Origin of the sequence: Streptomyces sp. NPDC006332, from assembly GCF_040612855.1 — a bacterium.
GTDB lineage: Bacteria > Actinomycetota > Actinomycetes > Streptomycetales > Streptomycetaceae > Streptomyces.
Genome location: NZ_JBEXRA010000034.1, coordinates 1 through 55273, shown reverse-complemented (window position 1 = coordinate 55273; position 55273 = coordinate 1). Strand labels below are relative to the sequence as shown.

The 55273-nt window shown below is 71.4% G+C and carries 54 protein-coding genes and 1 pseudogene (1 of these 55 cut by a window edge); 26 read left to right on the top strand and 29 right to left on the bottom strand.

Going from position 1 to position 55273, the window contains the following annotated elements:
• Positions 1 to 257, bottom strand: the start of a protein-coding gene (gene soxR / locus ABZ027_RS27460; RefSeq protein WP_356772897.1) for a redox-sensitive transcriptional activator SoxR. 262 nt of this gene lie to the left of the window's left edge; only the first 257 of its 519 coding nucleotides appear in the window; its start codon is at positions 255 to 257; its stop codon lies off the left edge, out of view.
• A 102-nt stretch (positions 258 to 359) separates the two neighbouring features.
• Between soxR and ABZ027_RS27455 the strand changes: the two genes are divergently transcribed.
• Positions 360 to 821, top strand: a complete 462-nt coding sequence (locus tag ABZ027_RS27455; protein ID WP_356772895.1) for a MaoC family dehydratase — start codon at positions 360 to 362, stop codon at positions 819 to 821.
• Positions 822 to 862: 41 nt separating this feature from the next.
• Here ABZ027_RS27455 and ABZ027_RS27450 read toward each other — a convergent pair whose 3' ends face one another.
• Positions 863 to 1549: a TetR family transcriptional regulator C-terminal domain-containing protein gene (locus ABZ027_RS27450; protein ID WP_356772893.1), complete on the bottom strand. Its 687-nt coding sequence runs from the start codon at positions 1547 to 1549 to the stop codon at positions 863 to 865.
• A gap of 90 nt (positions 1550 to 1639) precedes the next feature.
• On the opposite strand from ABZ027_RS27450, the gene ABZ027_RS27445 reads away from it, so the two are divergent.
• Positions 1640 to 3055, top strand: coding sequence for an amidase (locus tag ABZ027_RS27445; protein WP_356772891.1), 1416 nt, complete (start codon positions 1640 to 1642; stop codon positions 3053 to 3055).
• Positions 3056 to 3077: 22 nt separating this feature from the next.
• Here ABZ027_RS27445 and ABZ027_RS27440 read toward each other — a convergent pair whose 3' ends face one another.
• The 3 genes from ABZ027_RS27440 to ABZ027_RS27430 all read right to left on the bottom strand — a co-directional run bounded on the left by ABZ027_RS27440 (position 3078) and on the right by ABZ027_RS27430 (position 5286).
• Complete coding sequence (locus ABZ027_RS27440; RefSeq protein ID WP_356772889.1) at positions 3078 to 3701, bottom strand: TetR/AcrR family transcriptional regulator; 624 nt, start codon at positions 3699 to 3701, stop codon at positions 3078 to 3080.
• A gap of 90 nt (positions 3702 to 3791) precedes the next feature.
• Positions 3792 to 4037 (bottom strand): YiaA/YiaB family inner membrane protein, encoded by a 246-nt coding sequence (locus tag ABZ027_RS27435; RefSeq protein ID WP_356772887.1) that lies wholly within the window; start codon positions 4035 to 4037, stop codon positions 3792 to 3794.
• 97 nt (positions 4038 to 4134) lie between these two features.
• Positions 4135 to 5286: an acyl-CoA dehydrogenase family protein gene (locus ABZ027_RS27430; RefSeq protein WP_356772967.1), complete on the bottom strand. Its 1152-nt coding sequence runs from the start codon at positions 5284 to 5286 to the stop codon at positions 4135 to 4137.
• A gap of 77 nt (positions 5287 to 5363) precedes the next feature.
• Here ABZ027_RS27430 and ABZ027_RS27425 point away from each other — a divergent pair, with 77 nt between their 5' ends.
• Positions 5364 to 6005 (top strand): TetR/AcrR family transcriptional regulator, encoded by a 642-nt coding sequence (locus tag ABZ027_RS27425; protein ID WP_356772885.1) that lies wholly within the window; start codon positions 5364 to 5366, stop codon positions 6003 to 6005.
• A gap of 66 nt (positions 6006 to 6071) precedes the next feature.
• Here ABZ027_RS27425 and ABZ027_RS27420 read toward each other — a convergent pair whose 3' ends face one another.
• From ABZ027_RS27420 to ABZ027_RS27375, 10 genes are all read right to left on the bottom strand, one after another.
• Positions 6072 to 7154 carry a Zn-dependent alcohol dehydrogenase gene (locus tag ABZ027_RS27420; RefSeq protein WP_356772883.1) on the bottom strand — a complete coding sequence of 361 codons (1083 nt, stop codon included), beginning with the start codon at positions 7152 to 7154 and terminating at the stop codon, positions 6072 to 6074.
• Between the two features lie 11 nt (positions 7155 to 7165).
• A complete protein-coding gene (locus ABZ027_RS27415) occupies positions 7166 to 8554 on the bottom strand; it encodes an aldehyde dehydrogenase family protein (protein WP_356772881.1) in 1389 nt (462 codons plus the stop codon).
• 164 nt (positions 8555 to 8718) lie between these two features.
• On the bottom strand, positions 8719 to 10059 hold the full coding sequence (locus ABZ027_RS27410; protein ID WP_356772879.1) for an ABC transporter ATP-binding protein: 1341 nt from the start codon (positions 10057 to 10059) through the stop codon (positions 8719 to 8721).
• 224 nt (positions 10060 to 10283) lie between these two features.
• Positions 10284 to 10907 carry a class F sortase gene (locus ABZ027_RS27405; RefSeq protein WP_356772877.1) on the bottom strand — a complete coding sequence of 208 codons (624 nt, stop codon included), beginning with the start codon at positions 10905 to 10907 and terminating at the stop codon, positions 10284 to 10286.
• Complete coding sequence (locus ABZ027_RS27400) at positions 10894 to 11631, bottom strand: hypothetical protein (RefSeq protein ID WP_356772875.1); 738 nt, start codon at positions 11629 to 11631, stop codon at positions 10894 to 10896. The genes ABZ027_RS27405 and ABZ027_RS27400 overlap by 14 nt, the downstream gene beginning before the upstream one ends.
• 102 nt (positions 11632 to 11733) lie before the next feature.
• On the bottom strand, positions 11734 to 12978 hold the full coding sequence (locus ABZ027_RS27395; RefSeq protein ID WP_356772873.1) for an MFS transporter: 1245 nt from the start codon (positions 12976 to 12978) through the stop codon (positions 11734 to 11736).
• Between the two features lie 32 nt (positions 12979 to 13010).
• Positions 13011 to 14438 (bottom strand): citrate:proton symporter, encoded by a 1428-nt coding sequence (locus ABZ027_RS27390; protein WP_356772871.1) that lies wholly within the window; start codon positions 14436 to 14438, stop codon positions 13011 to 13013.
• A 156-nt stretch (positions 14439 to 14594) separates the two neighbouring features.
• Entirely contained in the window at positions 14595 to 16826 is a 2232-nt protein-coding gene (locus ABZ027_RS27385; protein WP_356772869.1) for a molybdopterin oxidoreductase family protein, read from the bottom strand.
• Between the two features lie 180 nt (positions 16827 to 17006).
• Positions 17007 to 17627 carry a TetR/AcrR family transcriptional regulator gene (locus tag ABZ027_RS27380; RefSeq protein WP_356772867.1) on the bottom strand — a complete coding sequence of 207 codons (621 nt, stop codon included), beginning with the start codon at positions 17625 to 17627 and terminating at the stop codon, positions 17007 to 17009.
• The gene (locus ABZ027_RS27375; RefSeq protein ID WP_356772865.1) at positions 17624 to 18226 is read right to left on the bottom strand and encodes a hypothetical protein; all 603 of its coding nucleotides are present in this window, start codon (positions 18224 to 18226) and stop codon (positions 17624 to 17626) included. The genes ABZ027_RS27380 and ABZ027_RS27375 overlap by 4 nt, the downstream gene beginning before the upstream one ends.
• 160 nt (positions 18227 to 18386) lie before the next feature.
• On the opposite strand from ABZ027_RS27375, the gene hmgA reads away from it, so the two are divergent.
• From hmgA to ABZ027_RS27360, 3 genes are all read left to right on the top strand, one after another.
• Positions 18387 to 19712 carry a homogentisate 1,2-dioxygenase gene (gene hmgA, locus ABZ027_RS27370; protein WP_356772863.1) on the top strand — a complete coding sequence of 442 codons (1326 nt, stop codon included), beginning with the start codon at positions 18387 to 18389 and terminating at the stop codon, positions 19710 to 19712.
• A gap of 27 nt (positions 19713 to 19739) precedes the next feature.
• A complete protein-coding gene (locus tag ABZ027_RS27365; RefSeq protein WP_356772861.1) occupies positions 19740 to 20489 on the top strand; it encodes a GntR family transcriptional regulator in 750 nt (249 codons plus the stop codon).
• A gap of 168 nt (positions 20490 to 20657) precedes the next feature.
• Positions 20658 to 21815: a type ISP restriction/modification enzyme gene (locus ABZ027_RS27360; RefSeq protein ID WP_356772859.1), complete on the top strand. Its 1158-nt coding sequence runs from the start codon at positions 20658 to 20660 to the stop codon at positions 21813 to 21815.
• Between the two features lie 13 nt (positions 21816 to 21828).
• Here the strand turns inward: ABZ027_RS27360 and ABZ027_RS27355 are convergent, their stop codons facing one another.
• Entirely contained in the window at positions 21829 to 22563 is a 735-nt protein-coding gene (locus ABZ027_RS27355; RefSeq protein ID WP_356772857.1) for a TetR/AcrR family transcriptional regulator, read from the bottom strand.
• A gap of 63 nt (positions 22564 to 22626) precedes the next feature.
• On the opposite strand from ABZ027_RS27355, the gene ABZ027_RS27350 reads away from it, so the two are divergent.
• Entirely contained in the window at positions 22627 to 23586 is a 960-nt protein-coding gene (locus ABZ027_RS27350) for an ATP-binding cassette domain-containing protein (RefSeq protein WP_356772855.1), read from the top strand.
• Positions 23583 to 24365: an ABC transporter permease gene (locus ABZ027_RS27345; protein ID WP_356772853.1), complete on the top strand. Its 783-nt coding sequence runs from the start codon at positions 23583 to 23585 to the stop codon at positions 24363 to 24365. Before ABZ027_RS27350 ends, ABZ027_RS27345 begins: the two co-directional genes overlap by 4 nt.
• 243 nt (positions 24366 to 24608) lie before the next feature.
• On the opposite strand, the gene ABZ027_RS27340 is transcribed toward ABZ027_RS27345, so the two are convergent.
• The 3 genes from ABZ027_RS27340 to ABZ027_RS27330 all read right to left on the bottom strand — a co-directional run bounded on the left by ABZ027_RS27340 (position 24609) and on the right by ABZ027_RS27330 (position 26383).
• Positions 24609 to 24878 (bottom strand): hypothetical protein, encoded by a 270-nt coding sequence (locus ABZ027_RS27340; protein ID WP_356772851.1) that lies wholly within the window; start codon positions 24876 to 24878, stop codon positions 24609 to 24611.
• Between the two features lie 126 nt (positions 24879 to 25004).
• Positions 25005 to 25844 carry an anti-sigma factor gene (locus ABZ027_RS27335; protein ID WP_356772849.1) on the bottom strand — a complete coding sequence of 280 codons (840 nt, stop codon included), beginning with the start codon at positions 25842 to 25844 and terminating at the stop codon, positions 25005 to 25007.
• Positions 25841 to 26383 carry a sigma-70 family RNA polymerase sigma factor gene (locus tag ABZ027_RS27330; protein ID WP_356772847.1) on the bottom strand — a complete coding sequence of 181 codons (543 nt, stop codon included), beginning with the start codon at positions 26381 to 26383 and terminating at the stop codon, positions 25841 to 25843. Before ABZ027_RS27330 ends, ABZ027_RS27335 begins: the two co-directional genes overlap by 4 nt.
• Positions 26384 to 26615: 232 nt before the next feature.
• On the opposite strand from ABZ027_RS27330, the gene ABZ027_RS27325 reads away from it, so the two are divergent.
• The 4 genes from ABZ027_RS27325 to ABZ027_RS27310 all read left to right on the top strand — a co-directional run bounded on the left by ABZ027_RS27325 (position 26616) and on the right by ABZ027_RS27310 (position 33533).
• On the top strand, positions 26616 to 28151 hold the full coding sequence (locus ABZ027_RS27325) for a DUF4331 domain-containing protein (RefSeq protein ID WP_356772845.1): 1536 nt from the start codon (positions 26616 to 26618) through the stop codon (positions 28149 to 28151).
• 151 nt (positions 28152 to 28302) lie between these two features.
• Positions 28303 to 30036: a tetratricopeptide repeat protein gene (locus ABZ027_RS27320; protein ID WP_356772843.1), complete on the top strand. Its 1734-nt coding sequence runs from the start codon at positions 28303 to 28305 to the stop codon at positions 30034 to 30036.
• Positions 30033 to 31862, top strand: a complete 1830-nt coding sequence (locus ABZ027_RS27315; RefSeq protein ID WP_356772841.1) for a nickel transporter — start codon at positions 30033 to 30035, stop codon at positions 31860 to 31862. The genes ABZ027_RS27320 and ABZ027_RS27315 overlap by 4 nt, the downstream gene beginning before the upstream one ends.
• 45 nt (positions 31863 to 31907) lie before the next feature.
• A complete protein-coding gene (locus ABZ027_RS27310; protein WP_356772839.1) occupies positions 31908 to 33533 on the top strand; it encodes a serine/threonine-protein kinase in 1626 nt (541 codons plus the stop codon).
• Between the two features lie 23 nt (positions 33534 to 33556).
• Here ABZ027_RS27310 and ABZ027_RS27305 read toward each other — a convergent pair whose 3' ends face one another.
• Positions 33557 to 34363 carry an SGNH/GDSL hydrolase family protein gene (locus tag ABZ027_RS27305; protein ID WP_356772837.1) on the bottom strand — a complete coding sequence of 269 codons (807 nt, stop codon included), beginning with the start codon at positions 34361 to 34363 and terminating at the stop codon, positions 33557 to 33559.
• A 242-nt stretch (positions 34364 to 34605) separates the two neighbouring features.
• Here ABZ027_RS27305 and ABZ027_RS27300 point away from each other — a divergent pair, with 242 nt between their 5' ends.
• The 5 genes from ABZ027_RS27300 to ABZ027_RS27280 all read left to right on the top strand — a co-directional run bounded on the left by ABZ027_RS27300 (position 34606) and on the right by ABZ027_RS27280 (position 41802).
• Positions 34606 to 35040, top strand: a complete 435-nt coding sequence (locus tag ABZ027_RS27300) for a hypothetical protein (RefSeq protein WP_356772835.1) — start codon at positions 34606 to 34608, stop codon at positions 35038 to 35040.
• Positions 35041 to 35381: 341 nt separating this feature from the next.
• Complete coding sequence (locus ABZ027_RS27295) at positions 35382 to 36203, top strand: glycosyltransferase family 2 protein (RefSeq protein ID WP_356772833.1); 822 nt, start codon at positions 35382 to 35384, stop codon at positions 36201 to 36203.
• A complete protein-coding gene (locus ABZ027_RS27290; RefSeq protein ID WP_356772831.1) occupies positions 36200 to 37210 on the top strand; it encodes a glycosyltransferase family 2 protein in 1011 nt (336 codons plus the stop codon). The genes ABZ027_RS27295 and ABZ027_RS27290 overlap by 4 nt, the downstream gene beginning before the upstream one ends.
• Entirely contained in the window at positions 37203 to 38003 is an 801-nt protein-coding gene (locus tag ABZ027_RS27285; RefSeq protein WP_356772829.1) for a polysaccharide deacetylase family protein, read from the top strand. The genes ABZ027_RS27290 and ABZ027_RS27285 overlap by 8 nt, the downstream gene beginning before the upstream one ends.
• Positions 37996 to 41802: a lipopolysaccharide biosynthesis protein gene (locus ABZ027_RS27280; protein WP_356772827.1), complete on the top strand. Its 3807-nt coding sequence runs from the start codon at positions 37996 to 37998 to the stop codon at positions 41800 to 41802. Before ABZ027_RS27285 ends, ABZ027_RS27280 begins: the two co-directional genes overlap by 8 nt.
• Before the next feature lie 35 nt (positions 41803 to 41837).
• Here ABZ027_RS27280 and ABZ027_RS27275 read toward each other — a convergent pair whose 3' ends face one another.
• Positions 41838 to 43268 carry a xylan 1,4-beta-xylosidase gene (locus ABZ027_RS27275; protein ID WP_356772825.1) on the bottom strand — a complete coding sequence of 477 codons (1431 nt, stop codon included), beginning with the start codon at positions 43266 to 43268 and terminating at the stop codon, positions 41838 to 41840.
• 228 nt (positions 43269 to 43496) lie between these two features.
• Between ABZ027_RS27275 and ABZ027_RS27270 the strand changes: the two genes are divergently transcribed.
• Both ABZ027_RS27270 and ABZ027_RS27265 read left to right on the top strand, forming a co-directional pair.
• Positions 43497 to 44591: a DUF5925 domain-containing protein gene (locus tag ABZ027_RS27270; protein ID WP_356772823.1), complete on the top strand. Its 1095-nt coding sequence runs from the start codon at positions 43497 to 43499 to the stop codon at positions 44589 to 44591.
• Between the two features lie 21 nt (positions 44592 to 44612).
• A complete protein-coding gene (locus ABZ027_RS27265; protein ID WP_356772821.1) occupies positions 44613 to 45365 on the top strand; it encodes a DUF72 domain-containing protein in 753 nt (250 codons plus the stop codon).
• Positions 45366 to 45438: 73 nt separating this feature from the next.
• On the opposite strand, the gene ABZ027_RS27260 is transcribed toward ABZ027_RS27265, so the two are convergent.
• Positions 45439 to 45810, bottom strand: coding sequence for a GntR family transcriptional regulator (locus ABZ027_RS27260; protein ID WP_356772819.1), 372 nt, complete (start codon positions 45808 to 45810; stop codon positions 45439 to 45441).
• 72 nt (positions 45811 to 45882) lie between these two features.
• On the opposite strand from ABZ027_RS27260, the gene ABZ027_RS27255 reads away from it, so the two are divergent.
• On the top strand, positions 45883 to 46812 hold the full coding sequence (locus ABZ027_RS27255) for a GNAT family N-acetyltransferase (RefSeq protein WP_356772817.1): 930 nt from the start codon (positions 45883 to 45885) through the stop codon (positions 46810 to 46812).
• Positions 46793 to 47293 carry a DUF402 domain-containing protein gene (locus tag ABZ027_RS27250; protein ID WP_356772815.1) on the top strand — a complete coding sequence of 167 codons (501 nt, stop codon included), beginning with the start codon at positions 46793 to 46795 and terminating at the stop codon, positions 47291 to 47293. Before ABZ027_RS27255 ends, ABZ027_RS27250 begins: the two co-directional genes overlap by 20 nt.
• Positions 47294 to 47350: 57 nt before the next feature.
• On the opposite strand, the gene ABZ027_RS27245 is transcribed toward ABZ027_RS27250, so the two are convergent.
• Positions 47351 to 47980, bottom strand: a complete 630-nt coding sequence (locus ABZ027_RS27245) for a class I SAM-dependent methyltransferase (protein ID WP_356772813.1) — start codon at positions 47978 to 47980, stop codon at positions 47351 to 47353.
• Between the two features lie 140 nt (positions 47981 to 48120).
• Between ABZ027_RS27245 and ABZ027_RS27240 the strand changes: the two genes are divergently transcribed.
• Positions 48121 to 48252, top strand: coding sequence for a hypothetical protein (locus ABZ027_RS27240; RefSeq protein ID WP_356772811.1), 132 nt, complete (start codon positions 48121 to 48123; stop codon positions 48250 to 48252).
• A 39-nt stretch (positions 48253 to 48291) separates the two neighbouring features.
• On the opposite strand, the gene ABZ027_RS27235 is transcribed toward ABZ027_RS27240, so the two are convergent.
• Together ABZ027_RS27235 and ABZ027_RS27230 are read right to left on the bottom strand one after the other, a co-directional pair.
• Positions 48292 to 49149, bottom strand: a complete 858-nt coding sequence (locus tag ABZ027_RS27235) for an alpha/beta fold hydrolase (RefSeq protein WP_356772809.1) — start codon at positions 49147 to 49149, stop codon at positions 48292 to 48294.
• Positions 49150 to 49321: 172 nt separating this feature from the next.
• Positions 49322 to 49768, bottom strand: a complete 447-nt coding sequence (locus ABZ027_RS27230) for a MarR family winged helix-turn-helix transcriptional regulator (protein ID WP_356772807.1) — start codon at positions 49766 to 49768, stop codon at positions 49322 to 49324.
• A gap of 108 nt (positions 49769 to 49876) precedes the next feature.
• Between ABZ027_RS27230 and ABZ027_RS27225 the strand changes: the two genes are divergently transcribed.
• The gene (locus tag ABZ027_RS27225; RefSeq protein WP_356772805.1) at positions 49877 to 50251 is read left to right on the top strand and encodes a cupin domain-containing protein; all 375 of its coding nucleotides are present in this window, start codon (positions 49877 to 49879) and stop codon (positions 50249 to 50251) included.
• Positions 50252 to 50318: 67 nt separating this feature from the next.
• On the opposite strand, the gene ABZ027_RS27220 is transcribed toward ABZ027_RS27225, so the two are convergent.
• Positions 50319 to 51215 carry an ImpB/MucB/SamB family protein gene (locus ABZ027_RS27220; protein ID WP_356772803.1) on the bottom strand — a complete coding sequence of 299 codons (897 nt, stop codon included), beginning with the start codon at positions 51213 to 51215 and terminating at the stop codon, positions 50319 to 50321.
• A gap of 55 nt (positions 51216 to 51270) precedes the next feature.
• On the opposite strand from ABZ027_RS27220, the gene ABZ027_RS27215 reads away from it, so the two are divergent.
• The 3 genes from ABZ027_RS27215 to ABZ027_RS27205 all read left to right on the top strand — a co-directional run bounded on the left by ABZ027_RS27215 (position 51271) and on the right by ABZ027_RS27205 (position 52309).
• A complete protein-coding gene (locus ABZ027_RS27215) occupies positions 51271 to 51522 on the top strand; it encodes a hypothetical protein (RefSeq protein ID WP_356772801.1) in 252 nt (83 codons plus the stop codon).
• Between the two features lie 13 nt (positions 51523 to 51535).
• On the top strand, positions 51536 to 51712 hold the full coding sequence (locus ABZ027_RS27210; protein ID WP_356772965.1) for a helix-turn-helix domain-containing protein: 177 nt from the start codon (positions 51536 to 51538) through the stop codon (positions 51710 to 51712).
• A gap of 90 nt (positions 51713 to 51802) precedes the next feature.
• Positions 51803 to 52309 carry an SUKH-4 family immunity protein gene (locus tag ABZ027_RS27205; RefSeq protein WP_356772800.1) on the top strand — a complete coding sequence of 169 codons (507 nt, stop codon included), beginning with the start codon at positions 51803 to 51805 and terminating at the stop codon, positions 52307 to 52309.
• A 124-nt stretch (positions 52310 to 52433) separates the two neighbouring features.
• Here ABZ027_RS27205 and ABZ027_RS27200 read toward each other — a convergent pair.
• From ABZ027_RS27200 to ABZ027_RS27190, 3 genes and pseudogenes are all read right to left on the bottom strand, one after another.
• A pseudogene (locus ABZ027_RS27200) lies at positions 52434 to 52640 on the bottom strand (transposase); the annotation flags it as partial.
• Between the two features lie 94 nt (positions 52641 to 52734).
• A complete protein-coding gene (locus ABZ027_RS27195) occupies positions 52735 to 52881 on the bottom strand; it encodes a hypothetical protein (protein WP_356772798.1) in 147 nt (48 codons plus the stop codon).
• 385 nt (positions 52882 to 53266) lie between these two features.
• Positions 53267 to 55273 (bottom strand): LuxR C-terminal-related transcriptional regulator (locus ABZ027_RS27190; RefSeq protein ID WP_356772796.1); only part of this gene is annotated, 2007 nt, incomplete at its 5' end.

The following is a 55273-nucleotide window of genomic DNA, read 5'->3' as shown; positions in this document are numbered from 1 at the left end:
GTCGGAGTGCGTTCCTCGGGGAGTTCGGCGAGCGCCTCACGGATCGTCGCCAGCGGAATACCGACGCGCTGCGCGGCCCGGACGAAGGCGACCCGGCGCAACGCGTCACGCGAGTAGCGGCGCTGGTTGCCCGCGGTCCGGCGGCTGCTGATCAGGCCCTTGGACTCGTAGAAGTGCAGGGCGGAGACGGCGGCGCCGCTGCGTGCGGCGAGTTGACCGACCGTGAGCTCGTGGATCTTCTCAGGAATCTGGGGCACCCCTCGAACCCTACCCATCATTCGCCCACGAGGTCCGTTGACATGGGATGCCCGGAGGACCATGCTAAGCAGTCGCTTAGACATCACACGAGAGGCCGGGACATGGCAGAGCCGAGGATCTTCACGTCCGCCGACGATCTGAAGGCGGCGGTGGGCGAGCAGCTCGGGCACACCGACTGGCTGGAGGTCGACCAGAAGCGGATCGACCTGTTCGCGGAGGCGACCGGTGACCACCAGTGGATCCACGTGGACCCGGAGCGGGCCGCCTCGGGACCGTTCGGCACCACCATCGCGCACGGCTATCTGACCCTGTCCTTGCTGCCCCTCTTCGGCCCGCAGCTGATCAAGGTCGAGGGCGTGAAGATGGGCGTCAACTACGGGACGAACAAGGTCCGTTTCCCCGCCCCGGTCCCGGTCGGCTCCCGGCTGCGCGCCACCGCCACGATCAACGACGTCACGGATGTGACCGGCGGGGTCCAGGTGACCGTCGCGTTCACCGTGGAGCGCGAGGGCGGCGACAAGCCGGTGTGCGTCGCGGAGTCGGTGTCGCGCTACTACCTCTGACGGTCGGGGACCAGGCAATACACCTGGAGTCCTGGGCTTGCTCAACGGGCGCCACTGGCTTTGGTGCTGGGTTTGAATGACCGCCCTGAGTGTCCGACGCCCCTTCGGGAGCGGGTGGTGCCGAGGCGTTCCCAGAGGCCGGCCAGATGCGCGTGCAGGACTTCCTCGGCTTCCCCCGCGGTCAAGTGGCCTATGAGTACATGGGTGGTGAGGCCGTCGGCGAGGGCGAGCAGGGCGCGAGCCTCGTGCCGCGGGTCGGGCGGCGTAACGCCTTCGCCGGCCGAGCCGCTCTCGGTGGCCTCCGTGACGAGGCGGACGAGGACGTTCTGGAGGGCCGCGTAGCTGGTTCTCAGCGGGCCGGCGAGCGGCTCGCTGACGGCTGCCTGAGCGACGAACGCGAGCCAGATCCGCGCTTCGGCCCGGTGTTCCTCGCGGAGCAGGGCGAATTCGTCGGTCGCGTGCCCCAGGGCGGTGGCGGCTGACTGGGCCGGACTCGCCGCCAGGCGGGCCTTGACACGTTCGGTGATGCGGTCGCCGACGTGGTCGACGGCGAAGAGGAGCATCTCCCCCTTGCTGCGGAAGCAGCGCTGAACGGCGCCCAGGGAGACCTGCGCGCGGGCGGCGACGTCGCGCATGCTCACTCCCTCCGGTCCGTGTTCGTCGGCGAGGAGGCAGACCGCCTCGGCGATCCGGCGGCGTCGACTCTCGTAGTCCACCTGTTTGGGCATGCTCGGTCAGCCTCCTTATTCCAATACGATCGTATCGCTTCCGGGCTAGGGTTCGGGCACAGGCACTTCGGCATGTGGACAGGAAGCGCGATGATCAGAAAGAACCCCCTGTGGGCCATGACCGCCGCCGCCCAGGCGGAGGCGGTCCGAGGCGGAGAGATATCGGCGGTCGAACTGGTCGACAGCCACTTGGAACGCATCGCCGAGGTCAACCCACAGGTCAACGCGGTCACGCAGCTGTTGGCCGAGCGGGCCCGCGAGGCCGCGGCACACACGGACCAACGGCGAGCAGCGGGCGAGGAACTCGGGCCACTGGCCGGCGTGCCCTTCACGGTGAAGGAGACCACCGCGGTCGAAGGGGTGCCGACCACACTCGGAACGGCACGTTTCCGCGACCTGGTGGCTCCGGCCGACGCACCCCCGGTGGCCCGGCTCCGTGCGGCGGGAGCCATACCGATCGGCCACAGCAACATGCCCACCCTGGTCCTGGCCGGGATGCACACCCGCAGCGAGCTGTTCGGCGACACCGTCAACCCCTGGAACCGGAGCCGGACCCCGGGCGGCACCAGTGGCGGTGACGGAGTGGCCGTCGCCACCGGCATGGCCGCACTCGGACTCGGCAACGATTCCGGCGGATCGGTACGGATCCCCGCGTCGTTCTGCGGCGTGACGGGGCTGAAGCCGACCACCGGGCGGTTCCCCGCCGACCACCGCGTCCTCGGCGCGGACGACCCGGGACCGGCCTCGCAGATGCTGGTCACCGACGGGCCCCTGGCCCGTACGGTCGCCGACCTGCGGCTGGCATACGAGGCGCTGGCCGGGACCGACCCGCGGGACCCACGGGCCGTACCCGTGCCCCTCTACGGCGAACCGCTGCCGGGGCCCGTCAAGGTCGCCCTTGTCGCCGACCCCGGCGGCCACGGCGTCCACCCGACGGTCCGCGGGGCCGTCACGGCGGCAGCGGACGCGTTGCGCGATGCAGGGTACGACGTACGGGAGATGGCGGATGTTCCGCGGTTGGACGAGGCACTCGAGGCATACGGCCGGATCACCGTGACCGAATTCGCGCCGACCTGGCCGGTGGTGCGGAAACTGCTCGGCGAGGGCGGAGACCGCTACATCCAGATGGCCATGGAGAAGACTCCGCCTGCGAACGCCGCAGAACTCACCAAGCTGATGGGGACCTGGCTCGGCATCCGCCGCTCCTGGGCAGAGTTCCTCGACGAGTACCCGCTGCTGCTCGGACCGGTGTTCACCGAGCCGCCCGTCGAGCCGGGACTGGAGTCACGCGATGAAGCGGGACGGGAACGGGTCGCCGAGGGCATGCGCCTGTGCACGGTGACCAGCTTCGTGGGCGTGCCCGCGGTCGCCGTACCGACCGGATTCGGCGACGGACTGCCGTCCGGCGTGCAGATCATCGGGCGCGCGTTCCGGGAAGACCTGTGCCTGGCCGCTGCCCAGGAGATCGAGGACCGTCTCGGCCTGCTCACGCCGATCGACCCTTGAACATGCTGAAGCCGACGCGGTCCTACTTCGCCCCCACCATCCGCAGCACCAGGTCGGCGTAGAGCGCGCCGACCTCCTCGGGTGTCCGGGAACCGGCGACGTTGAACCAGCGGGCCACGTCGACGCAGAGGGAGAGTACGGCGAGGGTGGTGCCGGGCACGTCGAGCACGTCGAACTCGCCCGTGGCCATGCCGTCCTCGAGGATCCCGCGCACCTCGGCGTCGCACTGGCGGCGCAGCGCGAGGATCTCGGCGCGGGCGTCCGGCCCGAGGGAGTCGAGTTCGTACTGCACGACCCGTGCGGTGGTACGACCGCCCGCGTGCCAGCGCACGAAGGAGCTGACCGCGTCGGCGAGCCGCTCGGTCGCGCTGCCCTCCCCCTGGGCCGCCACCCGCAGGATCTCCACGGCCTTCGCGTGGCCGATCCTGCTGATGCGGTGGAGGAGTTCCTCCTTGGTCTTGTAGTGGATGTAGAGCGCGGCCGGGCTCATGCCGGCGCGGCCCGCGATGTCCCGGGTCGTCGTGGCGTGGTAGCCCCGCTCGGCGAAGGCCTCCACCGCCGCGACGAGCAGCCGCCGAGCCGCGTCGGGCGTGACCTCGCCCCACGCCGACGTCTCGCCGTCGGCCGTCTCCTCCGCCGTACTCATCGCACGCTCCTTCTCCACTGGCACGGCTCCCACCATACCGCCGAAGGTGAGCGGGCGCTTAGGGGCCTTTCACGGACCCCTGGGGCGGGCTCAGAGCTTCTCGAACGGGTGGTACGCCGGTGTCGCCGCTTCCTGGCGGTCCCGGATCACCTTGGAGAGGGTGAACGCGGAGGTGACCAGGTACAGGACGGCGATCGCCAGGAACGCCCGGACCCAGGCGTCGGCGTTCAGCTTGAAGATGCCGATGGCGGTGGCCGCCATGGCGACGGCGAAGGACGCGACGGCCTGGCCGTAGAAGGCTGCCGTGTTCTGCTGCTTGCCCGGTGTGTCACTCATGGGAGAAGGATCGGCGGACGTGGCCCGTGCCACATCCGCCGATGTACTCAGAGCGGTACTCAGACGACTCGCCGCCCGGCAGTCCCGCCCGCGGGACTCAGAACGCCGAGACCCCGGTCAGCTCCCGGCCGATGACCAGCTTCTGGATCTGGCTGGTGCCCTCGTAGAGGGTCATCACCCGGGCGTCGCGCAGCAGTTTGCCCGCCGGGTACTCGTCGATGTAGCCGTAGCCGCCGAAGACCTGGAGCGCGTTGTTGGCGGCGCGGACGGCCGCCTCCGAGGCGAACAGCTTGGCCTTGGAGGACTCGACGGCGAAGGGCCGGCCGCGGTCGATGAGGTCGGCGACCCGCCAGGTGAGCAGGCGGGCGGCGTCCACGTCCACGGCGATGTCGCTGATCAGCTCCTGGATGAGCTGGTGGTGGGCGATGGTCTTCCCGAACTGCTCGCGCTCGCCCGCGTACCGGACGGCCGCGTCGAGGGCGGCCTGGGCGATCCCCACGCAGCCCGCCGCGACCGACATCCGGCCCTTGGCCAGCGCCGACATGGCGACCGAGAAGCCCTTGCCCTCGGGGCCGAGCATCGCGGACGCCGGGACGCGCACACCCTCAAGGACCAGTTCCGCGGTCGCCTGGCCGCGCAGGCCGAGCTTGCCGTGGATGGTGCGGCGGGTCAGGCCGGGAGTGTCGGCCGGCACCAGGAAGGCGGACACTCCCCGGTGACCGGGGGCGTCGGTGGAGCGGGCGAAGAGCAGCACGACGTCGGCCCAGGTGCCGTTGGTGATGAACGTCTTGGTGCCGTCGAGGACGTACTCCGCGCCGTCCCGGACCGCGCGGGTGGCGAGGTGGCCGGCGTCGGATCCGGTGCCCGGTTCGGTGAGGCCGAAGCAGCCGACGTACGCGCCGGAGGTGAGCCCGGGCAGCCACCGCCGCTTCTGCTCCTCGTCCCCCCAGGCGGCGATCGTCTTGGCGACCAGGCCGAGCGAGACGGACACGATCCCGCGCACGGACGAGTCCCCGCGGCCGAGCTCCTCCGTGACCAGGCAGTACGCGAGATGGTCGCCGCCGGAGCCGCCGTACTCCTCGTCGACGGTCAGACCGAGGAAACCGACCTCGCCGAGCTTCTTCACGATCGAGCGGTCGACGTCCTCGGCGCGGTCCCACGCGATGACGTGCGGGGCGATCTCACGCTCCACGAAGTCCCTCGCGAGCCGCCGCACGGCAGCCTGCTCCTCGCTGAGCTCCAGGTTCACGCCGAGCCACCCCACTTGAAGACCGTACCTTTAAATTAGCACTGCTAGTTTTCGCTCGCAGCCCTACTATGTGCGCCATGGCCCGACCGCGCAAGCCCCTCCTCAGCACCGACCGGATCGTCCGGGCGGCCCGCGTGCTGGTGGACGCGGAGGGCCTCGCGGCCGTCTCCACGCGTCGGCTCGCCGCCGAACTGGGGGTCAGCGGGCCCTCCCTCTACAACCACTTCCGCACCAAGGACGAGATCCTGGAGGCGGTCGCCGACTCGGTGAGCGCTCAGGTCGACCTGTCGATGTTCGAGGACGGCCGGGAGTGGCGGACCGCGCTGCACGACTGGGCCGTCTCCTACCGGGCCGCCCTGCGCGACCATCCGAACATCGTGCCCGTCCTCGCCCGCGGCCCGGGCCGTCGACCGGCGGGGCTGCGGGTCGCGGACGCCGTCTTCGGCGGGATGGTGGCGGCGGGCTGGCCTCCGGCGCAGGCCACGTCCATCGGCGCGCTGATGCGGTACTTCGTCATGGGCTCCGCGCTCGGCTCCTTCGCCGCCGGTTTCGTGGACGACGCCGACGCGTACGACCCCGCCGACTATCCGCACCTCGGACAGGCCCACCTCCTCGCCGAGCAGCAGGAGAAGATCGACGAGCGGGCCTTCGAGACCGGGCTGACCGCACTGCTGGACGGGCTGGCGCAGCAGTACGAGCAGGTCAGACGGACGGCGTAGGCGCCGAGCGCGAGCCGCGGCAGCGAAGGCCCGGAGCACCCGAGGGCTCCGGGCGTCTCTCCGGGCTCAGAACACCACGAGTGCCCTGCCGCCCTTGCCCGCCAGCATGTTCTCGAAGGCCGCCGGGATGCCCTCCAGGCCGATCCGTTCGGTCACCAGCGCGCCCAGGTCCAGGCGGCCCGCCCGGACGTGTTCGGCGATGACCGGCAGGTCCCGCGCCGGGTCACAGTCGCCGTAGACGCAGCCCGCCAGGGTCCGGCCCCAGTGGAAGATCTCCAGAGCGTTGAAGGTGACCTGCTGGTCCTTGCCGCCGATGCCGACGACCGTCGTACGGCCGCCGCGGCGGGTGGACTCCCAGGCGGCGCGGATGGTGACCGCGCGGCCCACGCACTCGACGGCCACGTCGACGCCCTGCTTGCCGGTCAGGGCACGGACCTCCCGGGCCGTGGCGTCGGAGGCGACGACGTAGTCGGTGGCGCCGGCCGCCCGTGCCAGCTCCTCCTTCGCCGGGGAGACGTCGACCGCGACGATCCTGGACGCGCCCGCGATCCGGGCGGCCTGGAGGGCGGCGAGGCCCACGCCGCCGACGCCGTACACCGCGACCGTCTCCCCCGGGCGGACCCGCGCCGAGTGGTGGACGGCGCCGTAGCCGGTGAGGACGGCGCACCCGAGGAGGGCGGCGTCGGTCAGCGGGACGCCCTCCGGCGCCGGGAGGACACAGTCCGCCGACACGACGGTCTCCTCGGCGAACGCGGCGACGTTCAGGCCGGGGTGCAGGTCGGTGCCGTCCGAGGCGCGACGCGCGTACACGTCGGCGGCCCCGTTGAGCGCGTTGGCGCACAGCCAGACCTCGCCGAGCGTGCAGGCATGACAACTGCCGCAGGACGGGGCCCAGTTGAGGACGATGTCGTCGCCGGGCCGGACGCGGGTGACCCCGTCGCCCACGGCGACGACCGTGCCGGCGCCCTCGTGGCCGAGGACGGCGGGGACCGGGACCCGCATGGTCCCGTTGGACAGGGACAGATCGGAGTGGCAGACCCCGGCGGCGGCGAGCCGGACCCGGACCTGGCCGGGCCCGGGGTCGGGGAGATCGATCTCGGTGATCTCCAGGGCGGCGCCCACGGCGGGAAGTACGGCGGCTCGAACCACGGCGACGCTCCTCAGAACTGCAGGGACTTGGTCTGGAGGTACTCGGCGAGACCGTGCGAGCCGAGTTCGCGGCCGACGCCCGACTGCTTGTATCCGCCGAACGGGGCCAGCGGGTTGAAGCGGCCGCCGTTGATGTCGACCTGCCCGGTGTCCATGCGGCGGGCGAAGGCGACCGCCTCGGCCGCGTCGGCCGCCCAGACGGCGCCCGCGAGCCCGTAGACGGTGCCGTTGGCGATGCGCAGGGCGTCCTCCTCGTCCTCGTAGCGCAGGATCGACAGGACGGGACCGAAGATCTCCTCCTGGGCCACGGTCATGTCGGGGGTGACGTCGGCGAGGACCGTGGGACTGACGAAGTAGCCCTTTTCGCGCGGGGCCTCGGTGCCGCCCGCGACCAGCCGGGCGCCCTCGGCCACGCCCTTCTCGATGTAACCGCGCACCCGCGCCCGCTGCTTGGCGTTGACGACCGGGCCGATGCGCTCGCCGTACTTCGCGGCGGCCGCGGCGGCCAGTTCGACGGCCTCCTCGTACCGCTCCCGGTGCACCAGCATCCGCGTCCAGGCGCTGCACGTCTGACCGGAGTTGGACATGACGTTGGCGACGCCGACGTTGACCGCCTTGGCCAGGTCGGCGCTCGGCAGGATGACGTTGGCGGACTTGCCGCCCAGTTCCAGCGCGACCTTCTTGATCGCCGCGCCCGCCGTCGCGCCGATCCGCCGGCCGACGGCCGTGGAGCCGGTGAAGGAGACGAGGTCGACGTCCGGGTGCTCGGCGAGGGCCTGCCCGGCGACCGGGCCGAGGCCGGTGACCAGGTTGAAGACGCCCGCCGGAAGCCCGGCCTCGTGGACCGCCTCGGCGAAGAGCTGGGCGACCAGCGGGGTGTCCTCGGCGGGCTTCAGGACGACCGTGCAGCCCGCCGCCAGCGCCGGGGCGACCTTGGCGACGATCTGGTGCAGGGGATAGTTCCACGGCGTGATCGCGCCGACCACGCCGACGGGCTCCTGGTGGACGACCGAGTTGCCGACCTTCTCCTCGAAGGCGTACGTCGCCGCCAGCTCGGCGTAGGAACCGGCCACGGCGATCGGCACGGCCGCGTGCACGGCCTGGGAGAATTTCAGGGGCGAGCCGAGTTCCGCGGTGACCGTCTCGGCGATCTCGTCCTTGCGGGCGGCCAGGACGTCCCGCAGGGCGGTGAGGCGGGCGGCCCGTTCCGCGGGCGCGGTGGCGGCCCAGGACACGAGGGCGGCACGGGCGGCCCGTACCGCGGCGTCGACGTCCTCGGCGGTACCGGCCGGGACCTGGCCGATGACCCGCTCGTCGACCGGGTTCACGACCTCGATGACGTCCGGGCCGGTGGCGGGGCGCCACTCGCCGTCGAAGTACATGCCGTCGTGTGCCTTCATCGTGCGTCCTCCCGGGCGGGGCTGCGTCGTCCGCGTCACAAAGTAAGCGACCCACATAAACTAGCGGCGTTAGTTTTCTGCCGCCAGGGATCTTTGGAGACGGCCTGCGGTCCGGGCGGGTGCAGGAACGTGTGCCGCTGCTGCCGGGCGGCGCCGGGCGGGCCTCACGCCTCCAGATCCGGCAGCCGCGCCGGGGACGGGCAGATGCGTTCGCCGTGCTGGTCGAAGACGAACAGGTGGGCGATGTCGACGAGCAGGGGGACCTGCATCCCGCGCCGCAGGTCGATGTCGGGGGTGGTGCGGACGACCAGGTCCCCGGGGAAACGGCTGTCCGCGCGTTCGGACACGGTGACCGGTTCCGCCGGGTCGTCCAGGACCACCACCGGTCCGGCACGCAGGGCGCCCGCCCGCTCCCGGAAACGGCTGAGGACCGACCCGCCCTCGCGGTGGCGGCGCCGGGCCAGACGGTCGGCGGGCTGCGGGGCCTCCAGGTCCGGTACGAGGGCGGGTCTGGAGCCGGTGTTGAAGTGGACGAGGACCTCGTGCCCCTGGAACTCCACGTGCTCCACCAGGCCGCTGATCGCCACCTCACCGGGACGGGCGGCGGACGGCTTGGCGAGCCGGACGGCCTCCGAGCGCAGTCCCACGATGATCTCGCGGCCCTGCTGGACGCGGAGCAGCTGGTGGTCCAGGGACAGGGGCTCGGGCAGCCGCAGGGACTGCTTGCCGATGCTGATGGTCATCGCGCCGTCGAGCGGGGCGCGGACCATGCCGCGCAGGAGGTTGATGCGCGGGGTGCCGATGAAGGCGGCGACGAAGACGTTGCGCGGCAGGGCGTAGACCGAGCGCGGCGTGCCCACCTGCTGGAGCACCCCGCCGCGCAGTACGGCGACCCGGTCGCCGAGCGACATGGCCTCGGCCTGGTCGTGGGTGACATACACCGTGGTGACGCCGAGTTCCCGGGTGAGGGTGGTGATCTCGGCGCGCAGGTGGTTGCGGAGCTTGGCGTCGAGGTTGGAGAGCGGTTCGTCCATCAGGAAGGCGGACGGGTGGCGGGCTATCGCCCTGCCCATGGCGACGCGCTGGCGTTCACCGCCGGAGAGCTGGCCGGGGAAGCGGTCCAGGATGTCCTCGATGCCCAGCATGCGGGCGGTGGCGTCCACGCGCGGGCTCGGGTCCTGGCCCGGCGCCTCGAAGCGCAGCGGGAAACCGATGTTGCCGCGGCTGGTCATGTTCGGGTAGAGCGCGAAGTTCTGGAACACCATCGCGATGTCCCGCTCGGCCGGGAGCCGCTCGTTGGCGTACTCGCCGTCGAGCAGCAGGTGTCCGTCGGTGATGTCCTCCAGGCCGGCGATCATCCGCAGCACGGTGGACTTGCCGCAGCCGGAGGGGCCGAGCAGGACGAGGAACTCGCCGGGTGTGATGTCCAGCGACAGCCGGTCCACCACGCGGACGCCTCGCGTGTAGGCCTTGCTCACGTCGTGAAGAGAGATGGCGCGTGTCATGACGGTGCCCCCGGGGGCTCACTGCGCGAGCGCTGACGCTCCGCGACCGAACGGCCCGTGCGAGTCGTACGGGCTGTAAGTCACGGAAATTAACGGAATGTACGCGCCCGGGGGAAGACGCAGGACGGAATCCAGGCCTGCCTTTGGCCGGACGAAAACGGAGGCGGCGGGCCGGCGGGGCGGCACAACCCCGCGGGCCCGCGCGGCGAGCGCCCGGCGGCCGGTCAGCGGGTCGCGGTGAGATGGGCGAAGACGACGACGTTGCTGGTGTAACCCGTCTTGCGGTTGAAGAGGCCGCCGCAGGTGAGTACCCGCAGCTCCGGGCGCCGGCTCGGCCCGTACACCTCCTTGTCGGGAAATCTGGACTTGTCGAAGACCTTGACCCGGTCCACGGTGTAGACGGCGGTACGGCCGTCGGCCCGACGAGCCTCGATGTGGCTGCCGCGGGACACCTGAGCGAGGGCGGCGAAGACGGCGGGGCCGGTCTTGGTGTCGCGGTGGCCGACGGCGATGGCGGTGCCCTTCTCGCCCGGCGTGGGGCCGTCCTGGTACCAGCCGACGAGTTTGGGCTTGTCGAGCGGTGGTGTCCCGAGTTGCCGGTCGGGGCCGAGCCGCATCCCGACGACCGGCGCGTTGATCTTCAGGGAGGGGACGCGCAGGGTGGTCGCCGGCGACCGGGGCAGCGGCCGGGGCGGTGCGCCCTGCCCGGCCTGGTCCGGTGCGGTGGGCGCCTGGTGCGCCCCGCACCGGACGAGCGTCGCCAGGACGACCACGATCAGGGCCGTCCTGGCGAGGCGGTAGGCGCGGGTCCGGTACCAGGGCCTGCGTCTGTCCTTACGCGGCACCATGCGAGCGACGACGCAGCAGGCGGAAGTACACGGCTCCGCTGACCGCGACCAGGCCCACACCGGCGGCCGCGCTCAGCGGCGTGTACGCCTTCGCGGTGTCGACGAGACCGCCGCCACCGGCGTGGACGCCGCCCTTGGGCCCACCGCTCTCGTGCTCACCCCAGGCGCCCTCCTCCTTGCGCTCCTCGGTCTCGTAGCCGCTCGGGTCGCCCTTCTCGTAGCCGCCCGGCTCGCCCTTCTCGCCGCTCGGGTCCTCGTACGAGTGGCCGCCGGGACCGTATGCCTTGCCGTGCTTGCGCTCGTCGTGGCAGTCGACCCGGAAGTTCTTCGTCTTTTCGGTCCCGGTGGTGGGGGGGTAGGTCCAGGTGAGCTTGTACTGCCCGTCGGGCAGCTCCGCCAGCGTTTGGGTGTGGCCGGCGCCGTTGGTGAGGATGATGCTGTCCGACACACTGTAGGACGGGGGCTGCAGCGCGGTGATCGTGTAGGCGTAAGGTCCGTTGAGGGCGTCGAAGTTGACGGCCTCCAGGTAGAACCTGCAGACCTCGAGGTCGTCCTTCAACCAACCGTACGGCGTCTGCTCGCTGTGGATCCGGATGTCGTCTGCGGGGGGGGCGGCCACGGCGGTCGGTGTCGCGAGCCAGGTGGCTCCGGCCGCGGTGAGGACGGTCAGGGCCGTCACGCCGAGGCGGGTGCCGGCGACGGACGGGGGCATCAAGGTGCGCATGGATGTTCCTCCGAGTCGGACGATTTTCATACAAATCGCTCTTTCACGTGACTCTCTTTCACATCCGGCACCCGCTGTGCGGGACTGAGGCCCGACGCGCCGTCAGATATCGCTCGGACGGCGCAACCGGGCCCGGGGCCCGCTGCCCTCCGCAGCGGGCCCAGCCGCCTGATCTCCTCCCGGGGGCGCCGGCGCGCGCAGCGCGGTGCCCGCCGAGAGCAACAGCAGCGCCCCCAGCATCACGAACGGCGCGGCCACGCCCGCGACCCCCGCGATCAGGCCGGCCGCGGCGGGCGCGGCGACCTGGCCGAGGCGGTTGCCGGTCAGGCGCAGGGCGAGGGCGGTGGAGCGGGCCCCGTCGGGGGCGGCCTGGACCACCGTCGTCATGGACAGCGGCTGTCCGACGCCGAGGCAGAAGCCGAGGGCGGCGAGGACCAGAGCCAGCGCCCACACCGGCACCGGCAGCGCGATGCCGGCGCACAGCACGGCCGCCAGCAGACAGGTGACGGTCAGCAGCAGCGGCCGGCCCAGCATCCGCAGCAGCGGCGTCAGCACCAGGCGGCAGGCGATGGTGGCCGCGGCCCGCAGACTGAGCAGGAGACCGACCACGGACGGGGCGATGCCCCGGTGTTCGCCGACCACCGGGAGGTAGGCGGTGAGGATGTCGGTGGCGGACAGCACGGAGAGGCTGACGAAGATGCCCGCGGGTACGCCCCGGGCGCGCAGGATGCGCTGGACGGGGACCCGGTCGCCTTGCGCCGTACGGGACTTGACCGTCGTACGGTCCTCGATGCGCCACAGCGAGGTGAACGCGACCGCCGCTCCGGCGCCCGCCACGACGAGGGCGAGCGCGCTGGTGCCCGCCATGTCCCGGCCGCCGATCAGCGCGCCCGCGGCGATCGGGCCGATCAGTTGGCCGAGGGAGGCGCCGATGGTGAAGTGACCGAAGTTGCGGTCCTGTTCGTGCGGCGCGGACTGGCGGGCGACGAGTGACTGGGCGCCGATCACGAAGCAGAGGTGGCCCAGGCCCATCACCCCGCTCCAGATCGCCATCGCCCACAGGGAGTTGGCGACACCGCTCAGGGCGCAGCCGCCGGATATCAGGACCACGCCGATGGGCAGCAGGGGCGCACAACGGCCGTGGTCGGTACGGCGGCCCAGCGGTACCGCCGCGAAGAGCGGCAGCAGGGCGTACACGCCCGCGATGACGCCGATCGCCCGTTCGTCCGCGCCCAGCGCGAGGGCCCGGTAGGAGACGGCGGGCCGGGCCATCGACACCGCCCCCTGCGCGAAGCTGAAGGCGATGACGAGGCGGAGCAGCCAGCCGCGGTTCCCACCGGGCCTCATGTGTGAATCCTCCATCGATGAGCGGGCGTTGGTCAGATGATCCCGAAGAGGATGCCCGCTCCGAGGATGATCAGGCAGGTGAGCGCCGCCCACTTGACCACGAACTTGGTGTGGTCGCCGAACTCCACCTTGGCCATGCCGACCAGGACGTACACGGCGGGCACCAGCGGGCTGGACATGTGCAGCGGCTGGCCGACCAGCGAGGCGCGGGCCATCTCCAGCGGCGTGACGCCGTGCGCCGCGCCGGCCTCGGCGAGGACCGGGAGGACGCCGAAGTAGAACCCGTCGTTCGACATGAAGTAGGTGAGCGGGAGGCTCAGGACGCCGGTGACGAGGGCCATGTGCGGGCCCATGCCGGCGGGAATGACGTCCACCATCCAGCGGGCCATGTGGTCGACCATGCCGGTGCCCTGGAGGACGCCGGTGAAGACGGCGGCGGCGAAGACCATGCCGGCGACGTTGAGGACGTTGTCGGCGTGCGCGGCGAGGCGGGCCTTCTGGTCGGGGATGTGCGGGAAGTTGACGGTGAGCACGAGCGCGGCGCCGAGCAGGAACAGCACCGGGATGGGCAGCCACTCCATGATCATGGCGGTGAGCAGTACGCCGGTGAGCAGCGCGTTGAACCAGTAGAGCTTGGGACGCAGGGTGGCCCGGTTCGGGTCGAGGACCTGGAAGCGCTCCGCGTCGCCCTCGGTGTCGTCGTCGGCGTCCGTGCCGGAGCCGGAACCGCCGGTGGCGGTGGCGCCCTTGCCCGTGCCGTTGGCGCCGGAACCCGCGCCGACCAGAACCGTCTCGGTCTCCTTCTCCTCGGCCTTCTCCTCCACCAGGACGTCGTCCAGCGTGAGCACGCCGAGGCGCTTGCGCTCGCGCTTGCCGAGCACGTACGAGAGGACGAAGACGCCCAGCAGGCCGACGGCGAGGGCCGGGATCATCGGGACGAAGATGTCGCTGGCGTCCACCTTCAGCGCGGTGGCGGCGCGGGCGGTGGGGCCGCCCCACGGCAGGGTGTTCATGACGCCGTTGGCCATCGCGGCCACACCGGTCATCACGACGAGGCTCATCTTGAGGCGCTTGTACAGCGGGTACATCGCCGAGACGGTGATCATGAAGGTGGTCGAGCCGTCGCCGTCGAGCGAGACGATCGCGGCGAGGACGGCGGTGCCGACGACGATCCGCATCGGGTCGGCCTTGCAGAACTTCAGGATCCCCCGGACGATCGGGTCGAAGAGTCCGACGTCGATCATCACCCCGAAGTAGACGATCGCGAACATGAGCATCGCGGCGGTCGGGGCCAGGTCGGTGACGCCGTCGATGACGTAGTCACCGAGCTTGGCGCCCTTCCCGACGAAGACGCAGAACAGTGCCGGGATCAGTACGAGCGCCGCGATCGGCGACATCTTCTTCATCATGATCAGGACCAGGAAGGTCGCGATCATGGCGAAGCCGAGGATGGTCAGCATGAGTGGATACCTAACGTTCGCCCTTGAACATCCCACCAGGGACGGCGGTGCGTTGACGTTAGGTCCCGTCAAGCGGCGTTAACAAGACGTTGACATGCGAGCAATAAGCGCAAAACTGCTGGTCACGGCTTTGCACAGCTCACAGGGGGTGCGTTTTCAGTCCCTGGAGGTGACTTTCACGGGGATGCCGTTGAGTACCGCGTTGCCCGAGAGCGGGTCGAGCAGGCTGCCGTCGAGGAGCTGGTTGACGTTCACGCCGGGGTCGGTGGCGGCGTGGCCGAGCCGGGTGCCGGGCCGGTCGTGACCCCAGCCGTGCGGCAGGCTGACCACCCCCGGGCGCACGCTGTCGGTGACCTCCGCGGGGGCGGTCACCTCTCCCCCGGCGCCCTTGACGCGTACGGCCGATCCGTCACGTACGCCCAGCCGTTCGGCGTCCTCGGGGTGGATGTGCAGGGTGCAGCGGTTGGTTCCGCCGGTGAGGGCGGGGATGTTGTGCATCCAGCTGTTGTTGGAGCGCAGATGACGGCGGCCCACCAGGACGAGCCCGTCGGGGCGTTGCTCCAGGGCTTCCCTGAGCCTGGGCAGGTCGTCCGCGATCGGCCGCGGCAGCAGTTCCACCGCGCCGCTGCGGGTCTTCAGGGGCTGCGGCAGCCGGGCGGTGAGCGGCCCGAGGTCGATGCCGTGCGGATGCGCCAGCAGCTTGTCCAGGCAGAGGCCGTCCGGTCGTACGCCGAAGCCGTCGCCGTAGGGGCCCAGGCGCAGCGTCATGTCGAGCCGCCGCTCGGGGCCGCCCTCGCCGGTGAGTCGCGCGGCGAGCTCCTTCGGGTCCCGGCCGTGCACGGGTGAGTGCGGTTCCTCGACCGCCTTGCCGAGGGTCTGAGCGATGACCAGGTCGTCGACGGCGGACGGGTCGGCGCCGTGCATGCCGGTCGCGGCCAGGACCAGCCGGGCCAGGATCTCGGTCTCGGCCATCCTGCCGGGCTCCAGGGGGACGGCGGGGCGGGTGTAGCGGACCTGGTTGCGGACGGCGAGGGTGTTGAAGGCGAAGTCGTGGTGCGGGCTCTGGGCGGGCGGGGGCGGCGGCAGGACGACATGGGCGTGCCGTGAGGTCTCGTTGAGGTAGGGGTCGACGCTGACCATGAAGTCGAGCGAGTCGAGCGCCTTGTCGAGCCGGTCGCCGTCCGGCGCGGACAGGACGGGGTTGGCGGCGACGGCGATCAGCGCCCGGACCGGCTCGCCCTCCTCGGTCGCGGTGTCGATCTCCTCGGCGAGCGCGGACAGCGGCAGCTCCCCCTTGGCCTCCGGATGCCGGCCGACCCGGGAGTGCCAGCGCCCGAGTGCGAACCCGCGGCCGGGTCCGGCGGGCCGTGGTGTCTTGTCGGTGGCCGCCTGCGGGAAGAGGGCGCCGCCGGGCCGGTCGAGGTTGCCGGTGAGGATGTTGAGGACGTCCACGAGCCAACTGGCGAGGGTGCCGTGCTGGACGGTGCAGCTGCCGATGCGGCCGTACACGGCGGCGGTGGGGGCGGCCGCCAGTTCGCGGGCGAGGGTGCGGATGGTCGCGGCGTCCACGTCGCACGCCCCGGCCACGGCCTCCGGGCTGAAGTCCTGTACCTCTGACCGGAGTTCGTCGAGTCCCTGCACCTGCGGAGCCAGTGCGCCGAGTTGGACGAGGTCCTCCTCGAAAAGGACGTGGGCCATCGCGGCGAGCAGCAGCGCGTCGGTGCCGGGCCGGATCGGGATGTGCCGGTCGGCGAGCCGGGCGGTCCGGGTCCGGCGGGGGTCGATGACGGTGAGCGTGCCGCCGCGGGCCTTGAGCGCCTTCAGCTTGCCGGGGAAGTCCGGCGCGGTGCACAGACTCCCGTTGGACTCCAGGGGGTTGGCGCCGATGAGGAGGAGGTGGTCGGTGTGGTCGAGGTCGGGCACGGGGATCGCGTTGGCGTCGCCGTACAGCAGGCCGCTCGACACGTGCTTGGGCATCTGGTCGACCGTGGAGGCGGTGAAGAGGCTGCGGGTGCCGAGCCCGGCGAGGAGGACGGTCGGGTAGAGGGCTCCGGCCATGGTGTGCACGTTGGGGTTGCCGAGGACGACACCGACGGCGTGCGGCCCGTGCCGTTCGACGACCGTCCGGATCCCGGCGGCGACCGCGTCGAAGGCCTCCTCCCAGCTCACCTCCCGCAGCCCCCCGTCCTTGCGGGCGAGCGGGGCGCGCAGCCGGTCGGGGTCACCGTCGACGGCCCCGAACGAGGCGCCCTTGGGGCAGATGAACCCCCGGCTGAACACGTCGTCCTGGTCACCTCGGGCACCGGTCACCCGGGTCCCGTCGATGGTGAGGGTGAGGCCGCAGGTGGCCTCACAGAGGGGGCAGATGCGCAGGGCGGTGCGGGGCACGGGTCCTCCCGGAGTGCGGCGGCGACGGTGACGCCGGGGTCGAGGCCGAGCATACCGACCGGTATGCATGGAGGGGAGACCCTTGCGCCGACCGTCGGGCCCGCGGGGCAGCGCACCGCTCCCGATCGGTACGCACGGAAGGGAGGCCCCGCGCCGACCGTCGGCTGGCCGGCGCGCCACTCAGTCCAGCACCCGCGCCAGATAGGCCCGCAACAGCTCCCGGGTCTCCGCGATGATCCGCTCGTCCCCCTCCGGCGCCACCCGGAAGGCGAGATGGACGAGGGTGTCGGCGGATTCCACGGCGACCAGGAAGACGCGGCGCAGGTCCTCGTCCGGTTCACGGTCGAGGTAGCCGGAGAGCAGGTCGGTGAGGCGGTCGGCGACGCGGTGGTTGGGCTCGGCGTAGCGGGCGCCGACCGGGATCTGGTTGCCGAAGTCGACCAGGGAGAACCCGGGGGCGGTGCGCTTCATGGCGAGGTACTCGTCGAGGACGGCGTCCATCGCCACCCGCCAGCCTCCCCCGCCGGCGGTCGCCTTGAGCCGCTCGGTCACCCGCTCGGTGTAGCGCTCCAGGTTGCGCTGGGCGAGCGCGTCGGCCATCGCGCGCTTGTTGCCGAAGAAGCGGTAGACCGAGCCGATGGGGACCTCGGCGCGCTGGGCGACGGCCCGGGTGCTCAGGGCGTCGTAGCCGACCTCGTCGAGCAGATCGGCGCAGGCGTCGAGGATCCTGGTCAGTCGTTCGGCGCTGCGCCGCTGCACGGGCGCTCGCCGGAGCGATGTCGCTTGGGGCACGGGCTTCATGATGCCTTTCCGCCGCGGTCCGGGGAACCTCGCCCTCCAGTACGGAGTCGGGTGCCGGGCGCACTCAGCGCGCCGTGCACGCCTGCGGAGGGCGCGGGGTCCGAGGCGGTGATGTCCGCGGTGCTCTCGACGGGTTCACCGTCGACGGTCCACACCGTGCCGTCGTCGGCGTACAGGCGGGCGGTGAGGTGGTGCGTGCCGTGCGGGACGTAGCGGGCCGCGAGGCGGTACGCGGAGGTACGCAGCCGCACCACGGGGCGCCCGTCCACGAAGAGCCGGGCCACGCCGCGGCCGGCCACCGCCGACGCCTTCTCCCCGGCGGCCGAGAAGCGGAAGTCGCGGAGGGTCAGCCGCACGTTCCACCCGCCGTCGTCCCCGTCGGGCTGCACCTCGATGCCGACCCGGGGCGCGCCCTTCTCGGCCACCTCCCGGTAGCGGTGCCCCTGCTGGTCCGTCTCGTCGAGGAGCTTGCCCACCGGTGCCGGCGAGTCCCCGTTCGTCCCGTTCTCCCGCGCACCGTCCGGGCCGCACCCCGCGGCGCCGGTCAGCAGCAGGACACAGACCGCGAGCACGGCGGGAATTTCCCGTGTCCACGACATGCCGGGGAGCGTAGAACACCGGTACGACACCTCGGATCCCTCTGGGGTCTGGTTCCCGTCGGCTCCGGTAGTCCTCGATGAGGATGCCGCCCGGCCTCTTGCGCGGGGGAAACCGCAATCCTACGGTGATGCATAGGAATCAAACGCCCAGGGAGCGATGATGAGCGGGGACGCGCAGAAGACCGCGGAGGGGCTGACCTACCTCTCCGGTTTCGGCAACGAGCACAGTTCTCAGGCCGTGCCGGGCGCCCTGCCCGATGGCCGGAACTCGCCCCAGCGCGCGCCCCTCGGGCTGTACGCGGAGCAGCTCAGCGGTACGGCGTTCACCGAGCCGCGGGCCTGCAACCGGCGCTCGTGGCTGTACCGGATCCGCCCCTCGGCCGCGCACCCGGCGTTCAGCCGTACGCACAACGGGATGATCCGTACGGCGCCCTTCACGGAGACGGTGCCCGACCCGAACCGGCTGCGCTGGGACCCGCTGCCCGAGCCGGCGCCGGGCACCGACTTCCTCGCGGGACTGTGGACCCTCGGCGGCAACGGCGACGCCACCCAGCGCACCGGCATGGCCGTGCACCTGTACCACGCCAACGCCTCGATGGACCGCGTCTTCAGTGACGCCGACGGGGAGTTGCTGATCGTGCCGGAGCACGGCGGGCTGCTGCTGCACACCGAGTTCGGACCGCTGTATGTGGAGCCGGCCCAGGTGGCGCTGATCCCGCGTGGGGTGCGCTTCCGTGTGGAGCTGATCGGGGACGGGGCCCGGGGTTATGTGTGCGAGAACTACGGCGCCCCCTTCCGCCTCCCCGACCTCGGTCCCATCGGCGCCAACGGTCTTGCGAACGCCCGGGACTTCCTGGCCCCGGTCGCCGCGTACGAGGAGGTCGAGGGCCCGGTGGAGGTGGTCACCAAGTTCTGCGGCAACCTCTGGACGGCGACCTACGACCACTCACCGCTCGACGTGGTCGCCTGGCACGGCAACCATGTGCCGTACATCTACGACCTGCGCCGTTTCAATGTGCTCGGCACCATCTCGTACGACCACCCGGACCCGTCGATCTTCACGGTGCTGACGTCCCCGTCCGACACCCCGGGCCTGGCCGGCGTCGACTTCGTGGTGTTCGCGCCGCGCTGGCTGGTGGGCGAGGACACCTTCCGGCCGCCGTACTTCCACCGGAACGTGATGAGCGAGTACATGGGCCTGGTCGAGGGCGCCTACGACGCCAAGACGGCCGGGAAGGGGGGCTTCGTGCCCGGCGGCGGCTCGCTGCACAACATGATGTCGGCGCACGGGCCGGACCGGGAGACCTTCGACCGGGCCAGCGCCGCCGAGCTGCGGCCGCAGAAGGTGGACGACGGGCTGGCGTTCATGTTCGAGACGCGGTGGCCGCTGATCCTGGCCCCGCAGGCGGCCGAGGCGGAGCACCTGCAGCGGCGTTACGACGACGTGTGGCAGGGCCTGCAGCGGCATTTCCGGCCCTTGCACTGACGTTTGCCTACCGGTACGGATGAGCCCGTGACCTCCTTCGCCCCGGACTCGATCGTCCTGAACCGCAAGCTGCCGCTCTGGTACCAGGTGTCGCAGTCGCTGCGCGCCTCGATACTCGGCCGCTCGCCCCGGGACCCGCTGCGGCTGCCCACCGAGGAACAGCTCGCGGGGCACTACGGGGTGAGCGTGCTGACCATGCGGCAGGCGTTGAAGGAACTCGAGGACGAGGGCCTGATCACCCGTCACCGTCGCCGCGGCACCTTCATCGAGCCGGACGCCCGCAGGGGCTCTCCGGTGCGGCTGCTGGGCTCGGTGGACGCGATCGTGGCCCAGCAGTCCGGCATGGCGACGCGACTGCTCGACCACGGCAAGGCGCCGGCCCCGGCCGAACTCGCCGAGTTCTTCCCCGATCTCGACGAGGTGGCGACGTACCACCGCCTGCGCGGCGACGCGAAGACCGGCGAATGGACCAACCACGCCCGCAACTACGTCCGCCCCGAACTCGCCGCGCGCATCGACCCCGACGACCTGGTCCGCTGGCCGATGACCAAGGTGCTGCGGGACGTCGTCGGCGCGGACATCAGCCGCATCACGGACACGGTCGAGGCCCGCCTGGCCGACCCGGAGACGGCCCGCCTCCTCCAGGTCCCGCTGCTCAGCCCGATCCTGCACTACACGGGCGTGACGTACGACGGGAAGGGCCGGGTGCTGGACGCGGCCGTCATCCACTACCGGGGGGATCGTTTCTCCTTCACGGTCACGCTCGACGCCACGTAGGCCGGTCCGGCGGGTCAGAGGGTCAGCGGATCGCGGGCGGGGGGGGACGCGGTGGCGTGGTCCCGTGCCATGTGCCGCGGACCTCCCGACGCCCGTGTGCCGGAACGGCGCCGCTCCGGCCGGGCACCCGGACGGGCCCTCCTGCCGGTGTCGTCGGCAGGTCGTACGATGCCCAGCGTGACGCACGACGACGCTCCGCTGCTGGCGGACCTCATGCCGTGGTCGGTCGCACCGCCCCGGCTCGGCCGGGGGTGGCCGGCGGGCCCCGACCCGGCATCCCTCAAGGCCCGCTGGGACGCCCTGCTGAAGGCCGAGGGCCCCGACCGGGAGGCCCTGTTCGAACCCACCCGTTCCCGCACGCTGCACTCGGCCGTGGGTCAGCTGCCGGGCCGGACCGGTGGCACGGAGAAGCTGGTGCGCGCCTCGGGTCCCTGCCCGCAACCCGTACGGGTGCTGCACGGCCCCTTCGACGAGCAGTGGCTGATTCCCGATCAGCGGCTGATCGACAGCGCCCGGCCGGAACTGTGGCGAGTGGCGGACGAACAGCAGATCTTCGTCACGGAGACACCCGGCGCCGCCGGTCCCCAACTGTTCGCGACCTCACTGCTCCCGCTCCTGCGCCCCGGCCGGATCCGCCCGCTGCACCGCCGCCCCGGCGGCGCGGAACCGAACCTGGCGCCGGGCCTGCTGGAGCACCTGGCCGACCGCCTCGGCCTCTCCCCCACCCCGGCGGACCTGCTGGCCTGGATCATGACGGCGACTGGCCCCGGCCTCACCGTCCCGCTCACCGAGGACCCCGAACTCTGGGCACAGGGCGTCGAACTGGGCCACCGCACGCTCTGGCTGATGCTCCGCGACGGCACCCGCCCCAAACTCCCCGGCGGGCGCCGCCCCTACGTCCGCGCCCCGCTGCCCGACCGCCCCCTGAGCCTGCGCTACGACCGCGACGAGGAGTCCCTGCACCTCGACGACGGCTGTATCTCCCCGGTTCCCCCGGAGGCCTGGGACTTCGAGGTGACCGGGGTGCGCGTCCTGGAGCAGTGGTTCGCGAACCGCACGGCGACGGCCGATCCGGGCACTTTGGCGGCGATCCGTCCGGTGACCTGGCCGCAGACCTGGACGTCGGAACTGCTGGAGCTGATCACCGTGTTGGCGCTGCTGGCGGAACTGGGCCCGCGGCGGGCGGAGTTCACCGTGACCGCCCCGATCACGGCGCCGGAGCTGACGAAGGCGGGCATCCTGCCGGTACCCGAGGCGGCCCGCCGACCGGCCTCGGTCCTCGACCACCCCGAAGAAGGCCCGGAAGGACAGTTCGCGCTGCTCTGAACAGCTCGACGCCTCAGGAGGTGCTCCCAGCCCCCTGCCCCTTGGGCTCGAAGGCGTCCAGCACCCGCTCCAGCATCCGGTCGAACACCGCCTCCATGTCGATCGGCCCCGCGTCCTCGGTGAACGCGGCGGCCAGCCTCGGATAGGCACCGGAGGCGATCCGGCCGCCCAGATAGGCCGTCCGCACCGCGTTCTCCTGCTCCTCCGACCACGGCAGCGACCGCGCCCGCTCGGCCGAGGACAGCTCGGTCGCGACGTACACGGTCACGCACCCGTTGAGCATCCCGAGCAGCTCCATCTTCGCGCCGTAGGGCGCGTCGAAGGAGTCCAGGCAGGTCATGCAGTGCTCGAGATAGCGCAGGGCGTTGGGGCTGAAGCCGTAGACCGGCGACATGAGCCGCGGCATCCAGGGATGCCGGAGCATGGCCGCCCGGGTCTGGTGCGCCACCCGGATCATCTCGGCCCGCCAGTCACCGCCCGGCTCCCACAGCTCGTGCTCCCCGCCGACCGCGTCCACCATCAGCTCGTACAGGTCCTCCTTGCGGGGGACGTAGTTGTACAGCGACATCGTCCCGCAGCCCAACTCGGCCGCGACATGCCGCATAGAGACGCCGTCCAGCCCCTGGGCGTCGGCGATCCGCACCGCCACCGCCGCGATGTCGGCGCGCGTGAACGCCGGTCTCGGTCCCCGGCCCGTGCGCTCGGGACGGGCCCAGATCACTTCGGGTACGGCCGCTCGGCCCGCCATCGATCATCACCTCGTCCACCATCCTAGTTACGTACACCGTACGTAGTGCGCTATGGTCGAGTCATGACTACTACGTACGCTGTACTTAGTGAAGGTCTGGAGAAGCGGTTCGGCGCTGTCCAGGCACTGAGCGGCCTGGACCTCGCGGTGGCGACCGGCACGGTCTGCGGAATCCTCGGGCCGAACGGGGCGGGCAAGACCACGGCCGTCCGACTGCTCACCACCCTGCTGCGGCCGGACGCCGGCTCGGCGCGGATCGCCGGACACGACCTCGCCCGGGAGGCGGCGGCGGTGAGGAAGCGGATCGGGGTCACCGGGCAGTACGCGTCGGTCGACGGGGACCTCACCGGCCGTCAGAACCTCCACCTGTTCGCCCGGCTGCACCGGGTGCGCGGACCGGCCGACCGGGCCGGCGAACTGCTCGACCGCTTCGGACTGACCGAGGCCGCCGACCGGCCCGCGTCCACCTACTCGGGCGGGATGCGCCGCCGACTGGACCTGGCGGCGAGCCTGATCCGCCGCCCCGAGGTGCTGTTCCTGGACGAGCCGACGACCGGCCTCGACCCGGCGAGCCGCAACCTGATCTGGGACGCCGTACGCGACCTCACCGCGGACGGCACGACCGTACTGCTGACCACGCAGTACCTGGAGGAGGCCGACCAGCTCGCCGACGACATCGCGCTGGTGGACCGGGGCCGGGTGACCCACACGGGTTCCCCGACCGAGCTGAAGGCCCTCATCGGGGCGCATGTCGAGGTGGTCGTGGCGGACGTCGACGTCATGGCGACAGCGGCGGGCGTCCTCGACCAGCTCACCGGCGCACAGCCGACGTTCGACCACGAACGCAAGGCCGTCGGCGCCATCACCCGGGACTCGACGCTCACGCTCCCCCGGCTGGTGCGTGAACTGGACGCGGCCGGCGTACCGCTGCTGGACGCGAGCCTGCGCCCGCCGACCCTCGACGACGTGTTCCTCCGGCTCACCGAGGACACCCCCCAGGACCAGAAGGAGACCGCCGCATGAGCACGCTGGCGTACGACTCAAGCGCGATGCTCGGCCGCCAGCTGCGGCGGTCGCTCAACAACCCGGGCCTGATCATCCTGACCCAGACCATGCCGGTCAGCATGCTGCTGTTCTTCGGCTACGTCTTCGGCAGCGCGGTGGCGATGCCGGGCCAGGAGTACCGCTCGTTCCTGCTTCCGGGCCTGCTGGTGGCGACCGCCGCGAACGGGATCATGAACGGGATGTTCCAGGCCGCGCAGGACACCCACCGGGGCGTGATGGACCGCTTCCGCACGCTGCCGATGAGCCGGGCCGCGGTGCCGCTCGGGCAGGCGGGCGCGGATCTGATGATCACGGCGGCCGGTACGGTGCCCTTCCTGCTGGTGGGGCTCGCGGTGGGCTGGCGGATCGAGGGCAGCGCCCTGGAAGCGGTGGGCGCCTTCGGCTTGTTGCTGCTGTTCCGGTTCGCGACCACGTGGATCGGGATCTTCCTGGGCCTGCTCACCCGGAGTGAGGAGGCCGCGGGCCAGCTGGGCGGCGCGACCTTCCTGCTGCCGCTGCTGTCCAACGCGTACATCCCGACCGAGGGCCTGCCGGGCTGGCTGCGCGTGGTCGCCGAGTGGAACCCGATCAGCGCGGTGACGACGGCCCTGCGGGACCTGTTCGGGAACGCGGGGGTGCCGGAGGGTGCGGCCTGGCCGGTGGCCCATCCGATCGCCGGGTCACTGGCCTGGTGCGCGGTGCTGTTGGCGGTGTTCGTGCCGGCCGCCGTGCACCGGTACGCGAACGGTGAGCGGTGAACCGGAGTTCCGCGCCCGGAGTCCGTCGGTGGATCTGACACGTCACGCCGGGTGGAGGCGTGCGGGTGGCGCGGGTGGGGCGCGGGGAATGGACGGGGGTCTTGCCCCGCGCCCGGAGACAACCACCGGTGCGGCGCCGCGTGCCGTGGGGATGACGGGCTGGAGCGCGGCGTCGCGCCGGGACGGCGTGGCGACCCGAGCGGGGGCTCCTCGGGACTGCCCCGAGGAACGCCGGCGTCGTGTCTAGCGCCCGCCGAACAGCGAACGGCGCAGCCGTCGCAGTGGCGCGAAGAGCGAGACGCGGCGCACCCGCGCTCCCCTCGCACTTCGGTTCTGTGCGGGCTCACGTGCGGTCAGCTCACGCATCAGCGAGGTCGCCTCGACCGTCTCTCCCTGCGGGACGGCGGGGCCGCCCAGCACCGAAAGATGGCGATCAAGACGCGAGCTGGAGGCGCTGCTCCCGCACGTGATCGCAGGAACCCTCGCCCTGCTGCGCACTGTTATCTGTTCCATGTCACTCCCCACCCGTACGAGTCCACCCGGCCCGGGCAGAGTAACCCTATCGCCCCCTCGGGGCACTCGTGTATCGCGGTCACAGGATTCACCTTCCCCGTAAGGGCGTTGACGACGCCTTCCCGGTCAATCTCCAAATCCGACCGATTTCAGGGCGAGTTGGACAACTGGCTGGGTAGTGGGCTGCTCGGAGCCCCCGTCCGGCTCGACAGTCACAGCGAGTGACGATGCCGATGTGTTCAGGCCTGATGCGACCAAGGGCGTGTCGCGGGCGAAGAGACCGAGGGAGCGCGGTCGCGCGCCCGGGCGCATGAGCCACAGTTGGCGTACGCGGTCGCTCGGCAGATCGCCGTACCCGCTCAGGGTGACCACCGCGCTCCCCTCTGCCGCGGAGGCGACCACTCCGATACTTCCGCCCCGGGTGTCCCGCCCGATGGTCGACCTGGCGTCGGGAGCCGCGAGAACGTGGGTGATCTCACGCGCCTGGGCTCGCTCCGCGTTCAGCGTGTCCTGTGTCTCGTTGGCCTGGACGGCGAACAAGGACGCCACCACGAGGGCCGCTGCCGCTGTCACCGTGGCGAACGGCACGAACAGGGGGCGTGAGCGCGCCGCACGGGAGCGTGACGGCGGGGGCTGCGTGCCCCACACGTGCGGCGGCAGCTGGGACGCCCGCCCCCGTCCCGCCTCGTGCCGGGCGTGCTCCTGCCGGAGGGCGGGTTCCTGCGGAGTGGTGCGTACGGCGGCCAGCACCCGGTCGCGCATCGCGGCGGGCGCCGGCGCGGCCGTCGACCAGGCGAGCCGGGCGGCGTCCTCGGACAGGGTGCGGACCTCGGCGTCGCAGCGGGCGCAGTCCTTGAGGTGCCTCTCGAAGCGGATGCGCTCGGCGGGTTCCAGAGCGTCGAGGACGTACGGGGCGGCGAGGGAGTGGATGTCCCCGCGGCGCAGCAGACGGTCGATCAGACTCATGCGGCACCTCCGAGGCACTCGCGCAGCCGGGTGAGTCCGTCGCGCATCCGGGTCTTGACCGTGCCCAACGGCAGCGAGAGCCGCTCGGCCACCTCACGGTACGTGTAGCCCTCGTAGTAGGCGAGGGTGACCGACTGGCGCTGCAGGGCGGTCAGTCCGTCCAGACAGCGGCGCACCCACTCCCGTTCGAGTCCGGCCTCGACCTCCTCGGTGACCTGGTCGAAGGCGGGGTGGTGGGAGCGGCGGGCCTCGCGCTGCTCGCGTTCGCCGGCCGCGCGGGCGCTGCGCACCCTGTCGACGGCGCGGCGGTGGGCGAGGGTGAGGACCCAGGACAGGGCGCTGCCGCGCGCCGGGTCGAACCGGGCCGCGGTCCGCCAGAGTTCCAGCAGCACCTCCTGCGCCACCTCCTCCGACTGCGCCGGATCCCGTACCACCCGCCGCACCAGTCCGAACACCGGTCCGGACACCAGCCCGTACAACTCCTCGAACGCCCTCTGGTCGCCGCCGGCCACCAGAACCAGCAGTTCGTCCGCCTCCAACTCGTCTCCCCCTCCAGCCAGACCGCATCTGGGCCGCTGTCCCGTCCCACGAGGCATGCGCAACCAACCCACCTCCGGATGGGGTTACGGATCAACGAGCCGAAAACGCGGGTGGCTTTCGATGAAACAACTTTTCACGAGCGCCGTAAGAACGTTTGGGATTCGACCAATCCACCCTGCCGACCGCTCCGAATCGCGTTCGTCAGGCAAGTTGGCACTGAGGACGGACGGCATGACACCTAACTCCAGGCGCGGCGCGGGACACCGGGGCCTCGTGACTCTCATTTGTGGTGCGTTGGCCACCGGCGGGCTCACCGCCGCCAGTGTTGCCACGCTCGCACCGGGGACGGCTTCCGCCTCCAGCCACCGGGAGGCCCCGCTGATCTCGGGGCAGCCGCAGTACGACAACACCGACGTGTACGCGTTCGTCAGCCCGGACCACCCGGACTCGACGACCATCGTCGCCAACTGGATCCCGATGGAGGACCCGGCCGGCGGGCCGAACTTCTTCACGTTCGCCGAGGACGCGCAGTACGACCTGCACGTCGACAACAACGGCGACGGCCAGGGCGACCTGCTGTTCCGGTACACGTTCAAGACGCACACGAAGAACGACAAGACGTTCCTCTACAACACGGGCGCGGTCACCAGCCTGTACGACCCGGACCTCAACATCACGCAGACGTACGACATCGAGATGATCAGGCTCGAGCACGGGAAGGAGACCTACAAGTCGAAGGTCGCCAAGAACGTGCCGGTGGCGCCGTCGAACGTCGGCAAGGCGTCGATGCCGGACTACAAGACCCTGCGGTACCAGGCCGTGAAGAAGCTCTCCAACGGCGCGAAGACCTTCGCCGGCCAGGCCGACGACCCGTTCTTCCTGGACCTGCGGGTCTTCGACCTGCTGTACGGCGGCAACCTCACCGAGGTCGGCAACGACACCCTCAAGGGCTACAACGTCAACTCGATCGCCCTCCAGGTGCCGACCAAGATGATCACCGAGTCCGAGAAGCAGCCGATCGTGGGCATCTGGTCCACCACTCAGCGCAGGAACGCGCAGGGCTACTACGCGCAGGTCTCCCGCCTGGGCAGCCCGCTGGTCAACGAGGTCGTCAACCCGCTGAAGGACAAGGACAAGTTCAACGCGTCCGAGCCGAAGGACGACGGCCAGTTCCTGAAGAACGTCACCAACCCCGAGCTGCCGAAGCTCATCGAGGCGATCTACAAGATCAAGGCGCCGGACGAGCCGCGCAACGACCTGGTCGACGTGTTCCTCAAGGGCGTCAAGGACCTCAACCAGCCGCCGTACGTGACGCCGGCCGAGGAACTGCGCCTCAACACCTCGATCATGCCTGCCGCCAAGCCCAAGCGGCTCGGTGTGCTCGACGGCGACACCGCGGGCTTCCCGAACGGGCGCCGGCTGACCGACGACGTGATCGACGCCTCGCTCCAGGTCGTCGAGGGTGAACTGCTCGGCGCGAAGAACGACCTCGGTGACGCGGTCGACAAGAACGACAAGAACTTCGAGAAGTCCTTCCCGTACGTCGCGCTGCCGACCGAGGGCTCGCGTGGACCGCTCGCCAAGGGCACGACCGACGGGACCGACGTCCGCAGCCAGCTCGGCGACGCCCTTCAGCCGGCCGGGGCATCGGACAGCTCCGACAACATGACCCTGATCGCCGGCTCGGCGGGCGCGGGCGCGCTCGGCATCCTGCTGATCGGCGGGGCCCTGATGTGGTGGCGCCGGATGCGGGACCGCGCGTACTAGGCGGGCCCTCCCGGCCGCACCGGCCGGGAGTCCGTCCTCTTGACTGGCGCGGTCCGCTCGTACCCATCCCCCACGGCGCGGACCGCGCCGCACCATCACCACCAGGTTGAACAGTCCGTCGACCCGTCGATCCGTCGACCAAGGAGAGGGCATGCCCCGGCGTACGAACGACAGCGCACCGGCCAGCGGCCACCCGGCACCGCCACCGGCCACACCGGAGCGCGAGCACGGCACGGGTTCGCCCGCCGGGGCCAAGACACCGAACCCGCCCGAGGAAACCGGGACGTCGGCCACCGGCCCGGAGCAGGCGGCCACACCGAGTCCGGCCGAGACCGGGGCGGACGACACGCCGGTGGCGGGGGGCGGCGAGAGCGGCGACAGCGGCGAGGCCGACGGTTCCGCCGCTGAGACCGACGCCACCGGGCAGCGCGCCGAAGCCGAAGCCGACACCGGCGCCCCGGGCAAGAAGCTCGATGCGGTCGGTGCGAGGTCGGCCGGGGATCCGCGGGTCGTGGCCGTGCGGCGGGTCTCGGCCGCCGGGCGGCGTTGGCGGGTCGCTCAACTCGCCGGATGCGCCGCCCTGTTGGCGGTGGCGCTCACCGCCGGGGCCATCGCGGTCGGGGCCGCCAAGGACGGCGGGACCACGGAGGTGGCGTCCGCGTCGGCGGCGCTGTCGCCGGAGTTGCTCACCAGCGGTGACATCGACACCAGCATCACGGCTCTGCAAGGCCATCTCCGCGCCCAGCCGAAGGACTTCAGCGGCTGGGCCACCCTGGGTCTCGCCTACGTCGAGCAGGCCAGGACCAAGGGCGACCCCGCGCGCTACCCGCAGGCGGAGCGCGCCCTGAAGCAGTCGCTGGACCTCAAGCCGGACAACGACCAGGCCCTGGCCGGCCGAGCCGCCCTCGCCGCCGCCCGGCACGACTTCAAGAACGCGCTGACGTACGCCGACCGGGCCCTCGAACAGAACCCCTACAGCGAACGCGCGCTGTCCTCCCGTATCGACGCGCTGGTCGAGCTCGGCCGCTACGACGACGCGTCGAAGGCGGCCGACACCGCCGACACCCGGCGACCGGGCATCCCCGTCTTCACGCGGTACGCGTACGTGCGTGAGCTGCGCGGTGACGTGACGACCGCGCGGCGGGTGCTGGAGCAGGCGCTCGCCACCGCCACCTCCCCGGGCGACGTGGCGTACGTGTCCAGCTCGCTCGGTCAACTCGCCTGGAACCAGGGCGACTACAAGGAAGCCCTCAACCACTACGCGCGCGCCCTCGCGGCCGACGAGAACTACCTCCCGGCGCTGGAGGGCCGTGCCCGCGCCGAGGCCGCCGACGGCGACAGCGCCACCGCCCTGCGGACCATGGAGGCCGTGGTCGCCCGCTATCCGCTGCCCGGCCCGCTGGTCGTACTCGGCGAGCTGTACGAGGACCGGGGCGCCGACGGCGACCGGGCCAAGGCGCGCGACCAGTACGCCCTCGTCGACGCCTGGACCGCGCTGGCCCGCGCCAACAAGGTCAACGCCGACCTCGACACCGCGCTCGCCGCCGCCGACCACGGCGACAAGGCCGAGGCGCTGCGCGCGGCCCGCGCCGAGTGGTCCCGCCGGCACACCGTGCACACGGCGGACGCCCTCGCCTGGGCCCTGCACGTCAACGGCCGTGACGAGGAGGCCCTGCCGTACGCCCGCCGGGCCACCGCCACCGGATACCGCAACGCCGCGTTCCGCTACCACCGCGGGATGATCGAGCGCGCCACCGGCAACGAGAAGGAAGCCCGCACGCATCTGACGGCGGCGCTGGAGCTGAACCCCGGCTTCTCGCCGCTGGGCGCCCGCGAGGCCCGTAAGGCACTCAAGTCCCTCGAGGCGACGGAGGCCGCCCGATGAAGCCCCGGTCCGCCACCCGTCGCCTGGTCACCTCCGGCGCGGCCGTACTCACGGCCGCCTGCGCGCTGGTGCTGGTTCCCTCGGGGGCGGCGAGCGCCCACCCGCTCGGCAACTTCACCGTCAACCACTACGACGGACTGGTCGCCGCCCCCGGCGAACTGCGCGTCCAGCACGTCGAGGACCTCGCCGAGATCCCGGCCACCCAGGCCAAGCCGGACCTGCGGAAGCTCGGCACGACCGACTGGGCCCGGCAGCGGTGCGCGGCGGCCGCCCGGGACAGTGAGGTCACCGTCGACGGCCGTACGGTCACGCTCACGGCCCGCGGCAGCACGGTGCGGGTGCGTCCAGGGCAGGCAGGGCTGGACACCCTCCGGGTGGAGTGCCGGCTGACCGCGCCGCTGCCGAAGGACGACAGCGTGACCCTCGGCTTCCACAGCGCGGCCACCTCCGCGGGCCCCGGCTGGCGGGAGATCACCGCGCGCGGCGACCGTATGACGCTCACCGACTCGGACGTACCGGAGAAGTCGCTTTCGGGTGAACTCACCACGTACCCGCAGGAGTTGCTGTCCTCCCCTGCCGACACCACGACCGCGTCGCTCCGGGTCCGCCCCGGTGGCCCGGCCCTGGCCGAGGCGGGCCGGGACGCTCCCGCCGCCTCCGTCCTGCCGCGCGGCGCCGACCGCTGGACGCGGGCCCTGGACTCCCTGGTCGCCCGTGAGGACCTCACCCTCGGCTTCGGCGCGCTGGCGATCCTGATCGCCGTCGCCCTGGGCGCCCTCCACGCGCTCGCACCGGGCCACGGCAAGACCCTGATGGCCGCGGTCGCGGCCGCCCGGGGCGGCAGGGCCCGGATGAAGGACGTCCTCCCGCTGGCCGCCTCGGTGACCGTCACCCACACCCTGGGCGTGGTCGCCCTCGGCCTCCTGGTGACGGCCGGGTCGGCGGCGGCGCCCTCGGTGATCTCCTGGCTGGGCATGGCCAGCGGCGCGATGGTGACGGCCGCGGGGATCACCCTCCTGCGACGGGCCTGGCACAACCGGGCCCACGCGCTCGGACAAACACGGGGTCACGTCCACGGACACGATCACTCGCATGACGACGACCATGGACACGACCACGAGCACGACCACGACCACGGGCCAGGGCACGATCACGGGCATGGGCATGGGCATGGGCATGGGCATGGGCACGGGCACGGCCACGGGCACGGTCACAGCCACGACCACCCGCACGACCACAGCCACCCGCACGAGACAGCGGACGCCCCAGAGACAGCCGACGCGCCCGAGCGCCCGCTGGTCCTGGCCGCCGCGCACAGCCACCCCACCTCCCCCGCCGCTGCTGCCGTCTCCCCCGCACACGCACACGACCACCCCCACCCCCGCACGCACGACCACACGCATGACCACGGCCATGACCACGGCCAGAGCCACTCCCTCACGCACTCGCACGGCGGCTTCACCCACACCCACGCCGTAGCCCCCACCCTGCGCGGCACGATCCTGCTCGGCTTCGCCGGCGGGCTCGTGCCCAGCCCTTCCGCGGTCGTGGTGCTGGTGGGCGCCGCGGCGCTCGGAAAGGCCTGGTTCGGGCTCCTGCTCGTCGTCGCCTACGGCGTCGGGCTCGCCCTCACACTGACCGCGGCCGGCTTCGCCGTCGTCAAACTGGGTACGGGTGTCACCCGGGTGCTGGACCGGCGCCCGCGGTGGACGGCCAGTCCGCTGACGGCCCTGGTCCGCAGGACCGCGCCCCTGGGATCCGCGCTCGTGGTCGTGGTCATCGGGGTCGGATTGGTACTCAAGGGGGCGGCATCCGCACTCGGCTGAGTTACGTTTGTGGAGAAATAGCGCGGATGCGAATGGGGGACGCCCGTGTCCGAAGAATCGGGCAGTGAACGTCTGATCGCGGGTCGCTACCGTCTCCTGTCCCCGCTCGGCGAGGGCGGCATGGGAACCGTGTGGCGGGCCCGTGACGAGGTGCTGCACCGCGAGGTGGCGGTCAAGGAGGTACGGGCACCCGCCGGGCTGCAGGGATCCGAGCTGGAGCGGTTGTACGCCCGGCTGGAGCGCGAGGCCTGGGCGGCTGCCCGGGTCGCCAACCGCAACGTGGTGACGGTGTACGACGTGGCCACCCAGGACGGCCGTCCCTGGATCGTCATGGAGATCGTGCGCGGTATCTCCCTGGCCGAACTGCTGGACGCGGAGGGGCCGCTCGACCCGCAGCGGGCCGCGCACATCGGCGCCGAGGTGCTGTCCGCACTGCGGGCCGCGCACGAGGCCGGGGTGCTGCACCGGGACGTGAAACCGGCCAACGTGCTGATGTCGAACGACGGCCGGGTCGTGCTCACCGACTTCGGTATCGCCCAGGTCGAGGGCAGCTCCGCGCTGACCATGACCGGTGAGGTCATCGGCTCGCCCGAGTTCCTGGCGCCGGAGCGGGCGCTGGGCCGCACGCCCGGGCCCGAGTCCGACCTGTGGGCGCTGGGCGTCCTGCTGTACGCGTCCGTCGAGGGCCACTCGCCGTTCCGCCATGACACCCCGCTCAGCACCCTGCGGGCGATCGTCGACGATGAGCTGCCGCCGCCGCTGCGGGCCGGTCCGCTGACCCCGGTGATCGAGGGGCTGCTGCGCAAGGACCCGGCCGAGCGGCTGTCGGCCGAGCGGGCCGAGCAGGACCTGCGGATCATCGGCGCGGGCGGCACACCCCGGGCGGGCTTCGGGCCGGAGTCCTCGTTCGCGTACCCGCCGACCGTCGCGGCCCCTCAGCAGCCGCCGTTGACCTCGTCCGGCCCGTCGCAGTGGACGCAGCCCGCCCCGACCGGCGACCCCACGACACCCACCACGACCGGCCCCGGCGGACCCACCGGACCGCACCGCAGCCGCCGCGCGGCCGTGGTGCTGGTCGCGGGCATCGCCGCCCTGGCGCTGGCGATCGCGGGGCTGACGTACGCCCTGCTGAACCAGGACGACGGGAACAAGACCGAGGGCGGCGGGACCAAGACCGAGACGTCCGCGCCGGTTTCGCCCTCGGTGAGCGACACCGCGCCCAAGGACACCGAGAAGTCCGAGCCCACGCCCAGCAAAACCCGCGAGTCCACGTCCGCCGCCCCGCAGCAGTCGGTGAAGGTCTCCCTGGCCGGTTCGCACACGGAGTACTCCGGCCCCTGCCCGCCGGCGCGGGACGACTCGCCCGCGTTCACCGCGACGTTCACGGTGGGCACGCTGCCGGCCGAGGTCAGCTACCGCTGGGTGTCTCGGGACGGCGAGGTCATGGACGCGGGGTGGAAGACCCTGTCGTTCCCGGACGGCGGCGGCAGGACCAAGCAGGACACCGCGTTCGTGACGACCAACGACGACAACGGCAGCTTCCAGAACGAGATCAGCGTCGAGGTCCGCGACCCCGTGCACACGACGTCCAACTCGGTGCCGTTCTCGGTGACCTGTGAGTCGGAGACCCCGTCGGACGGGGCCTCCCCCTCCACGTCAGCGACGCCGTGACGGCGCCGGAACCTTCCTGACGGTCAGGTCAGACCGGTGAACACCGGCAGATAGCCGCCGGACTGGCCGGCCGCCTTCGGGTGGTACGACTCGCCGATGTTGAGCACATTGAGACTGTTCAGCCACGGGCTGCCGGAGCAGAGCTCGTGGCCGGTGAAGGCGGAGCGGACGTCGCCGAAGGCGAAGCCGTGGTCCGCTGCCCTCTTGGCGACCGCGGTGTCCAGGTAGTCGGCCGCGTCGTTGATGGCCTTCCGTTTGGTCTCGGACAGGCCGAGACAGGTGACGCCGAGCTTGTAGAAGCGGGGGTAGCCGAGCACGACCACGCGAGCGGCCGGTGCCTTGGCCCGGATCGCCGAGTAGACGCTGTCGAGATTGCCGGGAAGCGTCGAGTCGACGTACGCCTTCGCGGTGTTGATCCGGGACAGGCAGGAACTGTCGGACTGGAGCACACAGGTGGTCATGACGTCGGAGAATCCGGCGTCGTTGCCGCCGACGCTGATCGAGACGAGGGCGGTGGCGGAGTTGAGCGGGGTCAGTTGACTCGCCAGAACATCACTCGTTCGGGCGCCCGAGCAGGCGGTGAAGTCGAAGGACGAGGGTGAATGGGCGGCGGCCCAGAGGTACGGATAGGCCTTGGCGCTGCGCTTGCAGTCGCCGCTTCCGGAGAGGTAGCTGCCCGTCCCCACCCCGGAGGAATAGGAGTCACCGAGCGCCACATAGCCGCCGGTTGAGGCGAGTTGGGACGCCTGAGCCGTGGACGCGCCGGTGAGCGCGGTGCCGACGGCGAGGAGGAGAGAGCTGACGAATACGGCAAGTCGGGAACATCTCATGGAACCTCCCTTAGCAGGATCTCTGCCACCACCGTCGTAGCAACTACGCGCGTGGACGGGAAGTGTCCATGCCAAGTCTTTTCGGACGTTCGCAAGATTGACCCGACCTGTTCGCCGTGACCTGAACCAGCGTTCCCCCGCGGGCGCGCGAACCTCCGGCGGGCGTGCGCGTCTTGACGGCCCCCTCGCGGCTGCGCCACATTGAAGCCCGGCATCCGGCGCTTCGGGGGGCAAAGTCGCCAATGCGGACCATACGCGTCAAGTCATCGTCAAGAGAGCTGTCGCCGCTGCTCGCCGGCGCCGCGACGGCCGTCGCGGGATGCGGCGCGCTGTTCGCCTTCGCCGACTCCCACTCGCCGCTGCGCGGCCCGCTCACCCTGTTCTTCCTGCTCGCCACGCCCGCGGCCGCCATCGCGGCGGGCCTGCGCGGGCTGGAGCCGTTCGGTCGTCTGCTGACCGCGGTCGCGGGGTCGGTCGTCCTGAACATGCTGGTGGCGCAGGGCATGCTGGCCGTGCACCGCTGGTCGGTGCGGGGCGGGCTGGTGGCCGTGACCGCCCTCAGCGCTCTTGTGTTCCTGCCGTTCCTGGTGCTGCGGTCACGCGGGGCCGTGCGGCGGCGAGAGTCCCAACTCGCTGATGGCAAGGGAGCCGTAACGGTCAAACCAACAAAAAGGTGAGGCCTCGTTCCAGGTCTTGCCATACAGGCTCAATCGTCAATACCGTCGTACATCTCACCCGCATCGGACCATCATCAAGCGGCTCCAGGGGAGGGCTCAGGTCCGCGATGGATTCCGGCGCGGGGCGCGGTAGGGGGGTGCCGTGCTCGGTGACCGCAGTGGTGACCGAGCCGTGCCGCGCGACCGGCTGCCGTTCTCGGGGCCGGCCAGCTTTGCCAGCTCACCCGGCACGCACGGAGATCGCTTCCGGCATGCCCCGGGTGAGAACCCCCCTTTCGAACCGGACAAAGAACCGGGCTGCCCAGGGGCGGGCGGTCCACCGGACGAGAGGGACCAGACCCATGAGCTCAGTTCTGCGCCCGGCCAGTACGGGCAAGGATCCGTCAACGGCCGGCACGTACCGGCCGATCTCCTCTCACCTGGCGATCACGCCACCGGTGAGCGTGGTGATTCCCGCCATGAACGAGGCGGAGAATCTCCCCTATGTCTTCAAGACACTTCCGGCCTGGATACACGAAGTGGTCCTGGTGGACGGCAACTCCACCGACGACACCGTCGACGTGGCCCGCTCGCTGTGGCCGGACGTCAAGGTGGTCGAACAGCGCGGCAGGGGCAAGGGCGACGCGCTGACCACCGGGTTCCAGGCCGCCACCGGCGACATCATCGTGATGGTCGACGCGGACGGCTCGGCCGACGGCAACGAGATCGTCAGCTACGTCTCCGCCCTCGTGTCGGGCGCGGACTTCGCCAAGGGGTCCAGGTTCGCCAACGGCGGCGGCACCGACGACATGACCTTCATCCGCAAGCTCGGCAACTGGGCACTGTGCACGGCGGTCAACCGCAAGTTCGGCGCCCGGTACACGGACCTGTGCTACGGCTACAACGCGTTCTGGCGGCACTGCCTCGACAAGATCGAGCTGGACTGCACCGGCTTCGAGGTCGAGACCCTGATGAACATCCGGGTGGTGAAGGCCGGGCTGAAGGTGCAGGAGATACCGAGCCACGAGTACCTCCGCATCCACGGCACCAGCAACCTGCGGGCCGTGCGGGACGGGCTCAGGGTGCTCAAGGTGATCCTGAGCGAGCGCTCCAACCGGCGGGCGCTGCGCCGCCGGCCGCAGCACTCGCCGCTGCTCGACTCGGTGCGGGGAGAGGCGTCTTGACCGGTCCCGGCATCTCCGTGGTGATCTGCGTGTACACCGAGGACCGCTGGGAGGACATCCTCGCGGCGGTCGCCTCGGTGCGGTCGCAATCGCGTCCCGCACGGGAGACACTCCTCGTCGTCGACCACAACGCGGCTCTCCTGGAGCGGCTGGCCAAGGAGTACAAGGAGCCGCAGCGGACCGGGGAGGTGCGGGTGCTCGCCAACGCGGGCCCCCGCGGCCTGTCCGCCGGCCGCAACACCGGGATCGCCGCGGCGCACGGCGACGTCGTGGCGTTCCTGGACGACGACGCCGTGGCCGAACGGGACTGGCTGCGGCACTTCGCCGCGGGCTACGCCGATCCGCGGGTGCTGGCCGTCGGCGGCCGTACCGTGCCGATCTGGGCGTCGGGCCGCCGACCGGCCTGGTTCCCGGAGGAGTTCGACTGGGTGGTCGGTTGCACCTACCGGGGGCTGCCGCCGGGCCGGGTGCGGGTGCGCAACGTCCTCGGCGGCAACGCCTCCTTCCGTCGCAGTGCCTTCGACGCGGCGGGCGGCTTCGCCACCGGTATCGGACGCGACGGCGACAAGCGGCCGCTGGGCTGCGAGGAGACCGAGCTGTGCATCCGGCTCACCCGGGCCAGACCGGAGGCGATCCTGCTGATCGACGACCGTGCGGTGATCCATCACCGGGTGCCCGAGGCACGTGAGCACTTCCGGTACTTCCGGACGCGGGCGTACGCCGAGGGCCTGTCGAAGGCGCTGGTGGCCCGGAGTGTGGGGACGGACAAGGGACTTGAGTCGGAGCGCCGGTACGCGACCCGGGTACTGCCGGCCGGGGTGGCGCGCGGCCTGCGGGACGCCGTGCTGGCCCGGCCGGGCGGCGCGGGCCGCGCGGGCGCGATCGTCGCCGGGGTGCTGACGGCGGCCGGCGGGTATGTGGTGGGCAGTGTCCGGGCACGCCGCGCCGCCACCACCTTCTCGGTGGCCGGGATCGACGGCGGGACCGAGGGGGAAGCGGATGGCTGAGGCGCCGGTGCCGATCCTCATGTACCACGCGATCGCGGCCGAACCGAACGACGCCACCCGGGAGTTGTCGGTGACCCCGGAGGCCTTCGCCGAGCAGCTGGCCGTGATCGGCGAGCTGGGGTTCACCCCCGTCGACACCGCCGCCCTCGCCGAGGGGTGGCGCTCCGGACGCCCGCTGCCCGCACGGCCCGTCCTGATCACCTTCGACGACGGCTACGAGGGCGTGCACCGGCACGCCCTGCCGGTGCTCGCGGGGCACGGCTTCGCGGCCACCCTGTTCGTCTCCACCGGCTGGATCCGCGGCGCGTACGACACCGGGGGCGGCCTCGACACCATGCTGGACTGGGACCAGATCCGCGAACTCGCCGCTCACCGCGTGGAGATCGGCGGACACAGCCATACCCACCCGCAGCTCGACCAGCTCGACGACGCCACGCTGCGCCACGAGCTGACCCACTGCAGGGAGATAGTCGCCGACGAACTCGGCACGGTCCCGGCCTCGTTCGCCTACCCCTACGGCTACTCCAGCCGGCGGGTGCGGCAGGCGGTGCGGGAGACGGGGTACGGCCAGGCGCTCGCCGTCGGCAACGGGCTCGCCCACCGGCGGCAGGGACCGTACGCCCTGCGACGGGTCACCGTGCGCCGCAGCACCGGCATCGAGGAGTTCGAGCGGCTCGTCCAGGGCCGCGCGATCGCCCGTACCTTCGCCGGGGACCGTGCCCTCACCAAGGGGTACGCCCTGGTCCGCAGAGCACGCCAGGTCCGCCGGAAGGCCATCCGTTCCCGTGTCTGACACGACCACGACCACGCCCGAGGACACCACGCCCGAGGACACCTCGCCCGCGACCGGGGCGCCCGAACGGTCGGGGCGCCGGCTCCGGCTGCCCGGCCTCGGCCGGTCGCCGGGGGGCAACCAGCTGTTCCGCAACGCGTACGCGCTGATGCTGAACACCGGCATCTCCGCGGTGCTCGGCCTCGGCTTCTGGCTGGCCGCCGCCCGCTACTACTCCGAGTCGGCGGTCGGTCAGGGCTCCGCCGCGATCGCCGCGATGAAGCTGCTCGCGGGCCTGACCGCGGTGACCCTGACCGGTGCGCTGGCCCGCTTCATCCCGGTCGCGGGCCGGGCCACCGGGCGGCTCGTGCTGCGGACGTACGCGGGCAGTTCGGTGGTCGTGGCGGTGGCCGCGCTGGTCTTCCTGCTCACCCTGAACCTGTGGGGGCCGTCGTACCGCTTCCTGCACGGGCCCCTCAACGGGCTCGGCTTCGTGCTGGCCGTCGTCGCCTGGTCGCTGCTGACGCTGCAGGACGGGGTGCTGACGGGGCTGCGCAGCGCGCTGTGGGTACCGGTCGGCAACACCGTGTTCTCCGCGGTGAAACTGGGGCTGCTGGCCGCGTTCGCGGTGGCCCTCCCGACGTCGGGCGTGTTCGTGTCGTGGGTCGCGGCGATCGCGTTCTCCGTGCTGCCGCTGGGCTGGCTGGTGTTCCGGCGGCTGACGCCCCGGCACATCGAGGCCACCGACGAGCACGCGAGGCCACCGACGCTGAGGGAGATCGGTCGGTTCCTGGCGGGCGACTACACCGGATCGCTGTTCTCGCTGGCCGTGGTCTACCTGGTCCCCGTGATCATCGCCTCGCAGGTGAGCTCCGAGGACAACGCGTACTTCTACATCACCACCACGATCGGCGGCACGGTCAACCTGCTCGCCATCAACATGGGTGCCTCGCTGACCGTGGAGGGTTCGCACGACCCGCGCCGGCTGGCCTCCAACACCCGGGCCGCGCTCAGACGGATGGCCCGGATCATGCTGCCGGTGGCCGGGACCCTGTTCGTCGGGGCGCCCTGGATCCTCGGGGTGTTCGGCGCGGGCTACGCGGACGCGGCCACCGGGCTGCTGCGCTGGTTCGCGGTCGGCGCGGTGCTGCGGGTGGTCATGGAGACGTACTTCGCGGTACTGCGGGCGCAGAGCCGCACCGCCGGACTGGCCTGGATGCAGGGCCTGTTGTGCGTGCTGGTGCTCGGTCTGACACTGCTGCTGCTGCCCCGGATGGGCCTGACCGGCGCGGGCGTCGCGGAGATCTCCTCGCTCGCGGTGATCGTGGCGATCGCCGCGCCCAAGCTGTACCGGACCGTTCGGGCCGGGTCGGGCGACCTGCCCGAGGACGCGGCGCCGGACGGGGACCTCGCCGACCTGGGGGCGCGCGAGGTTCCCGCGCCGTCCGGAACACAGCGGCGCGGGCCCGGCTTTGCGCTCGACCAGGACACCCTGGCTCTCGGTATCCATGTCGACTTCGACCACCTGGAACGCCGGCCGGACGTCCGCCCGGGCCCCGGCACACCGCCCGCCGGCACGCCCACGGCGCCCGAGGACCGGAGGCCGACCTGGGCGCGGGAGCCCGAGCTGGGGCTGCCCGTCGAGGCGAGGGAGCCGGGCTCCGAGGCGTCACTGGGGCCGGCTCAGGCCGAGGCCGAGGTGGACGCCCCGTTCGAGGCGCGGGAGGAGACCACGGGGGAAGCCGAGGCGGTCGTAGGGGAAGAGACACCCGTACCCTCGGAGGCCATGGCGGCCGAAGCGGCACCGGCGCGTGGACTGCCCACCCGCGCCGGGGTGGTCCTGGGCTGTCTGCTGACCGCCGCGCTGCTCCTGTACTGGGTGCCCGCGCTGCGGCTCGGCGAGGCCGACCTGGACGAGATGGGCGGGCTCGGGCTGATCTCCGTGCTGCCCCTGCCCACCCTGGTCGGGGCCGCGCTGCTGGTCGTGGTGTTCGCGTCGCTGCTGTGGCTCGGGCGCGAGCACCGGGCGCTGCTGCTGCTGACGCTGCTGGCGACCGTCGTCTCCCTGCACGCGCTGCCCGCCGTGATCGAGACGGAACCACGGTTCGCGACGGCCTGGCAGCACCTCGGGTTCCTCGACTACATCGACCGGACCGGGTCCGCGGTGCCGGACCTGGACGCGCGCTGGAGCTGGCCGGGCTTCTTCGCGGTGGCCGCGTTCGTCACCAGGGCGTGCGGGGTCGGCGACCTCACCGAGGTCATCCGCTGGTGGCCGACCGCCGTCCAACTCCTCTATCTGGCCCCGATGTTCCTGCTGGTGCGTTCGATGCGGGCGAGCTGGCGGGCCAAGTGGACCGGTATCTGGGTCTTCGTGCTCAGCGGCTGGGTGGGGCAGGACTACTTCTCCCCGCAGGGCTTCACGTATCTGCTGTACCTGGCGTTCGTGGCGATCCTGCTCGTCTGGTTCCGGGCGCCGGGGGTGATCTGGGCGAAGCGGCGCCCGGGCGAGATCGAGGTCGAGCCGGCCGACCGGCGGCAGCGGGCCGTGCTGCTGATGATCGTGATCGGTCTGTTCGCGGCGAGCGTCCCGGCCCACCAGCTCACCCCGTTCGTGATGCTGGGCGTGCTCGCGGTGCTCGTCCTGGCCGGCCGCAGCGAACTGCGCGGCCTGCCCGTCCTGTTCGGGGTACTGGTGGCGGCCTGGGTGGGCTTCATGGCCGAGCCGTACTGGTCCGGGCACTTCGACGAACTGTTCGGCGGGGTGGGCGGGGTCGGCAGCAACGTGTCGTCGTCGGTGTCCGGCCGGATCCAGGGCGGCAGTTCGACGCACAAGCTGGTGCTGTACGTGCGGGTGCTGCTGGCCGGCGGGGTGATGGCCTTCGCCTGCTGGGGCTGGTGGCGCCGACGCTGGCACCACTACCGCGAACGGTCCCTGCTGGTCCTCACCTTCGTACCGTTCCTGGGCTTCGGCATGCAGTCGTACGGCGGTGAGATGGCGCTGCGCGTCTTCATGTTCGCGCTGCCCGGCTCGGCCCTGCTCGCCGGACTCGCCCTGTTCCCGCGCACCGGCGTCACCGCCGGAGAACGCGACAAGGACCGGGTGAGCCTCGCCCCGCTGGCCGCGCTGATGGCGGGGCTGGTCCTCATGGGCGGTTTCCTGGTGGCGCGGTGGGGCAACGAGCCGTTCGAACGGATCCGGCCCGGCGAGGTCACGGCCATGGACTACGTGTACGCCCATGACGATCCGACGGTCCGGCTGCTGTGGCTGAGCAATGACACGGTGACCAACGTGACGCCGGCGATGCCGTGGGGCGCCAGGGACATGGAGAAGGTCCAGTACGTGCCCACGTTGGCGCCGCCCGACCCGGTGCTGGTGTCGGGCCTGGTCAAGGCTCTGAAGGACGCGGGCCCGAACTCGTACCTGATGATCAACCGCAGCCAGGTCGTCTATCTCCAGCTGGACGTGGGCTATTCGGACAGCTGGGAGCCGCGGCTGGTCAAGCACCTGGACCGGCGGCCGGAGCTGCGCAAGGTCCTCGTCAACGACGACGTGACGATGTACACGCTGCGCAAACAGCCCGAGGGCAAGGTTCCCGCCGCGGATCCGGGCCCGATCGGGCCGCAGGTGACGTGGACGCCGTGGTCGGTCGTCGGGGCGCTCGCGCTGATCGTGCTGCTGACGGCACGGGAGGTCGTGCGGGTCGCGGTGCGGCCGAGTGTGCGGCAGCTGCGGTGGCTTCAGGGCAGCTTCTGGTTCTCGCTGCCGCTGCTGGCGGTGCTGTTCGCCGCGCTGGTCCAGCGGTTCCTGACGATGAAGTAGGGCGCCCCGGTCCCGGGAGAGTGGGGTGAAGCGGCTCAGTCGGCCCGCCGGTCGAGCCACTTCACCTCGTACGCCTGCATCGTGAACCGCCTGCCGTCGATCTGGGCGCTGATCGGCCGGTCGAGGGTGTTGACCACCAGGGCCACCGTGTCGGTCGCCAGGACCCGCACGTTGGGTACGTCGTCCGCGGCGACGGACACCGTCCGGTAGGCGGTACCGGGCGGGAACTCGGCACCGAAGCGGGAGACCAGGTCGTACAGGGGGAGCTTCGCGCCGCCGCCGCTCCGGTCGGTCGGGGTCCACAGACAGCCGGGACAGCCGGTGCCGTTCTCCCTCTCCGGGTTCCAGTAGAAGCCGGAGGATGCGCCGCCCTTGACCATGGCGATCATCCCGGCGGCCTGGACGGCGACCCGGCGGGTCTCGGACCAGCCCTTGCGTTCGTCCTTGGCGTCGGCGGGTTCGACGTAGTACTCGGCCCACCACAGCGGCAGGCCGCCGGTGCGGGCCCGCACCCATGTCCCCACCGCGGTGAACTTGTCCGTGGCCGCGAACTCGTCGGGCAGCAACTCGTCGTCGTTGGTGTAGCTGGAGCCGTCGACGACCACGAAGTCGGCGCCGGCCTTGTGCCGGTTCCAGTAGGCGAAGGCGTCGAGGATCCGCTGGTCCATCGCGCCCCAGGGCCCCTTGAAGGTGGCCGAGGCGTCCGCCGAGCGCGGATCGACGCTGTCCATCACCAGGTACGGCCCACCGACCTCGATGTCCTTGTCGACGCCCTTGAGGGCCTTGTAGACCAGGTTGTAGAGCTTGGTGTAGCCCTCGTAGTCCCAGCGGGCCTCGGCGTCGTTCCAGAAGCCCTTGAACTCGTTCCAGACGACGAAGTGGCGTACGTCGGGATAGCGCTTGGCGACGGTCGCGGCCAGGTCGGCGAAGTCCTGGTAGTGGTCGGCCCTCGGCGCGGTCTCCAGGGCGGCCTGGCTCCAGTTCGTGTTGCCGACGCCCGCCTTGCCGCCCTTCATCCAGTCCGGGGAGCAGCACAGGGTGATCACCGGGGTGGCCCCGGAGGCACGCATGAAGTCGACCCGGCGGTCCAGGGACCCGAAGTCGTAACGGCCCTTCACCGGCTCGGGGTTGTCGGCGCCCCAGCCCATGATGTGCTGGTTCTGCGGTAGGCCCCCGGCCTTCGACAGCAGGCCCTCGACTCGCCGGGTGGCGGCGCCTGCCCCCTCGTCGGCGCTGAACTGGGTGTGCGTGAAGCCCCAGCCCACGTCAGGCTCGGGCGCACCGGCCGGCGCGCTCGGCGTGCCGTGCACCGTGTCGCCGTCGCGCGAGGTGCCCTCGGTTCCGGCCCCGTTACCGGGAAACGTGTTGAGCAGGGTCACGACCAGGGCCAGCGCGGCCAGACCCACACCGAGCAGCGCGGTGAACCGCCACCGCCCGGCCCCCGAATTCCACCCATGACGTCCCATCAAGGGCAACGGTAACGGGCCGGACACCCGGCGGGGCAGAGGTCGTAGCCGCACAGCTCTGTAACAGGACGGACGCCGAGACGCAGGGGGCGCACCGCACGCACCCGACACCGACGCCACCGGGGCGTGCCTCGGACGCGGCCGGTGCGCTGACGGCACGGCAGGTGCACTCCGGTGCAGTACGGAAAGCGGGTGCACGAGACCCGAACGTGCCGGATCATGGCGGTCATGTCTGCGAACCCACACGACGCTCTGCCGATCCGGCTCAACGTCGACGACAGCGACTCGCCGTCCGATGTCGTCGACGCGCTGTTCCTCGGTCGCTTCGCGACGGGCGAGCAGCCGTACTCGCACGCGGCCAACATCGACCGCGTGCGCTCCGGGGCGACCCTGCTGCCCCCCGACGCCCGGGTACTGCGCATCGCCCGCGACGACGACCGCAGCGCGACGCTGGCCGAGGGCGACGGCTGGACCCTGCTGGTCTCCCGCTGGAACCGGGGCGCGGACGTCACGGTCACGGCGACCACCGCGGAACTCGCCCAGAAGGTCCTCGACCAGGCCACCGACGGCGCGGCGGACGAGCCCGAGCCGCAGCCGGAGAACGTGACGATGGGCTTCTGGTACGTCTCCCCCAGGCGCGGCCCGCACCGCACCACACGGCAGATCTCCGCGGGCACCTGGGACGAGGTGCGGGCCAACTACACCGCGCCGGTCGCGGACGCGATGGACGTCCTGATGAAGACCACGCCGGAGGACATCGCCGGCCGTCTGCTGCTGCTACACGGCCCGCCGGGCACCGGCAAGACGTCGGCGCTGCGGACCCTTGCGCGGTCCTGGCGGGACTGGTGCCAGGTCGACTGCGTGCTGGACCCCGAGCGGCTGTTCAGCGACGTCGGCTATCTGATGGACATCGCGATCGGGGAGGACGACAGCACGGGCAAGGGCCGCTGGCGGCTGCTGCTGCTTGAGGACTGCGACGAACTGATCCGCGGCGAGGCCAAGCACACCGCCGGTCAGGCGCTGTCCCGGCTCCTCAACCTCACCGACGGGCTGCTGGGCCAGGGCCGTAACGTCCTGGTCGGTGTGACGACCAACGAGGACCTGGAGCGCCTCCACCCGGCCGTGGTCCGCCCGGGCCGCTGTCTGGCCCGTATCGAGGTGGGTCCGCTGACCCGCCGGGAGGCCGTGAGCTGGCTGGGCGACGAGGAGGGCGTGGGCCGCGAGGGCGCGACTCTGGCGGAGCTGTACGCGCTGCGGCGGGGCACCTCGCCGACGTCGCTGCCGGAGCCCCGGCCGGGGACGGATGCGGGGCTGTACCTGTAGGGCACGTGCTTTGATGGGTGTATGACCCTGTTCGTCGGCACGTCGGGGTGGCAGTACAAGGACTGGCGGGGTGTGCTCTACCCGGCCGGGTGTCCCACGCGGCTGTGGCTGGAGGAGTACGCGGCGCGGTTCGCGACCGTCGAGATCAACAACGCCTTCTACCGGCTGCCGTCCCGGGAGACCTTCGAGGCCTGGCGGGAGCGCACCCCGCCGGACTTCGTCGTCGCGGTGAAGGCCAGCCGTTATCTGACCCACATCAAACGGCTGCGGGAGCCCGAGGAGCCGGTGGACCGTCTGATGAGCCATGCGGCGGGCCTCGGCGACCGGCTCGGTCCGGTCCTGCTCCAGCTGCCACCGACGCTGCGCGCGGACGCGGGGCTGCTGGACAGCTGCCTGTCCTGTTTCCCGGCCGGCACGAGGGTCGCGGTCGAACCGCGCCACGACTCGTGGTGGACGCCCGAGGTGCGCGGGGTGCTGGAAGCCCGCGGTGCCGCCCTGTGCTGGGCCGACGTCCGCTCCCGACCGGCGACCCCGCTGTGGCGCACCACCGACTGGGGCTACGTCCGCTTCCACGTCGGCCGCGCCCGGGCCTGGCCGCACTACGGCAGGCAGTCCCTGAAGACCTGGGCCGAGCGGATCGCGGACACCTGGTCCGAGGGCGAGGACGTGTTCGCGTTCTTCAACAACGACCCGAACGCGGCGGCGGTGAGGGACGCGGTGGTCTTCGCGAGGGCGGCCGACAGAGCGGGCCTTCCCCCCACGCGCACACCGTGAACGGGCGTCCACGACGACGCCCGGCCTCACCCTTCAGCGACGTAGCCGAGCCCAGACAGCCCCCGCCCCCCGCTCACCCCGCCCGGTAAGCCGCCCGCAGGGCATCCCGGACCGCGACTAGCGCCGCGTTCTCGTCCAGCCCCAGACGCCGGACCCGTTCGACGTACGCCTGGGCGGCCGACGCCGCCTCGCGTTCCGCCGCCGAGCCCGCGGCAGCGACGTACGTTCCGTTGCGCCCCCGCGTCTCGATCACCCCGTCCGCCTCCAGCGCGCGGTACGCCTTGGCGACCGTGTTCGCGGCCAGGCCCAGCGACTCGGCCAGCCCGCGGACGGTCGGCAGCCGGTAGCCCACCGGCAGCACTCCCGAGCGCGCCTGCTCGGAGATCTGCGCCCGAACCTGCTCGTACGGCGGGGCGCTCTCATCGATGTGGATCTTCAAGGTCACGCAGGCGATTGTCCCGCACCCGGGCGAAAATGAGAGGCACCGGTAGGCATCTCCCCCGTAGCGTGCGCCCATATGACCATGACTGTGCGCGACCTCCGTCCAGGGGTCCAGGCCGACTTCGAGGGCTTCGCCCGTGTCCGCCACCTCGCCCTCCCGTTCTATCTCGTCACTCCGGGCTCCCTCGCCTACGACATCGCGCACGCCCATCCCGACTCCCACTACCGGCCCCTGGTCGCGGAGGAGGACGGGGAGGTGATCGGCACGGCCCAGGTCGGGATCGTGCACGACAGCCCGGAACCGGGCCAGGGTTACGTCAACGTGTACGTGCACCCCGAGCGCACCCGCCGCGGCGCCGGCTCCCAGCTGGTGCGTGCCGCCGAGGAGTACCTGGCCGGCCTGGGGGCGACGAAGCTGTTCGCCTGGGTCCTGGACGAGCCCGGCAACCGTGCCTTCGCCGAACGGCACGGCTATCGCGGCAGCCGTGCCGCCCACTTCCTGCGCCTGGACCTGGCGCACGGCACGCTGCCCCCGCTCCAGGACCCGCCGCCGGGAGTCGAACTGCGTACGGGCGCCGACTTCGCCGACGACCCTCGCCCGCTGTTCGTGCTGGACTCGGAGACGATGTCGGACGAACCCAGCGACATCTCCTACGAGTTCACCGATTACGAGGCCTGGCTGGCGGACACCTGGAACCACCCCCTGCTCAGCCGCGAGCTGACCTCGGTCGCCGTGGTCGACGGCGTCCCGGTCGCCTTCAGCGCGGCCCGCACGGACGGCGGCACCCGCTACGGCACCGTCATGACCGGCACCGCCCGCGCCTTCCGCGGCCGCGGCCTGGCCAAGCTCGCCAAGACCGACTCCCTGCACCGTGCCCGTGCCGCGGGGCTCACCGAGGCGTTCACGGGCAACGACACCGGCAACGAACCGATGATCGCGATCAACAAGTGGTTCGGTTATGAGATCTGTGCGACGGAGAGGCGTTATGTCCGCGAACTCGGCTGAAGGGGCGCGCGTGGTGGAGGTGGTCCTCGTCAAGGCGGGCCGCACGAAGATCCGTTACGAGGCGGGCCTCCTCGACGACGACGGCACCCGGATCGCGGTCCGTGCCCCCTGGGCCGGTGAGGGCGTCCGCGACTTCGGCTTCGTCCGCTTCGAGCCGGGCGATGTCTTCACCGAGCACTACTGGCGTGACCGCTGGTACGCCGTGAAGGAGGTCCGCGACCGGGCCGGCGTACTGAAGGGCTGGTACTGCGACATCACCCGCCCGGTCGTGCTCGTGGGCGCCGAGCTCGTCGTCGAGGACCTCGACCTGGACCTGTGGGTCTCCGGCGACGGCTCGGACGTACGTCGGCTGGACGAGGACGAGTTCGCCGAGAGCGGTCTGGCGGACCGGGACCCCGGTGCGGCGTCCGCCGCCGTGGCCGCGCTCGACGAGCTGGAGGCACTGGCCCGCGAGGGCCGCCTCACCGCGCTGCTCGGCTAGGAAGGCACTGAGAACCTTGGCGGGCTCCCCCCAAGGTCTCGCCTCCACCCCGACCCCTCACTCCACCGTCGCCACCGCCACGTACCGCTCGTCGTCCACGTCCTTCCCCCACAGCCGCGCTTCGTCCGAGAGCCCCTCCACGCGCACTCGGCCGCCGAGCGGGGCGAGCAGGGCGGTGAGCCGGTCGGCGGGTATGCCGACCGGGTGGACCGTGCCCCACACACCCTCGACCAGCACCAGCCGCCCTTGGGGGCGCAGCAGCTCCCGCCAGTGCCGCAGGGCGCGGCCGGGGTCGGGCAGCGCCCACAGCACGTGCCGGACCAGCACCACGTCGAAGCGTTCCTCCCCCACCGGCGGCTGTGCCGCGTCGCCGACGAGGAACACCGCGTCCCGCCCGGCGAGCTTGGTGCGGGCGAGGGCCACCATGTTCGGGGACCCGTCCACCCCGGTGACGCGGTGCCCCTGCTCGGACGCGAGGAGCGACAGACTGCCGGTGCCGCAGCCGAGATCGAGGATGTCGGCGGGATGTCCGGGCAGCCAGTCCCGCAGCCGCTCGGCCCAGGCGCGGCGCACCTCCGGGTCGCGCAGGCCGTGGTCAGGTTCGTCGTCGAAGGACTCGGCCCGCGCGTCCCAGTCGACATCCGTCGAGGTCATGGCGGGGGTCGTGGCACCACTCTCGTTCGTCATGGGCCCAAGAGTGACACGCGCCACTGACACTCGAATGGTGACAGCGGCCACTGACAGACCGGCAACCGATGAGCAACTCTCCCTCCACAGGTCTACCTCCGTGAAAACGCGGAACTCGGTAGCCCCTGGAGGAGGCAGCCATGCGCCGTATGACCGTGCAGAAGCCCCTGAAGAAGACGGGCTCCCAGGTCCGCGAGGAGGCTGAAGAGCGCCCCGCGGGACGCCCGGAGGTCCGCAAGGACATCGCACGCACCTGGTGGCCGGACGCGTGAGACTCCAGGCCCCTCAGTCCAGCCGCCGCTTCGGCGCCCTCAGCTGAACGCCGACGCGCAGGTGGTGGGCTCGGCGTGGGCCGGGTCCAGCGCGTTGGCCACCTCGTGGAACGCGATCCGGTCGAACAGTCCGATCGCCACGTGCTCGGACAGGTCCACCGGGCACAGGTCCTGGAGCAGCACGTTGCGCACGCCGGATCCGCTCAGGAACTGACTGCGGTACGGCGTGACCACCTCGTCGTACTTGCTGGCGAGGACCGTGTAGCGGACGCCGGGCACGGTGTCGCCGCCCGCGTTGAGCCTGGTGAGGAAGGCGGAGCCGACGACCTGGTCGGCGAGGGCGGGGGTGTTGGTGGTGAGCAGGTCCGCGATGCCGGGGAAGTACGGCAGCAGTTCGGTGAGCCCGGAGAGTGTGGTGCCGTGGTTGGAGGGTGCGATGCCGACGAGGGCATTCACCTTGGCGGCTCCGCCGAGGAATTTGAGGTAGTAGCGGGGCATCATGCCGCCCTGCGAGTGGCCGACGATGTCGGTCTTCTCGGCGCCGGTCGCCGCGAGCACCCTGTCGACGTACGCCTTCAACTGCTCGGCGGACTTGTCGATGGGAGCGAGGCCGTAGAAGAGCGGAACGCCGGAGAGCTTGCCGTAGTCGAACGAGAAGACGCAGTAGCCGCGGTTCTCCAGGTACGGCGCGAGGGCCAGCCAGTTGTCGACGGAGTTCGCGAAGGTACCGTGCACCAGGACGACGGGCCGGGGGTGGGCGGCGGACGGCTTGCAGGAGTAGTCGTTCCAGCCGACGCTGGAGGCGACGGCCGCCTGGGCGGTGACGGGGACGAGGGCGGCCGCGGCGGTCAGCAGCAGCGCGGTCAGGGGTCTGAGCACTCGTTTCCAGGGCAGCATCGAGTGATCTCCTTGCGGCTCAAGGGAGTTGCGACGGCTCTACGCCCTGTGATCCGGATCACAAGAATGCTGTTCACTCGTCAAGTTACGGACGAGTAGTGCCGTTGTGAAGTTACGCGTCAGTAAAAACTTCCAGTGGTAACCATCGAGGACGGTCACCAGTGGGGAGTCGTCACCAGGTGGGCCTGATGGGGCCACGGGGAGCAATACGCCCCAACCGGTCACGCAACGCGCGCACTTCGCCCTCACCGAGGATCGCGGCCCACGCACCGACAGCCTCCGCGGCCGCCTCCTCCGCCGCACGAGTACAGGCCCACCCCTGCCCGGTCAGCACGACCAGCCGGGCCCGCGCATCCTCGGGATGCGGCCGCCGCTCGGCATACCCCTTGCGCACGATCTCGTCGACCAGCTGACTGGCGGCCTGCTTGGTGACTCCCAGATGGGCCGCGAGGTCGGTGACCGTCGCACCGCCCGGGGCGAGCCGGGCGAACGCGAAGCCGTGCGCCGGCCTGACCCCCTCGAAACCGCGGGCGACGACACCCTCGTGAATGCGCTGCGTGAGCTCAGCGGAGACGGCGAGCAGGGCGGCGGACAGGGCAATGGCGTCGGAGTTCTGCACGGACGCATTCAAACACCCTTGACGAATTGGTCAAGCTGCTTGACCATCGGACGCATAGTCAAACTGCTTGACCATTATTCCATCCGCATCCATCCGCAGGAGACAGCCATGCCCGTAGTCCGCCCGTCGGAAGCCATCTCCCACGAGATCCACGGCGCACGCTTCATCTCGTACGCCAGTCCCCTCACCGGCAGCGAGGAGCTGTGCGCCTGGCGGGCTGAGATCCCGGCCGGGACCAGAGCTCCCGTTCACACGGTCAACCGCGAGGAGATCTTCCACCTGCTCATCGGTGAACTGCTGATCACCCTCGACGGCCGCACCGAGCGGCTCACCGCGGGCGACACGGCGATCATCGGCCGCGGAGCGACCGTCGGCATCGAGAACCCGACCGACCACACCGCGATCTCCTGGGTCACCACGTCCATCGGCCTGGAGGCGGAACTGGCCGACGGCACACGCCTCACTCCACCGTGGGCCAACTGAGATCCAGGGCCGGGAAGGCGGGACCCGCGCCGCCGGCGCCGGGAACCAGTGATTCTCGCCCGAGCCGTCAGTCGGCCAGAGTCGCTGGGCGGACGGTCCCGGGTCCGAAGCGTCGGCGGGCGCGGTCGGCGGCGGCTTCGGCCGCGTGGGCACGGGCGTCGCCGGGATCCAGAGAGAGCTGCCGGTAGGCACTGCCGGCCGGCAGCAGACCGTCGGCGCGGACCGTGAAGGCTCGCACTCGCGCCCGCTGCAGCCCGAGGGCGGCCAGCAGTCCCAGGGCAGTCGCGGCCAGGGCGGGTGAGTGGTTGGTCGGTTCCGGCAACGTCTGCGTACGCGTGCTGGAGCTGCGGTCGGCGTACCGCACGGTCAGGGTGAGCCGGCCGGCGATCTGGCCCTCGCCGCGCAGGCGCCCGCCGATCTGGTCGGCGAGTCCCAGCACGGCCCGGTGGTGCCACGCCGGATCAAGGCAGTCCCGCTCCAGCACGAGGTCGGCGACCAGGAGTACTGCCGGCTCCGAAGGGCTGACCGGACGGGGGTCATGGCCGCGGGCCCGCTCGGCCACCAGGCGGGCCGAGCCGGCTCCGAGCAGTCGCTGCAGGGTCGCCGCGGGTGTGTCGGCGACCTGGCCGATGGTGTGCAGTCCGTATCTGTTGAGCGTTTGTGCCGTCGCGCGCCCGACCCCCGGCAGCGCGGTGACCGGGCGGGGGTACAGCCAGGTGGCGGCCTGCCCGTCGCGGATCCAGGTGGTCTCTCCCGGCGCGGACGCGTCGGCCGCCATGGCGGCCAGCATGCGGTTGTTCGCGAGCCCGGCGCTGCTGTCGACGCCGTAGAGGGCCTTCAGCCTCATCTTCGCCAACTGGAGAACGTCGTAGGGGGACAGGTCGAAGTATCTGAGTGCCGAGGTGAGATCGAGCTGGACGGCGGTCGGCGGGACGGCCTGCACATGGGGGGTGATGCCAGACATCAGTTCGATTATGTCGCCGTACTGAGCCTCGTTTGGCTCCGAGGCAAACGCGGTAGTGGCCCCGGCCGGCGGTTCAGAAGACCTGGCCAGGGCGTTCCGGTTGGCACGCGGCGCGCTTGAACTCGGCGGCTCCCATGCTCCGCCGGTTCGCACCATCGAGGACCTGGGGGTGGTGGGCCTGTTGCTCCAGCTGGAGGACCACCGGGCCGTCGCGAGCTTCAGTGATCGCGTGCTGGGGGCACTGCGCCAGAGCGAGCTCGAACGCTCGACAGACCTGATCCTTACCCTGAACCTACTTGGGCCATGATTGCCGCACCGATGTGGCAGCTCAAGCGCTCTTCGTTCACAAGAACACGATCTCCCAGCGGCTTCGGCGCATCGAGAAGCTGACGGGACTCTCCTTCGGAAGTCCTTCAGACGTCTTGCAGTTCAGTGCCGCCTTGGCAGCTGACGACATCCGGGCAGCATCGGACCCATCGGCAACCGGGCGCTACTGAACTTGAATCCGTGATGTCGGGGTCTACCGCTCGGCAGCGGGGCCGGCTCGCGGCTTCCCCATGACGCGAGAGTACGAGGACGATGTCCGCGTGATTCGAGACCTGCCGCCGTTGCCGTTGCCCCAGTACGCCGTGGTCCGTATCGGCTGCTCACCAGAGGTGCCCACTGAGATCGCCGCCGATCTGCGGCAGATCGGCGTCCCGGCAGGGCTTATCGGTTACGAGTACCGACCGCTGACCGAGGCGGCAGTCCTCGGCGGCATCGACGAGAGCGGGTTGGTCGTCTTCGGGACCAGCGGTCTGTTTGGACACATCGCCATTGATGTGGCTTCGCGTCGCATCGTGCACATGCCCACAACAGAGTCTTCGACCGTCAATCACGTGAACAGGGACCTCGGAGCCTTCCACCGGTGCGTCGCGGCCACCATCGCCCGTTTCCCGTTCTACGAAGGCGAGGAAGACAGATTCGACGAGGCGGCGGACGACCTTCGCGAGCTCCTCGCCACCCTCGATGACACCGCGCTCGCACACAACGGGCTATGGGAGACCCTGTGTGACGACGTCGCGATGGGCGACTACGCGAACTGGGCGGACTGAAGCACGTCAGCCCTCCAGTAATCAGCCCCGTGGCCGTCAGGCAGCCGTCGACCAGCTCTGGTCGGTACTGGATCCTTTTGAGGCAACGCTTCACGGCGCGGGTGATCTGACTGAGGTCCGCAGCGGCGAGGTTGCCGATGTCGCGTTTGACCAACGACCAGACGCCCTCCTGCGGGTTCAGGTCCGGGGCGTAGGTCGGTAGCTGGAAAACGGTGAGCCAGGTGGTGTTGGCCTCGAAGAACTCTCGCAGCGGCGCGACCAGGTGCATGCGCAGGTTGTCCCCCACCAGGACGATCGGAGCGCCGAGCTGGGGGTGGGCGCGCCCCGACATCACCCGATTAAGTTCAGTAGTCCGTCCCTCCCCCGGAGTGCTTTGCGCGTCACGGCGTGTCGGCTCTTGGTATTTCTGAGTGATGCGGTGGTGTTCACGCTGCGCTTCGGCGGGAGGTGCAGAGCGTGACAGGGTGGGCCCAGCTCTTGATGTCGACATGGATCAGGTCGCCGAGGCGGTCGTGCTCGTAGCGGATGATGTCGCGCAGTTGCTCACCTGTCGGCGGGTCGCGGTCACGCACGCGGTTGAGTCCTCGCCGCACGAGAATGCGGTGCACGGTGGCTGGCGCGACCGTGACGCCATGCAGCCGCCTGAGGCCGCTGGCAAGGCGGGTGGGCCCGTACTGGTCTGCCGCCGCAGCGCTACTGCCAGGGCGACTTAGGGTCCTTGCACTATGTCCGCCCGGGTCGCGCGGCCTGGCACCGCACCTCGCCGCGTTGCCGAAAGCCCTGGTAGCTCCTCCCCGACGCCCGAACCGAACTCGCGCGGGGGACCCCCAGCGCGTGCTCTCCGGCGCCTTGCGGCGCACGGCACCAGACCTCGCGACCTGATCGGGCGCTCATGGTGCAAGGCCCCCTCAGTACTGGGCCTCAGCGCGCCGCCCGGTCCCTCCCCGAAGGCGGCGGTCAGCCGATCAGATGCAGCCCGTCCCCGAAGTCGATGCGCGCGAGATCGGCGCGCGAGACGATACCGAGCTTGGGGAACACGTTGGCCAGGTGATGACCCACCGTGCGGGGGCTGATCAGCAGCTGAGCCCCGATCTCCCGGTTGGTGAGCCCCTGCGCGGCCAGCCGTGCGACTCTCAACTCCTGCGGCGTGAGGATGGCTGCGGTGTCCCGGGCCGGTGAGTTGCGGCGCTGGTGCTGCCCCGTCAGCTCCTGTTCGGCCCGGGTGCGGACAAGCAGGGGCGCCGCGTCCAGTCGCCGGAAGGTTTCCGCCGCTTCGGCGAGCTGGGTCCGGGCGTCGGTACGGCGGCGGGCCCGCCGCAGCCACTCGCCGTACAGCAGGCGCGTGCGGGCGTAGTTGAAGGGCCGCGACCGGGCTCCGGGAACATCCAGCGCAAGCCGGAACTGCTTCTCCGCGTCCGTTCCGGAGGCCAGCAGGGCATGGACAAGGTGCGTCGCGGAGATCGCCCACGCCGCCCCGGTCCGTTCGGCCCACCGTCGCAGCAGCCGCGCCTGTTCCTCGGCCGTCGCTCGCTGTCCTGCCTGGACCGCGGCTTCGGCGGTGTCGGGCGCGGCGAGCACGGCGACGGTGGGGTGTGCCGCGTCGTGCCTCTGCTCGGTCAGCCGGACCAAGCGGTCCAGCGCCTCCTCGGCCCGGCCGGCGAAGAGCGCCGACATGCCGAGGTTCCACTCCGCGCAAGCGCTGAAGACGCGCACCCCACGCGGCACCCACACCTCGTTGGTCCGGGCGGCGAAGTCTGCGACGGTCTGCTCATCGCCTTGCGCGGCTGCCAGCCACCCGAGACCGGCGCGGCACTGCTCCGCCAAATGGTCGTCACCGATTCCCTCGGCCACTTGGAGCCCCTCAAGGGCGTTCGCCGTGGCCGAGGTCCAGGAGCCTTGCGCGATGTCCAGCGCCACGGTCTGGGCCAGCGCCTGGGTCAGGGCGGTCATCTGGTCCGTGTGCCGCAGCGCGTCGGTCTCGCGGCGGAGCGCCTCCTGAAGGGAGGAGTCGATGCCCCAGGCCACCGCCAGCGGCGACGGTGGCATCAGGAGCCAGGAACTGCCGTTGAGCTGGGTGAGGATGTCGGCGCCGGGGGCCACGATCTGGTCGCGGTCATCGGCGCCGCCGGCCTCTTCCTCCGTCCACCATTCGCGCAGCAGCGGCAGCAGATCGGCGTTCGGGAAGTTCCCTTGCGGGAGCCGCCGTTCGAGCCGCTGGAGCGTCTCGCGCTGCAGTTCGCCATGATTGGCCGCCCACGCCGCCCGCAGCGCCATGCTGCCGAGTCTGAACGCCTGCCCGGCATCGGTCACCCGCTCCATGTCCCGGGTCAGCTGACGGCAGGCGGTTTCCACATCGCCGTGCGCGAACTCGATCAGCCCGCGCAACCCCTGGCTGAGATCCGCGACCGTGGATGCGGAGGAAAATTCTTCGGCCCGCTCCAGCATTCCCCGCGCCACGTCGACGTGGCCGGCCTCCCAGGCCGCCCTCGCTCCGTGCGCCAGCCGTCTGGCCGCGTCGTTCATCGAGGGGGACAGCTTCGCCGCACGCCGCAGGGCACGGGCCGCTGTGGCGCAGCCGCCGCGGGCCCAGGAGCGGTGGGCCGACTCCTCCAGCAGCCGGGCCACCTCCTCGTCGGGTCCGCCCGCGGCTTCTACAGCCGAGGCGAGGTGCCAGGGGCGCAGCTCGTCGGCATTCTCGCCGGTCAGGACGGACGCGAGCGCGCGATGAACCGTCTGCCGGTCCGCGGCCGGCGCCTCCTCGTAGACCACCGCACCCATCAACTGGTGGCGGAAGTGGATCCGGCCGTCCGGGCGGGTGGTGAGCAGGCCTGAGTGTGTCGCCTGGTCCCACGCGACTGCGTCGAGGCCCAGTACCTGTCCGGCCTGGCGCAGGGTGTTGCGATCGCCGCGGTCATCGGCGGCGGCGAGAAGGAGCGCGGTGCGGGCAGGCGCGGACAATTTCTC

Excerpts from the sequence above, each read along its gene's own strand:
- ABZ027_RS27455 (WP_356772895.1), top strand. The coding sequence starts at position 360 with ATGGCAGAGCCGAGGATCTTCACGTCCGCCGACGATCTGAAGGCGGCG.
- ABZ027_RS27450 (WP_356772893.1), bottom strand. The coding sequence starts at position 1,549 with ATGCCCAAACAGGTGGACTACGAGAGTCGACGCCGCCGGATCGCCGAG.
- ABZ027_RS27445 (WP_356772891.1), top strand. The coding sequence starts at position 1,640 with ATGATCAGAAAGAACCCCCTGTGGGCCATGACCGCCGCCGCCCAGGCG.
- ABZ027_RS27440 (WP_356772889.1), bottom strand. The coding sequence starts at position 3,701 with ATGAGTACGGCGGAGGAGACGGCCGACGGCGAGACGTCGGCGTGGGGC.
- ABZ027_RS27435 (WP_356772887.1), bottom strand. The coding sequence starts at position 4,037 with ATGAGTGACACACCGGGCAAGCAGCAGAACACGGCAGCCTTCTACGGC.
- ABZ027_RS27425 (WP_356772885.1), top strand. The coding sequence starts at position 5,364 with ATGGCCCGACCGCGCAAGCCCCTCCTCAGCACCGACCGGATCGTCCGG.
- ABZ027_RS27415 (WP_356772881.1), bottom strand. The coding sequence starts at position 8,554 with ATGAAGGCACACGACGGCATGTACTTCGACGGCGAGTGGCGCCCCGCC.
- ABZ027_RS27410 (WP_356772879.1), bottom strand. The coding sequence starts at position 10,059 with ATGACACGCGCCATCTCTCTTCACGACGTGAGCAAGGCCTACACGCGA.
- ABZ027_RS27405 (WP_356772877.1), bottom strand. The coding sequence starts at position 10,907 with ATGGTGCCGCGTAAGGACAGACGCAGGCCCTGGTACCGGACCCGCGCC.
- ABZ027_RS27400 (WP_356772875.1), bottom strand. The coding sequence starts at position 11,631 with ATGCGCACCTTGATGCCCCCGTCCGTCGCCGGCACCCGCCTCGGCGTG.
- ABZ027_RS27395 (WP_356772873.1), bottom strand. The coding sequence starts at position 12,978 with ATGAGGCCCGGTGGGAACCGCGGCTGGCTGCTCCGCCTCGTCATCGCC.
- ABZ027_RS27390 (WP_356772871.1), bottom strand. The coding sequence starts at position 14,438 with ATGCTGACCATCCTCGGCTTCGCCATGATCGCGACCTTCCTGGTCCTG.
- ABZ027_RS27380 (WP_356772867.1), bottom strand. The coding sequence starts at position 17,627 with ATGAAGCCCGTGCCCCAAGCGACATCGCTCCGGCGAGCGCCCGTGCAG.
- ABZ027_RS27375 (WP_356772865.1), bottom strand. The coding sequence starts at position 18,226 with ATGTCGTGGACACGGGAAATTCCCGCCGTGCTCGCGGTCTGTGTCCTG.
- hmgA (WP_356772863.1), top strand. The coding sequence starts at position 18,387 with ATGAGCGGGGACGCGCAGAAGACCGCGGAGGGGCTGACCTACCTCTCC.
- ABZ027_RS27360 (WP_356772859.1), top strand. The coding sequence starts at position 20,658 with ATGCCCAGCGTGACGCACGACGACGCTCCGCTGCTGGCGGACCTCATG.
- ABZ027_RS27355 (WP_356772857.1), bottom strand. The coding sequence starts at position 22,563 with ATGGCGGGCCGAGCGGCCGTACCCGAAGTGATCTGGGCCCGTCCCGAG.
- ABZ027_RS27350 (WP_356772855.1), top strand. The coding sequence starts at position 22,627 with ATGACTACTACGTACGCTGTACTTAGTGAAGGTCTGGAGAAGCGGTTC.
- ABZ027_RS27345 (WP_356772853.1), top strand. The coding sequence starts at position 23,583 with ATGAGCACGCTGGCGTACGACTCAAGCGCGATGCTCGGCCGCCAGCTG.
- ABZ027_RS27340 (WP_356772851.1), bottom strand. The coding sequence starts at position 24,878 with ATGGAACAGATAACAGTGCGCAGCAGGGCGAGGGTTCCTGCGATCACG.
- ABZ027_RS27335 (WP_356772849.1), bottom strand. The coding sequence starts at position 25,844 with ATGAGTCTGATCGACCGTCTGCTGCGCCGCGGGGACATCCACTCCCTC.
- ABZ027_RS27325 (WP_356772845.1), top strand. The coding sequence starts at position 26,616 with ATGACACCTAACTCCAGGCGCGGCGCGGGACACCGGGGCCTCGTGACT.
- ABZ027_RS27320 (WP_356772843.1), top strand. The coding sequence starts at position 28,303 with ATGCCCCGGCGTACGAACGACAGCGCACCGGCCAGCGGCCACCCGGCA.
- ABZ027_RS27315 (WP_356772841.1), top strand. The coding sequence starts at position 30,033 with ATGAAGCCCCGGTCCGCCACCCGTCGCCTGGTCACCTCCGGCGCGGCC.
- ABZ027_RS27305 (WP_356772837.1), bottom strand. The coding sequence starts at position 34,363 with ATGAGATGTTCCCGACTTGCCGTATTCGTCAGCTCTCTCCTCCTCGCC.
- ABZ027_RS27300 (WP_356772835.1), top strand. The coding sequence starts at position 34,606 with ATGCGGACCATACGCGTCAAGTCATCGTCAAGAGAGCTGTCGCCGCTG.
- ABZ027_RS27295 (WP_356772833.1), top strand. The coding sequence starts at position 35,382 with ATGAGCTCAGTTCTGCGCCCGGCCAGTACGGGCAAGGATCCGTCAACG.
- ABZ027_RS27285 (WP_356772829.1), top strand. The coding sequence starts at position 37,203 with ATGGCTGAGGCGCCGGTGCCGATCCTCATGTACCACGCGATCGCGGCC.
- ABZ027_RS27275 (WP_356772825.1), bottom strand. The coding sequence starts at position 43,268 with ATGGGACGTCATGGGTGGAATTCGGGGGCCGGGCGGTGGCGGTTCACC.
- ABZ027_RS27270 (WP_356772823.1), top strand. The coding sequence starts at position 43,497 with ATGTCTGCGAACCCACACGACGCTCTGCCGATCCGGCTCAACGTCGAC.
- ABZ027_RS27265 (WP_356772821.1), top strand. The coding sequence starts at position 44,613 with ATGACCCTGTTCGTCGGCACGTCGGGGTGGCAGTACAAGGACTGGCGG.
- ABZ027_RS27255 (WP_356772817.1), top strand. The coding sequence starts at position 45,883 with ATGACCATGACTGTGCGCGACCTCCGTCCAGGGGTCCAGGCCGACTTC.
- ABZ027_RS27250 (WP_356772815.1), top strand. The coding sequence starts at position 46,793 with ATGTCCGCGAACTCGGCTGAAGGGGCGCGCGTGGTGGAGGTGGTCCTC.
- ABZ027_RS27245 (WP_356772813.1), bottom strand. The coding sequence starts at position 47,980 with ATGACGAACGAGAGTGGTGCCACGACCCCCGCCATGACCTCGACGGAT.
- ABZ027_RS27240 (WP_356772811.1), top strand. The coding sequence starts at position 48,121 with ATGCGCCGTATGACCGTGCAGAAGCCCCTGAAGAAGACGGGCTCCCAG.
- ABZ027_RS27235 (WP_356772809.1), bottom strand. The coding sequence starts at position 49,149 with ATGCTGCCCTGGAAACGAGTGCTCAGACCCCTGACCGCGCTGCTGCTG.
- ABZ027_RS27225 (WP_356772805.1), top strand. The coding sequence starts at position 49,877 with ATGCCCGTAGTCCGCCCGTCGGAAGCCATCTCCCACGAGATCCACGGC.
- ABZ027_RS27220 (WP_356772803.1), bottom strand. The coding sequence starts at position 51,215 with ATGTCTGGCATCACCCCCCATGTGCAGGCCGTCCCGCCGACCGCCGTC.